The sequence below is a fragment of the Huintestinicola sp. genome, from assembly GCF_050874005.1.
In the GTDB taxonomy this organism is placed as follows: domain Bacteria; phylum Bacillota; class Clostridia; order Oscillospirales; family Ruminococcaceae; genus Huintestinicola.
In genome coordinates this window covers 1-55,755 of the sequence record NZ_JBNMJV010000014.1, presented here as the reverse complement: position 1 = coordinate 55,755, position 55,755 = coordinate 1, and the positions used below count along the sequence as shown (strand labels likewise).

The following is a 55,755-nucleotide window of genomic DNA, read 5'->3' as shown; positions in this document are numbered from 1 at the left end:
TAATGGCTCAGTAAAATATAAAAAAACGTGTCCGGTGCACACATATGCGTGCCGGACACGTTTTTCTTATGTCTTTTTAACGCTTTATAAAAACGCTATTTATCAAATTCGGGATTAAAGGCGTAGAAGTTTCTGGAATTGAGATTATCCTGGGTTATGCGGAGGGCTTCGCCAAACCTCTGAAAATGCACGATCTCCCTCTGTCTGAGGAACTTGATAGGATCCCTTACATCGGGGTCGTCGGCAAAGCGCAGGATATTGTCATAAGTTGTGCGTGCCTTCTGCTCTGCTGCCGCTTGTAAAAAGCAACATAATTCTCACAGACAAATCAGAAATTCCAGAATATCTCAAGCGTAAATTTCCTTGATCTTCCCGTATCCTTGTGAACCACTATTTTGTCAATAAAGATACGAACCATTTGATATGTCAGTCTGTCACATTCCAGATATTTTTTTATCACTTCCGAATTATCCTGTCTGTTCAGGATATCATTTTCGATAATGTTCTTTTTGCTTTCAAGTTCATTGAGCGTAGCTGCTTGGTTTGCCTCGTCAGCCGCAAATTCGTTCATAAGTTCGGTGAACATCTCAGAAGTGAGCTCACTTTTTATCTTGTCACGATAAAGCTTCTTGATACAGTCCCGTGTTTCTTTTATCTGCTGCCTGACCGTTTCAAGGCTTTTTTCCACACTTTTCAAATTGGTTTCCAAAGCGTCGGGGAAAACGGTATGCTCTTTGATAATTCCAATGTCCGAAAACTCACAGGTAAGCTTTCTTATCTGAGACAGCACCTCGTTATATATGCGGTCATAAAGCACATAAGTACCCTCACAGCTGCTTCGGTCGCATATCTTTCCGCCGCACCTCAGATAACGCTTATGATTGCAGACCGATGTCCTGAGTGCTGAGGCGCATTTGCCGCAGAATATCTTTCCCGAAAAAACACTGACCACATTCTTGTCGGTGACAGCGCTCTTAAATTTGCCTGCGGATATGTTCTGCGCCGCCTTGAATATTTCTTTGTCGATTATCGGCTCGTGAGTCCCCTCGGCTCTTATCCATTCACATTTCGGGACAGGCTTTTTTATTTTGGATTTATATGAAATACTGTGAGACTTGTTTTGTATCAGATTTCCGATATAGACCTCATTTTTCAGTATTGCTGCAATCGTCCAATCGTGCCATTTTGATTCTTCGATTTCGGAATTATTTCTGTATTTTTCCCCGTTAGCCCGCTTGTAGCCTGCAGGAGACAGCACTCCTCTTTCATTAAGATAACGTGCTATCGCCGTCCGCCCCGCACCGCTTAAATACATTTCAAATATATCCCTGACAACTGCCGCAGCCTCCGGGTCTATTATCAGATGTCCCTTTCTTTCGGGGTCTTTTTTATACCCATATGGAGCAAAAGCACCGATAAACAGTCCGTTTTTTCTGCGGTTTGTAAGCACCGCCTTTATGTTTTCGCTCATATCCTCAAGATACCACTCGTTTATCAGTCCGTTTATCTGCCTTGATTTCTTATTTCCACGCACCGACGTATCGGCATTGTCCACCACGCTTACAAATCTTATCCCCCATAATGGAAAAAGATTGTGAATATATTTTTCCACCATTTCAAGCTCTCTTGTAAACCTGCTTTGTGTCTTGCAGAGCACAATGTTGAATTTACCCTCCTCGGCGTCTTTAAGCAGACGATTAAAGGACGGACGGCTCCTGTCGCTTCCCGTATAGTCATCGTCGCTGTATATATCGTATATCTCCCATAAATGCTCGTTGGCATATTGGGTGAGCATTGCCTTCTGATTTTTTATGCTTTCGCTGTCGTCCCTTTCGCAGACTTTATTTCTGTCCTCTTCCGACAGTCTGCAGTAAATTGCCGCTTTGTCCACCTGCTGTTCCCTCCCGTATAAAATGAAAACGACTGTCACCGTAATATTACACCGACAGCCGCTGTTTAACATATTTTTATTTTACAGACGACAGCTTTTCCATTAAGGTTATGTATTTTGCCCATAACTCGCTGAACGTTTTCTGAAAATTATCAGTCTTGAAACGGTTTATGACCTCATTCAGAATATCGCCTCCCCTGTCAAAAATATGCGTTATACACAGGCATTATTCATCTGTCAGAATACAAAAACTGACCGCACAAAGCACGGTCAGTTTCAAATGAAAAATCAGGCATTCTTTTTATGTTTCGAGAATTTACTTTGTTTTTCTATTGGCTCCGTTTCAGGAAGATATGCGTCCGTTTCGGAAGGAAGACCTTTTTTCTTCAGAAGCGATTCTATAAGCTCCTGAGCAAGCGCATATATAACTGCAAATATAGGGACTCCCAATATCATTCCGGCAAATCCGAACAGTCCGCCGCCCAGGAATATGGCAAACATTACCCAGAATGCGGGAAGTCCCGTTGAGTCGCCGAGGATATGAGGACCAAGGATATTTCCGTCGAACTGCTGTAGTGCAAATATCATCACAATAAAAGGTATTGTTTGAGACGGCTCGGAAATAAGCAGCAGAAGCGCCGAGGGTATCGCTCCGATAAATGGTCCGAAAAACGGGATAATATTGGTAATTCCGATAATGGTACTGATAAGAACGGGGAACTCCATCTTGAAAATGTTCATCAGAATAAAGCATAACATTCCGATGATGAAAGAATCAAGTATCTTGCCCGTAATAAAGCCGTTCAGAGATTTGTTTATCTTTGTGCAAATTCTTCTGATCTCATAAGCAACCTTTTCGGGGAACAGCGCAACAATGATTTTTTTCCCCTGGGCAAGGAACTTTTCCTTATCAAGGAGAAGATAGACCGCAACGATAAATCCGATAACGAAATCTTTAAGTCCTACTGCAAATCCAACAGCACCGTCTTTAAGCTTGAGAGCCCAGTCACCCACCTTAGGTATAAGGCTGTTTACAGCAGTCAGTACCGTTTTTTCAATGCTGTCCAGCTGGCTGTTCAGATATGTGGCAATATCGGGATATTCGGCTAAAGTGGTGTTTATCCAGTCATAAATGTTATTGATATAATTCTGAGCATTGCTGAATATTGTCATAATGCTTTCAAGCACCTGAGGAACGATAATGGCTATCAAAGCTGCTATTACGGCAATACCGAAAATTATGGCTATTATCGTGCTTATAAATCTGCAAAGCTTCGGGTGGGGCTTTTTTTTCTCCAGCAGCTTTTTCATAAGCCGCTCTGAGGCAAGCATAACGGGATTTAACAGAAAAGCTATCACAAATCCCCATACAAATGAAGATAATGTATTTATCGCTGCGCCGAACGCTCCCATAATTGACGAAAAGCATACGACCACAAGCACCAATGCAAGGCATATCGCAAAGGTTATTACGGTGTAAGCTGAAATGGTGGTATATTTGCTGTTCCAGTCGATCTTCATAATCGGGTTCCTTTCAACTTCAGGACTATAAATGAATTTAATATTATTATACTACAAATAGATCCGGTTGTAAACAGTAATTCGGTATATTTTGCAAAAATAGCGCTAAAAAAATTTGCTGCGTCTATTGACAAAACTAATCATATTAGTTATAATGTTTATAAAATATTTCCGGAGATGATAGATTTGGCAAAAAAAGGTCTTGATAAAAATGCGGTCATTGAGCGTGCAGCGGCTCTTGCAAATGAAAAAGGGCTGGATAATGTTACCCTGAAGGAGCTTGCGGACAGTCTGGAAATACGCTCACCCTCTCTTTATAACCACATTTCGGGACTTGAGGAGCTTAAACGTGAGATAATGCTCTATGGCTGGAAACAGGCGCAGGAAAAGATTCTCCGAGCCGCAGAGGGGAAAAATGATTTTGAGGCCATAAGGGCGATGTGCAGGGCGTTTTACGGATATGCCTCAGAAAACAAAGGCATTTTCAGCGCAATGCTCTGGTACAACAAGTACGCCGATGAAGGCTCAATGGAAGCTACCTCGGGACTGTTTTCCCGTGTGTACAAGGTAATGGAGGAAATGGGCATTTCACGGGAAAGGGCAGAGCATCTGATACGAACTCTGAGAGGCTTCCTTGAAGGCTTTGCTCTGCTTGTGAACAACGGCGCTTTCGGACATCCTGCGGACATTGACGAAAGCTTTGAGGTATCTCTTGACGTGCTTATCGAGGGAATAAAGGCGGCAGCCAAAAAAGAAAGGAAATGTGTATGAGCAGATTTTATGAGCTTGAAACACAGATGTGGAATAGTGCAATGTCGGGAAACAGCAAGGATTTTCTGAAGCTTGTTTCTCCCGAGGCGGTAATGGTATGCGGCGGATACCGCTGCTCGGGAGCGGAATACGGGGAGCTGATAAAGGACTTCGGAATATCGGGATTTGAAATAACAGACTTTGAGGTCACCGCCGAAAACGACGGTCTTGCGTCGGTGCATTACATCGTAAAGACCTGCGCCGACAGTCCCGAAAGCGCCGATCTGGCAGGAGTATTTCACGTGGCTTCTGTCTGGAAAAAGCAGGGCGGAAAATGGCAGCTGGTTTTTAATATGGATTCAAGGATATTGGAGGTCTGACGTATGAATGAAAAAGCAGAAAAATTCTGGCAGGAATTTCTGAAAGACACGGGCAGAGACCGGTCGCTCAGATATTCCGAATGCTTTCATTTTGAGCTGACGGAATACTGGGCAAATGAACTTCTGCGACTTGTACTTGAGGGCAAGAAAAAGGCGACTTCAAGCAGTTTGTGGGGATATGAGCTTGAGGGAGACAAGGTTCCGCAAAAGGGAGAGATGAGCATTGTCACGGACTGGAACGGTGAACCTGCGTGCGTTATAGAGACTACCGATGTGAACATTATCCCATTTAAGGATATCACCTTCGACATATGCAGCCGTGAGGGCGAGGACGACAATTTACAGTCCTGGCAGGAAGGTCATAGGGATTTTTTCACCGAGGAGGGCAAGGAGCTTGGTTATGAATTTTCCGAGGATATGCCTGTGATATTTCAGGAGTTTAAAGTGGTTTACAGAAAGGACGGAGAAGAATGAATACAGACTTCATCAGGCTAACGGGCGAAATGATAAATATTGATTTATTTTCCGATTTTCACAGGCATCAGGTGGTAACAAAATGCCACAGAAAAATAGACGGCGAATGGGTAATCATAGACAATCCCTTTGTGGAGGACTGGGGCGAGAAGGAATTTGAAATTCTTGTAAAATGTCTTAAAAATACCGTTCAAACAGGCGGAGTGGTCATAGGCGCTTTTGACGGCTCAAAGCTTGCGGGGCTTGCCTCGGCGGAGAATACATTTTTCGGCAGCAGGGGGCAGTATCTTGAACTTTCCTGCATTCACGTGACAGAGGAACTTCGGGGCATCGGAATCGGCAAAAAGCTTTTTCGGCTCATATGCGAATGGGCAAAGGAAAAGGGTGCGGAAAAGCTTTACATATCAGCTCATTCCTCGGTGGAGAGCCAGTGCTTTTACAGGGCGATGGGCTGCACGGAAGCCGAGGAATACAGCCCCGCTCACGTTGAAAAGGAACCCTGCGACTGTCAGCTGGAATACAGATTATAAAGGGAGAATATGGCTATGGACTACATTAAACTCACAAAAGACAATCTTTCAAAGGAACACATCTGCTGTGCTATTTCAAACAACAAGGATATTCAGGTCGCTTCCAAAAAAGCGTGGCTTAATGACCGCTTTGACGAGGGACTTGTATTCTTAAAAGCGGACGCACGTGGAAAATGCTTTATTGAGTATATCCCTGCCGAAAATGCCTGGGTGCCTGTCAAAGCGCCCGGGTATATGTTCATTGACTGCTTCTGGGTATCGGGTCAGCTCTCGGGCAAGGGGTACGGCAGCGAGCTGCTGGATATGTGCATAAAAGACAGCCGTGAAAAAGGCAGAAAGGGGCTGTGCGTCATATCCTCGGAAAAGAAGCTGTCATTTCTGTCCGACCCTAAGTTCCTTGCAAAAAAAGGCTTTACCGTATGCGACACCGCCGAGCCTTATTTTACGCTTATGTATCTCCCCTTTGAGAAAAATGCAGAGCCGCCGAAATTCGGTGAAAGCGTAAAAGCCCCTAATGCTGCCGGGGAGGGATTTGCACTTTATTACAGCAATCAATGTCCCTTTAACGCCAAATACGTGCCCATCATAGAAGCTGCAGCCGCAGAAAACAGTATACCCTTTAAAAGCATTCTCATAGACAGCTGTGAAAAAGCACAGAACGCTCCGTCTGCGTGGACGGTCTCCGCACTATTTTATAACGGTAAATTCATTACTCACGAAATACTGTCGGAGAAAAAATTCCTGTCCATCGCAGATAAGGTGAAAGGATAATATTATGGAAGTCACATTACTCAGAGATCACCCCGAGAAAACAGCCGATGCCGCAGAGTGGTTCCACCAAAAATGGGGCATACCAAAGGAAGCATATATTGAAAGTATGGAGAAATGCATCAAGAATAAAAGCGCTGTTCCCGAATGGTATGTCATTGAGGAACAGGGTAAGATAATTGCGGGAATGGGCGTGATAGAAAACGATTTTCACGACAGAAAAGACCTCGCCCCTAATGTCTGCGCCGTTTATGTGGAAAGCACCCATCGGTGCAGGGGCATTGCGGGATATCTGCTTGAATTTGTCTGCAAGGATATGCACAGCAAGGGCATAGACGTGCTTTATCTTGTGACCTCCCACAACGGATTTTACGAAAGATACGGCTGGGAGCATTTCTGCAATGTCTGCGAGGACAACGGAGCGATCGCAAAGCTTTACAGGCATATTTATAAATAAATATCAGACCCGTCCACATAAATTTCGTGGGATGGGTCTGTTTTGTGTCTGCACTATGATATAGGCAAAAAAAATCATTCACGATTGACAAATCAAGGAGAATGTGGTAATATAATAAATGTATCAGTATAAATGCTGCGGTCATCCCTTTCGGGAAGCCGATAATCTATGGAAATAAAGGAGTAAAAAACTATGGAACCTATCAAGCTGAAGCCTGCGTTCAAGGACTATCTCTGGGGAGGCACACGTCTCAGAGACGATTTCGGAAAGGACTGCGATTTTGAAAAGATCGCCGAAAGCTGGGAGCTTTCCTGCCATAAGGACGGTAATTCCATTGTTGCAGATGGCGAGTTTGCAGGTCTTACCCTTGCGGAGTACATTGAAAAGAACGGCAAGCAGGTTCTCGGAACAAACTGCGATAAGTTTGAGAACTTCCCTATCCTTATCAAGCTTATCGACGCAAAGGACAACCTTTCCGTTCAGGTCCACCCCGACAACGACTACGCAATGCGTGTTGAGGGCGAGTACGGCAAGACTGAGATGTGGTACATAGTTGACTGCGACGAGGGTGCAACTCTGCTCTACGGCTTCAAGCACGAGATATCCAAGGAGGAATTCAGGGAGAGGATCGAAAACAACACTCTTCTTGAGGTGACAAACGCAGTTCCCGTTAAAAAGGGTGATGTGTTCTTCATTCAGGCAGGCACTCTCCACGCTATCGGCAAGGGCATCCTTATCGCCGAGATACAGCAGAATTCCAATACCACCTACAGAATTTACGACTACGGCAGAGTTGGCGCAGACGGCAAGCCCAGACAGCTTCATATCGACAAGGCTGTTGATGTTACAAACCTCTGCCCCGCAAAGCCTTATCCCGTTACAGCACCCGTCCGGAAAGACGGCTGGAGAGAAAAACGCCTTGCCTCCTGCGAGTATTTTACCGTTGACGCTCTTGAGATAGACACACACGCTTCCCTTGAGGCTGACAGCAAAAGCTTCGTGCATATTCTTGTGACCGAGGGCGGCTGCGTATTCTCAGCTGCAAACAGCTCTGCTGCAGAGCTTGTAAAAGGAGACAGCCTTTTCGTTCCCGCAGGTCTGGGCAAATTTGAGCTTACAGGCAAATGCTCTGCGGTAATGACACATATCGACTGATATTTTGATATTCAAACGGTGAATTTCTATGACAGGCAGACGTTTATTGGGTGACGCAGGCTTTTACAAAAAGGTTCTTCTTATCGCCGTTCCCATAATGATACAAAACGGCATCACAAACCTTGTGGCTCTCCTTGACAACATTATGGTGGGACAGCTCGGAACTGAACAGATGTCGGGAACGGCGATAGTAAATCAGCTTCTCTTTGTGTTTAATCTGACGATTTTCGGCTCGCTTTCCGGGTCGGGAATTTTCGGGGCGCAGTTTTTCGGACAGGGAAATACCAAAGGAATAAGAGACACCTTCCGATTCAAGGCAGCTACGGGAATAACCGTGCTTGCTGTGGGAGCAGCTATACTCTTATTTTTCGGCACAGACCTTATCTCCTCATACCTTACGGGAAACGGTGAAAACGGCAACAAAGCCCTTATCCTCTCCTCAGGGCAGGATTATCTGAGGATAATGCTGGTGGGGCTTATTCCATTTACCGTAACTCAGGTGTACGCCTCGACTCTCCGTGAAACAAATCACACATTTCCGCCGATGTTTGCAGGACTTGCGGCGGTGCTTATAAATCTGATGCTGGACTGGGCGCTTATCTTCGGCAATTTAGGACTGCCTCGTATGGGAGTTAAAGGTGCGGCTCTTGCAACTGTCATCGCACGTTTTGCCGAATGTGCGGGAGTTGTGATATGGACTCACAGAAATGCTGATAAGAATGAATTTATAAAAGGAGCATTCCGCACTCTTGCCGTACCGCCCGAACTTATCAAAAAAATTGTCATAAGCGGACTTCCCCTTGCAGTAAACGAGTGTCTGTGGTCATCGGGAATGGCAACTCTGAACCGCTGTTACTCTATGCGTGGTGTTGACGTAGTCGCTGCCACAAATATCTCTTCCACCATTTTCAACCTCTTTGCGGTGATTTTCATCGCTCTCGGGAACTCGGTGGGCATTATCGTGGGACAGATACTTGGCTCGGGAGATATGAAAAAAGCAAGAGAAACGGACACAAGGCTCATTATTTTCACCGTTCTGGCAGGAACGGTCACAGGCGGGCTGATGGCAGTTCTCTCGGGTGTTTTTCCGATGTTTTACAACACCACAGACGCAATAAGGGCGCTTGCGGGAAAAATAATAACCATATCGGGAATGTTTATGCCTATGGCAGCGTTTATGCACGCAGCATATTTTACTCTGCGTTCGGGCGGAAGAACGTTCATCACGTTTCTTTTCGACAGCGTTTACGTGTGGGCGATTACGATCCCTACAGCCCTGCTCCTTATTCATTTTACAGATCTTGACATTCTTGCGGTGTATTTTTTATGCCAGCTTGTTGACATAATAAAGGTGACTATCGGATTTATACTTATCAAAAAAGGCGTCTGGCTGCGAAATATCGTGGCTTCGGAATAATTTACGAAAGGTTGATAGAAATGAAGTATTATATCGGCATAGACCTTGGCGGAACGAATATCAAGGCGGGAGTTGTTAACGAGAAGTTTGAGATAATCGCAAAGGCTTCTACAAAAACTCTCTGCCCCCGTCCCGCAAAGGATATCTGCGACGATATGGCAAAGGTGTCCATTGAGGTATGTAAGCAGGCAGGAATTTCCGTTGATGATATCGAATGGATAGGCGTGGGCACTCCGGGTATCGCCGACAATGTAAACGGCACTATCCCCTATTCAAATAATCTTGACTTCCACGATGTGCCCGTGAGAAAGTACATTCAGGCACATATCAATAAGCCCGTTTATGTGGCAAATGACGCAAATGCCGCTGCATACGGCGAGTTTGTGGCAGGCGCTGCAAAGGGCGCAAAGAACGCTGTCTGCATTACTCTCGGCACAGGCGTGGGCGCAGGTATCATTGTTGACGGAAAGATTCTTACAGGCTCTAACCTTGCAGGTGCGGAGCTTGGTCATATGGTCATTGAAGTGGACGGCCCTCAGTGTACCTGCGGAAGAAAGGGCTGCTTTGAGGTATTCTCCTCCGCTACGGGTCTTATCCGTATGACAAAGGAGGCTGCCGAGGCTGACAAGTCCTCCGTTCTCAACAAGTATTTTGATACCGAAGGCAAATTCTCTGCCCGTCACGCATTTATGGCTATGAGAGAGGGCGACAAGGCAGGTACAGAGGTGGTAAACAAATACTGCAAGTACCTTGCGGCAGGAATTACAAACGCTATAAACATCTTCCAGCCCGACATTCTCTGCATAGGCGGCGGCGTTTGCAATGAGGGCGACCCCCTGCTTCTTCCCGTCAAGGAGCTTGTTAAGAAGGAAGTTTACACTCGTATGCTCTCGCAGAATACCGAGATAGTTATTGCAAAGCTCGGAAATGACGCAGGCATTATCGGTGCGGCATTCCTCGGTCTGGAGAGTTGATATGGGATTATTTGACAAGATAAAAAGCTTTGTCAACAGCGGAGAGCTTGACAGGCTTACCGAAACTGTGGGAAAAACGGTGAACACGTTTTTAAATGAACAGGCAGCTGCCGCTCAGAATCATTCTGCCCCCTCCGCAAATCAAAACAGCAATGCGCCTTCCGACCTTCTCGCAACTGCCAATATTCCTCCGAAGCCTGATTTTACCGTTAATGGCGACAACGGCAACAAGAAATATTCCTTTCAGCTGTCGGGTGATTTTATTGAATTCAGCAGTCACTGCGAATTCATTCCCTCCTATCAGTATGAGCCTTTAAGCAGCAATGATTACACTGAGTATGACGGCTCTCTGCCCATAATTGCAATAGGTCCCGGCAAAATTATACATAACGCTGCGGAAAGCTTTGAAAAGGGAGAAGCCGTAACAAACATCACCGTGACAACGTGTGACAGTCCATACTTCCTTTTCAGCGCAAGCTTTAAGGAATATGATAAAAAATATTATGCCTACGCATTTGCAAAGAACACCGCAAGAGAACACGAAATGCTCTGCGTTCAGTATGACCCGAAGCTTTCGGAGACTGCTCTTGAAAAAAAGCTTATTGCTGCCGTTGATAAGGCTGCGGCTACATATAAGGAAACAAATATTTAAATGAAAAAGAGGTAATATAAAATGTCTTGTAACGAAAAATGCACAGACTGTGGAAACTTTTTCTGTGAAGGCGCCGAAATGGCTCCTCAGCGCTCACTCTTCAACGCTCTCGGTATGACAGAGGAGGAAATGAAGAAGCCCTTAGTCGGTATCGTATCCTCATATAACGAGATAGTTCCCGGTCATATGAACATCGACAAGCTGGTCGAGGCTGTTAAGATGGGCGTTGCTATGGCAGGCGGAACTCCCGTAGTATTCCCTGCTATCGCTGTATGCGACGGTATCGCAATGGGTCATCAGGGTATGAAATACTCCCTTGTTACACGTGACCTTATCGCCGACTCCACCGAATGTATGGCTCTTGCTCATCATTTTGACGCTCTCGTTATGATACCAAACTGCGACAAGAACGTTCCCGGTCTTCTTATGGCTGCCGCAAGAGTTAACGTACCCACTGTATTCGTTTCCGGCGGTCCTATGCTTGCAGGTCACGTTCAGGGCAGCAAAACTTCACTTTCAAGTATGTTCGAGGCTGTAGGCGCTTACACCGCAGGCAAGATATCCGAAGAAGAGTTTGAAGAATATGAAAACAAGGCTTGTCCCACCTGCGGAAGCTGCTCGGGAATGTACACCGCTAACTCTATGAACTGCCTTACAGAAGCTATCGGAATGGGTCTGAAGGGCAACGGCACTATCCCTGCCGTTTACTCCGAGAGAATTCGTCTCGCCAAGCACGCAGGTATGCAGGTAATGGAGATGTACAGAAGAAATATCCGTCCCAGAGACATTATGACTGAAAAGGCATTTATGAATGCTCTCACCGTTGATATGGCTCTCGGCTGCTCCACAAACACAATGCTCCACATTCCTGCTATCGCTCACGAATGCGGCATTGACATCAACCTTGACATCGCAAACGAGATAAGCGCAAAAACCCCCAACCTCTGCCACCTTGCTCCCGCAGGTCACGCATATATGGAGCAGCTGAACGAAGCAGGCGGAATTTACGCTGTAATGAACGAGCTTGACAAGAAGGGTCTCCTTTACACCGACCTTATCACCGTAACAGGCAAGACTGTAGGCGAAAACATCAAGGGCTGCATAAACAAGGATCACGATATTATCCGTCCTATTGAAAATCCCTACAGCGAAACAGGCGGAATTGCAGTTCTCAGAGGAAATCTGGCACAGGACGGCTGCGTTGTAAAGCGCTCTGCTGTTGTTCCCGAAATGCTCACACATACCGGTCCTGCAAAGGTATTCGACTGCGAAGAAGACGCTCAGGCAGCTATCCTCGGCGGCAAGATCGAGGCAGGCGACGTTGTTGTTATCAGATATGAAGGTCCAAAGGGCGGCCCCGGTATGAGAGAAATGCTCAATCCTACCTCCGCAATTCAGGGAATGGGTCTGGGTACATCTGTTGCACTTATCACCGACGGACGTTTCAGCGGCGCTTCAAGAGGCGCTTCTATCGGTCACGTATCTCCCGAAGCGGCTGTTGGCGGCGTTATCGGCGTTGTTAAGGACGGCGACAGCATTACCATTGATATCCCCAACTACAAGATTCAGCTTAACATTGACGACGCAGAGCTTGAACGCAGAATGGCTGAATTTACACCTAAGAAGAAGGAACTGAGCGGCTACCTCAAAAGATACGCTTCCCTTGTTACCTCCGGCGCACAGGGCGCAGTCCTCAAGAACGAATAATTATCGGAGAATTTTATTATGAGCAAAACCGAAAGCGGCGCAAAAAAGGCGGGCAAAGCGCTTACCGCATTTGTAATACTTATCCTTATTGCAGTTCTTGCCGTCACGAAATTCATAGGCGGTCAGAATACGGCTGCGGAAAAATACTGCGCCGCCATAGCTTCGGCTAATTTCAAGGAATATGTGAAAACAGTCCCCTCCGACGACGTTTATGCAGGCGGCAGCGAAAGCGATTTCAAAGCCGCCTGCCAAAGCGGTCTGCGTGGACTTCCCGAATTTTCCGAGCTTGAACAGACCGATAACCTCAGCGCCAATGTCAGGATAACCGAGCATAAAATGAACGGCAGTCTTACGGAATGGATATGCACCGCCGATATAGACTTTTATTGCAGCGGAAGCAGCGTATCCTATGACGGCGTTTCCATTGCTATGAGCTTTTCGGGCGGCAAATGGATAATTATCAGCACCGAGCCGAACGTTTTCTGACGTTCGGCATTTTATACGCAAAAAGCTCTTGCATTTTGTGTTTTTTTGTGTTATAATAATAAAAGGTTAATTAAAATTTAACAGGCAAAGGATATGGTGCTATGAGTTTATTCGATAACGAAAAAAAACAGCGCAGGAACAAGCAGATCCAGCTCCAGAACATCATTCTTGAAATAGATGAGAAAAAGCTTCAGGTGTCCGAGGAATTTCTTGAAAAAATGACAAAAATTTACATAAGCAAGTATCTCAAAGTCATAAATGAGAATATTTCAAGCATTAACAAGGTCACAAACATCGGTCTGCTTTTCAAAAAATATGACGCTGTAATGAAAAATATTGACGAGCTTATCAAGATCGAGGATCTTCACCGCTTCCGTCACCCCACGCCCTCCGAATACAAGGAAATGATCGAGGAACGGCTTGATAAATTCATTATGTCCCTCATAAGCCGTGAGTGGAGAAAAATCGCTCCACAGAACAGCGCCGAGACAACAGACCCCAACCTTGAAAAAAAATGGAAAGCCTTTTTTGCCTCCTTTGAACCATACGAGGACAGGCTCACCGATAATGCCAAGAACACACTCGAGCAGCTCAAAAACGGAGTATTCCCTCCCGAACCTCCCGAGGAGGAGCAGGAAGATCTCCATCTTACTGACGAATTTATCCCCGAGACATTTGAATCCGCAGATGCTCCGGATGCCGAGAGCAGTAATGAAGAAAATGCGTCCCCAACCGAAAAATAAGCGAATTATACTATCCCGAAAGCGCTTTTGCTCCCGGGATAGTATATATTTTTTTAGTAAAATGTAAAATAACATTATTATCACTTGAATTTATCAGGGTTTTGTATTATAATACTTATTGGTTTGTAATCAATTACCTTTGAAAGGACGGATCAGTAATGAAATTATCTAAAATAATCGCATCCGTGGCTGCTGCCGCACTTTCCGCAGCAATTTTTGCAGGCTGCGGAAGCGTTCCCGAGAACACTGTTTTCTCCCTTGACGATTTAAACGGCAAGGTCATCGGTGTTCAGCTCGGCACAACAGGTGACGCTTACGCTACCGATGTTACCGACAAGGTCGAGCGCTTTAACAAGGGCGCTGACGCTGTTCAGGCATTAAAGCAGGGCAAAGTCGACGCTGTTCTTATCGACGCTGAGCCTGCTAAGGTCTATGTTCAGAACAACAGCGACCTTACGATCCTTGACGAGACTTTCGCCGTTGAGGAATATGCAATTGCCGTTAAAAAGGGCAATGACGAACTTACCGAGAAAATCAACGGTGCTCTTGCTCAGCTCAAGGCTGACGGCACTCTTGACTCTATCAAGGCTAACTGGATAGGCGAGGACGCAGGTAAAACTCCTTACACCTCTCCCGAGGGCGTTGACAGAAGCGGCGGCAAGCTCATTATGGCTACAAATGCCGAGTTTCCTCCCTATGAGTCAATGAGCGGAGAAAACGTTGTAGGATTTGACGTTGATATGATGACTGCCGTATGCGACATTCTCGGTATGGAGCTTGAGATCGAAAATATGGCATTTGACTCTATCATCGCAGCAGTTGACTCGGGCAAGGCTGACGTTGGCGCAGCAGGTATGACTGTTACCGAGGATAGACTTGAGAACGTAAACTTCACCGATCCCTACACAACAGCAACTCAGGTAATTATTGTCAGAAAGTAATATCATTTCAAACGGCTGTCCGCAGCTTTACGGACAGCCGTTTCTTAAAATGAGGGGTGATAATTTGGAAAACATTTTTACGGAATTTGCGGATAAATTCTATAAGACATTTATTCAGGACGACCGCTGGAAATACCTTACCAATGGTCTGAAAAACACTTTGACAATTACCGTTTTTGCCGTTCTTCTCGGAATGGTATTAGGATTTCTTATCGCCATTGTCCGCTCTACCCACGACAAAACAGGCAAACTTAAAGTGCTGAATTTCTTTGCTAAAATATATCTCACGGTTATTCGTGGAACGCCTGTTGTGGTTCAGCTTCTTATAATCTACTTTGTTATCTTTGCTTCGGTGCAGGTGGACAAGATATTTGCCGCTGTACTTGCTTTCGGGCTTAACTCTGCCGCATATGTTGCTGAGATAGTCCGCTCGGGCATTATGGCGGTGGATAACGGACAGTTTGAGGCAGGCTCGGCTCTGGGACTTAATTATTCCCAGACTATGAGCTACATCGTTCTTCCTCAGGCGTTCAAAAACGTTCTCCCCTCTCTTGCAAACGAATTCATCGTTCTGCTGAAGGAAACTTCTGTGGCAGGCTATATTGCCGTGCAGGACCTTACAAAGGGAGGAGATACTATCCGTGCAAATACATATGAGCCGTTCCTGCCTCTTATTGCGGTGGCGCTCATATATCTTGTTATCGTTATGATACTCACTCACTTTGTTACCCGTCTTGAAAGGAGGCTTGCGGCTAATGATAAGCGTTGAAAAGCTGACTAAGTCCTTCGGGGAACTCGAAATTCTCAAGGGAATTACCGAGACCATTGACAAAGGCGAAAAGGTGGTTGTGATAGGTCCCTCGGGTTCCGGCAAGAGCACATTTTTAAGATGTCTCAATCTCCTTGAGAAGCCTACTTCTGGCAAGATAATCTTTAACGGCGTTGACATTACCCACGCAAAGGAAAAAGAGCTAAACCTCATGAGACAAAAAATGGGAATGGTGTTTCAGCATTTTAATCTGTTCCCAAATCTGACCATTCGTGGAAACATCACTCTTGCCCCCGTTAAGCTCGGACTTATGACAAAGGACGAGGCTAATGTGAAAGCGGAGGAGCTGCTTCGTATGGTGGGACTTCTTGAAAAGGCAGAAAATTATCCCTCGCAGCTTTCGGGCGGTCAGAAGCAGCGCATCGCAATTGCACGCTCTCTTGCTATGAACCCCGATGTTATGCTGTTTGATGAGCCTACCTCGGCGCTTGACCCCGAAATGGTGGGCGAAGTCCTGAGCATTATGAAGGAGCTTGCCGAAGAAGGTATGACAATGGTGGTCGTTACTCATGAAATGGGATTTGCAAGGGAAGTTGCTTCAAGGGTAATGTTTATGGAAGGCGGAAATATTCTTGAACAGAGCGCTCCCGATGAGTTTTTCGGCAACCCTAAAAATCCCCGTTTAAAGGATTTCCTTTCAAAGGTGCTGTAATGGGTATACGTATTACACGTGGGCTTGAAGCTGCACCCGAGGCGGCGGAGATACGAAAGGCTGTCTTTATTGACGAGCAGGGCTTTGAAAACGAGTTTGACGATATAGACGGTTATGCTTTTCACGCCGTACTTTTTGCGGAGGACAACATTCCCGCTGCCTGCGGACGGCTGTATCTGTCTGAGGAAAATATATTTATTATCGGCAGGATAGCTGTGTTAAAGCCGTTTCGCAGAATGGGCTTAGGTGAAAAAATTGTAACGGCTCTTGAAAACAAGGCTCGTGAGCTTGGAGGTACCGAAACGGAGCTTTCGGCTCAGGTAAGGGCAAAGGGTTTTTATGAAAAGCTTGGCTACTCCCCTTTCGGTGAGGAATATTTAGATGAATACTGTCCTCATATTGCTATGAGGAAAAAATTGTAAACGGCAGTACGGCTCATAATGGGCTGTACTGCCGTTATTTTACGTTAACGGGTATTCAATTCCGTTGAAGCTTAAAGCGCAGACATCAGAAATATCCATATAATTTTTGAAATGATCATAAGGCAGCATATATGCAAGGCGAAGAGACATTTCGGAAATGCCGTTATCAAGCTTGCCCGACCAGCCGTTAAATGATACGGGTATTTGTGAACCGTCAGTCCTCACAAGATACATCTCGTTTTCAATACCTGTATCAACACCCGTAAAGAAATTATTGTTTTCATTGCAGGGAAATTCAATATCCATTTTTCCGCCTGTGGGCGATATCTCGATCAGATTTACGGTGCATTCAAACTCATAACGCTCTGAGCCGCCTTCGTAAATTTTGTCGCCTATCTCGTCGGGTAACTTGAGACGGAAAATCGCTTTTTCCTCGGGGGCTTTGCAGGTGAGAACATCAAGAGATTTGTCAGAAGCTGTGTATTTAAAGCTTATGCTCCATTTCAGGGGTATGGCTACCACAGAACTGATATCGGTCTGTACAGGCTCATTGGTATCTTTGTCATAAAAACCACATTCGCCTTTATTCTTTCCGTAATAGGAATTTGTTTCATCGCATATCTCATTGTATTTATCCCACCAGACAAGCGTATCTCCCTCAGCGTAAATGATCTTGCCGCTGATCGGAGCGGAGCCATCAATATCCATTGTATAAATTATATTTCCATTTTCTGTTATTGATTGACCAAAACCACCGCCCCATGACATCTGGTCTATAAATCCCGCTGCATTTTTTATCTTAACGTTATCCTCAAGCCAAGTAAAATCATTATGCTCAAAATCGGCGGGATTCTGAAAATGCTCTGTTACGGGGGTGCCGTCCTTTCGGGATATCTCGATAACTGCATAAAGATTATCTGAGCCGCCTGTTACACCTGCCACGCTTACGATGTAATCATCATCGGAAACGGAGTATTTGACGTTGCTCACCTTGCCTATAAGCTCCTCGGCAAGCTCGCTGTCGGCTACCTTTATCCTGTCACCGAAAATCACATCAAAATCAAGATTTCCCGTTACCGCTGCGGCAGTCACACCGAGACAGGCTGCAAAGCATAATGCCACGGGGATAATTATCCCCTTTCTGAGCCTTGGGCGGCTCTTGCTTTCGGCTGTTTTGGCCGCTTTTACTTTTTCAAGCAGCTCCTCGGACGGAGCGATATCTTCAAATGCGTTTTTTATAAGCTCGCTGTTATTCATCTTGCCATACCTCCTCAAGTTCTTTTCTGAGCGCAGTCCTTGCACGTTTGAGCCTTGTCCTTACGGCAGGCTCGGATCTTTGCGGTCTCATCGCAGGAATAGCCGTAGTAGTAATACAGCAGTACGGGCAGGCGGTAGCTTTCGGGCAGCTTCATTACCGCTTCTGTTACCGTTTGCTTTTCAAGTGCGTCATTGCTTTCCGACGTGATATTTTCGTCAAGCTCCGCTTTATAGCGGCTGTAGGCGCTTCGGTGAAGCATTTTGCAGAAATTTACCGTCACCCGTATGAGCCACGCTTTTAAATGCTCCTCGTCCCTGAATTCCCGTTTATGGCTTGACAGTTTGAGAAAAGTCTCCTGAAAAATATCCTCGCTGTCGGAGAATGTGCCGCTGTACAGATAAGCGGTTTTATAGACCAGGTCTCCGTATTTGTCAACGGTCTCCTCAAAATTCGGCTTCATTTGTTTTATCACATCCCCTATTGTCTTTTTGAGTACTCATAGATAAAATGCGGCAGGAAGTCAAAATGTGACAAGAAATTTTGTTCGATTTGTCAATTGGCATTTTGATACATTTGTGCTATAATGTAAGAGAAATAAATCTCCCGGGATATTGTCCTCGGGAGATTTATTGGTAGGTATCAGGCTTTTGAGATCGTGATTACCTTGACGGGGCATTTCTCGGCGCATTTTCCGCAGGCGGTGCATTTTTCGTGGTCTACACGGGCAATATTTTCCGACACGTGAATTGCGTCAAAATCGCACTGCTTCTCGCACAGCTTACAGCCGATACAGCCCTTGCCGCATACCGCTTTGACCGCCTTGCCCATATCCTTTGAACTGCAGAGGACATCGGCGGTGGGAGCGATCTTTCTTATTTCAATAACGTCATTGGGGCAGGTCTCGGCGCACATTCCGCAGCCGATACATTTTGATCTGTCTATTTTTGCGAGGTCGTCTTTTATGACGATGGCGTTTACGGGACAGACCTTAGCGCAGTCGCCTTGTCCGAGACAGCTGAATTTGCAGCCCCACATTCCGCCGTAAAAACGCTTGGCGTTTACGCAGGTAAGCTCGCCGTCAAAATCAAAGCTTCGCTGCTTGCTTTCGCAGTCTGCCGAGCAGTGGACAACAGCAATTTGCTTGTACGTTTCCCCTGCGGTGACTCCCATTATTTCGCCTATCTTCTCTGCGGACTTTGCTCCTCCGGGTTTGCAGAGGTTGGCTTTTTCGCCCTTTAGGACTATGGCTTTAGCATAGTCAAAGCAGCCGCTGTAGCCGCAGGCTCCGCAGTTTACCTGTGGGAGAGCCTCGTTCACCTCGTCCACCCGTGGGTCGGACTTTACCGCAAATATCTTTGAAGCGGCGGTAAGCAGCACGCCTGCAAGTATTCCCATTCCCGCAAAAATGAGGACGGGAAGAATGTATGCTTCAAACATTTATATCTATCCTTTCGATAAGGTTATTTTCTTTGTTATGCGGACGGGGTCAGCCGCCCGCAGGATATCAGCCGAATATTCCCTCGACCATTCCCGAAAAGCTCATAAAGCTTACGGAAACGATTGAAGCGGCTATAAGTGTGGCAGGAACGCCCTTGAAGGTCTCGGGGACATCTGCCTTGTCAACTCTTGAACGGACACCGCTGAATATGAGCAGGGCAAGGGTGAAGCCAAGACCTGCGCCAAGTGCGTCAACGATGGACTCTCCGAAGGTGTAGCCGTTGTCGATATTGAGAATGGTCACGCCGAGTACGGCGCAGTTTGTGGTGATAAGGGGAAGATAAACGCCCAGCGAGCCGTAAAGGGCAGGCATTTTCTTCTTGAGTATCATTTCAATAAGCTGAACGAAGAGGGCGATTATAAGGATAAATGCTACGGTCTTGAGATACTCAAGTCCGAAGGGGGCAAGTAGCAATGTATAGATCGGATAGGTGCAGAGTGTGGCGCATACCATTACGAAGGTAACGGCGGCGCCCATTCCTGCGGCGCTGTCAAGCTTTTTCGATACGCCTAAAAAGGGGCAGATGCCCATAAATTTCGAGAGGACAAAGTTATTTGTCAGCATTGCGCTGAACAGTATCACGAGCATTGATCTCATACAGCTTTTTCCTCCTTATTTTCGTTGGCGCAGCCTGTGCAGCTGTCGGCGCAGGGACAGCCTGCGCAGCCTATCTGCTGAGGCGGCTTGCGGTTTGCAATCTTATTCACAATTGCGATTATACAGCCGAGAACGAAAAATCCGCCTGCGGGCATTATGAATATGGTCATAGGGTCGGGAATGTGGAGGTCGATGCCCAGCCATTTGCCTGTGCCGAGGATCTCACGGAATGAGCCCATCAGGAAAAGGGCAAGGGTGAAGCCTATGCCCATTCCAAGTCCGTCGAGGATAGAAGGAATAAGTTTATTTTTCGATGCAAAGGCTTCCGCTCTTCCGAGGATTATGCAGTTAACGGTTATGAGAGAGAGGAAAAGTCCCAAGCTGTCATAAAGTGCAGGAACATAGCCTTTCATCAGAAATTCTATGAGGGTAACAAAGCTTGCGATTATTACGATGAAGCAGGGCAGTCTTACTGCTTTGGGGATAACGTTTTTGAGGAGCGACACCACCGCATTTGAGCAGACAAGGACAAAGGTGGTGGCTATGCCCATTCCCAGACCGTTTTCTGCCATTGTGGTTACTGCCAGGGTGGGGCACATTCCCAGCAGGGTCACAAGGGTGGGATTTTCCTTGATTATGCCTTTGGTAAATTCCTTGAGGTTACTGTTTTCAGCCATTTCCCTGTTCCTCCTTTAGCTGAGAGTAGGCATTGACGGCTGTCTCCACCGCTTTGTTCATTCCCTTTGAGGAATATGTGGCTCCTGTTATGCCGTCAACCTGAAAATCCGGGGAGGTTATGCCCTTGAAGCGGTCAAGGTATGCGCTGTCCTGCACTTTGGTTCCAAGTCCCGGAGTCTCGCCTATGGTTAGGACGGAAATTCCGCAGACTGCTCCGCTTTCGTCAAAGCCGATGAGAAGATGAAGTCCTCCTTTGGAATATCCGTCGGCGGTTATCTCAAAGGCGGTTTTGCCGCTGCCGTTGTCGATGATTGAGGTAACGCCTTCGTAGGATTTTACAGTCCCGTCATCGTTTATGAGCATTTCAAAGCCATCGGGTGTGCCGTAAATTTCTGAAAGTCCTGCGGAAAGCTTATCGGTTATTATTCCTGTGGTGTCCACATAGGTGAGATTATAGGCAAGCACAAGGAGTGCCGAGGATATTACGCATATTAGCGTGAGGACAAGGGGGGGCATAATTTTTTCTTTCATTGTCATACCTTTGCACCCTCCTTTTCAGGCTTTTTTGCACCTACGGGTCTAAGCTCGCAGAGCCTGTCGATATAGGGTACAAGCAGGTTCATAAGAAGTATTGAGAATGATACGCCCTCGGGGTAGCTGCCGAATTTTCTTATGGCAAAGGTGAGTATTCCGCAGCCTATGCCGAAAATAAGCTTGCCCTTTCCTGTGAGGGGAGTGGTGGCGTAATCGGTCGCCATAAAGAATGCGCCAAGCATAAGTCCGCCCGAGAGTATAGCATAAAGTGGGTCGTCTCCTGCAAGGAATGTGAGGAGGGCGACTGTTCCGATAAAGGCAAGAGGTGCGTGGGGGGTGATTATCCTTGTTATCATAAGGAATACGCCGCCTATGATAAGGGCAAGGGCGCAGGTCTCACCGATACAGCCTCCTGTGGTTCCGAGGAAAAGCGAGAGATAATCGGCGTCCTTTGTTACAAGAGGAGTTGCCGTTGTTACTGCGTCGGCGGTATTTTTATAATAAAAGGGTGCGCTCCACGCAGACATATGACCCGTAAAGGAAAGCATAAGGACTATTCTGCCCACGATGGCGGGGTTTGCGAAGTTCTGACCTATGCCGCCGAAAAGCTGCTTTGTTATGCCGATAGCCACGAATGAGCCTATTACGCCGAAAAGCGGATTTATTGCAGGAGGGAGGTTCATTCCGAGAAGAAGTCCCGTTACAACTGCGGACAGGTCGGATATGGTCTGAGGCTTTTTCATTATCCGTCTGAGGATATACTCGAAAAAAACGCAGGAAACAGTACAGACTGCAAGATTTAAAAGTGTCATCGGTCCGAAAATTATCACTCCTGCTATGCAGGCAGGCATAAGTGCGATTATGACCATCAGCATTACCTTGCGGGTGCTTATATTGTCGTGGATATGGGGTGAGGGAGACACATTAAGGCTCACGTATATTCAGATCCTTTCAATGGAAATTTGCTTATTTTCGCTTTGCTGCATTCATCAGAAGCCCCTTGGCAAGCTGATTTTTCTCCGCAAGCCGCCTGTTTGCGGGACAGACATAGGAGCAGCAGCCGCAGTTTATGCAAAGTCTGACCTTGAGCCTTTCAAGCTCGGCAGTATCTCCCCTGTCGTATGCGCTCTCGAGGCTTACGGGCATAAGCTTTACGGGACAGGCACGGACGCATCTTCCGCAGCGGATACAGGATGTGGTTTTTGTTTCGGGGATATCCTTAAATGCAAGGATAGCATTGTTTACCTTGATAACGGGACGGTCGGCGCTGTCCAGAGCCATTCCCATCATAGGTCCGCCGTAGAGGACTTTATCGTACTCGGCGGCGCCGCAGTATTCAAGCAGTTCCGAGGCGGGAGTTCCCACAAGAACACGATAGTTGCCGCTGTTTTTGGTAACTGCTGTGCCGTCTATGGTAAGACGCTTGCTTATGAGAGGCATTCCTGTGCGGATATATCTTATGAGGAAGGCAATGGTAGAGACGTTCATCACGATAACGCCCTGATGAGCGGGAAGCTCACCCTCGGCTACTATTCTGCCTGTGGCGGTGTAGATAAGCACCTTTTCTGCGCCCTGAGGATATGTTGAGGGGAGGGATACCACTTCGATATTCTTATTGTCTGCTGTTCTCTTTTTCATATCGGCAATGGCGGCAGGTTTATTTGCCTCTATGCCTATTTTGCAGTTTGGGATATTAAGCTCTTTCATTATATAGGAAATGCCGTCGATCACTTCCTCGGGGGCTTCCACAAATTCACGATAGTCGGAGGTGATATACGGTTCGCACTCGGCTCCGTTTACAAGAAGTGTGTCAATAGGAGTTTTTTCCGGGTCAAAACCCAGCTTTATATGAGTGGGAAAGCCTGCGCCGCCAAGTCCGCAGCAGCCGCTTTCTCTGACTGCAGCAAGAAAACTCTTTCTATCGGTCACGACCGGAGGCTTTATATCGGGGCAAGGGGTCTGAAGTCCGTCTGTTTCTATTATCACGGCTTTGCAGGCGGCTCCGTTTGACAGTCTCCAATCGGTTATTTCCGACACCTTTCCAGAGGCGGGTGAATGTACGGGGACTGACATCGGCTTATCAGAATCACCTATTTTCATTCCTACTGTGACCTCGTCCCCTTTTTTTACAAGAGGGATGCAGGGGGCGCCCATACACTGCGACATAGGCAGTATGAGCTTCTTTGGCAGAGGGAAATCGACAGTCGCCTTATTTTCGGTGGATTTATGATGCGGCAGCCTTACTCCTCCTGTTTTTACGGACATATCAGTTCAATCCTTTCTTCTGAGCTTTTATATTTAAAGCATTGACTTTTTTCGTTAAAATATGATATTTAAAGGGTGCATTATCCCCGCAGAAAATCCCCGAAGTAAAGCACCCTTGCTACATCTCTTTAAAGTGTCAATAAAAATTATAACACAAAGACAATTAAAAGTCAACACAGATTTTATTATTTTTTTGTTCCATACAGACTATTTTCTCCCTGCATTGTTTCGACAAAAGCTTTATCCCCGCAATGATATAATTTATTCATAAAACTTGGACGGAGAAGATTCTTTTATGTACATATATGCGGATATTCTTATTATTACAAATATTTACGTGGATTTTCTGCTGATAAAGTCGGCGGCTGCTATCACTCACAGTCCTCTTAAAACAGGCAGAGGGATATTTGCGGCGGTTGTGGGGAGTCTTTTTTCTCTGGCGATATTTCTGCCGAAAAGCCTTTCACTTTTACTTGCACCCATAAAGATAATTTCCTCGGCGGTCATTGTTATTATTGCTTTCGGATTTGAAAATATTGGGCATTTTTTCCGCCGAATGGTGGTGTTTTACCTTTGCGCCTTTATTTTCGGGGGACTTGGAACGGGACTTGCTTATCTTACGGGAGGACGGTTCATTACAGCAAGAAACGGCGTTATCTATGCGGATTTTTCTATGCCTGCTCTGGTCATTACTTCAATTGCGGCTTATGTGTGTATTGGGGTGTACAAGCGATTATCCGATTATGGCACGGACGGCTCATATACGGTGATAGTTTCCGATTGCGGAAGGACGGCAAGCTTTACGGCGGTGGCAGATACAGGTAATATCCTGAAAGACAGCTTTACGGGGAAATATGTTATCGTGTGTCCGAGAGATGTTCTTCTGACCCTTTATGACACCGTTCCCGACTGCGTGAGCGTGACCGAAGGAAAGACTTCACTTGGGAAAAGATGGCGGATAATACCCTACTCTACCGTGTCGGACTCGGGGATAATGGCTGTTATCTGTCCTCGGGACGTTTGTCTTAAAAATGATGAAACGGGGCAGATATTCCGTGCAGACGTTTATCTCGGTGCGGCTGAGAATGATAATTCCAAAGCAGTATTTAATCCGAAAATACTTATTTGATAAGAAAGGATATGGTTTATTATGTTAAATGCAGAGCGGCTTTTTCAGATGGCAAGGGAGCTTGCGGCAAAGCTTCTTGGGATTTCGGAAGGTGTTTTTTACATAAACGGTCCCGAAACGCTCCCTCCGCCTCTCACAAAATCAGAAGAGGAAGAAGCCTTCGCTCTGCTTCTCACCGACGCACAAAAGGGCAGAGAGCAGCTTATTGTTCATAATCTGCGGCTTGTGGTATACATTGCAAAAAAGTTTGAGTCTACGGGGATATGTGTTGACGACCTGGTCTCAATAGGCACTATCGGGCTTATAAAAGCGGTGAACACCTTCTCTCCCACAAAAAATATCAAGCTTGCCACTTATGCTTCAAGGTGCATTGAAAATGAGATACTTATGTTTCTGAGAAAAACCTCACAGCACAAAAACGACATTTCCATTGACGAGCCTTTGAACATTGACTGGGACGGAAACGAGCTGCTGCTTTCGGATATTCTCGGGACAGATGATGATACGGTGAACAGCGGCATTGAGGACGATGCAGAAAAAGCTGTTCTGAGGGAGACTGTATGCCGTCTGCCCGAGCGTGAGAGGATAATTATGGAAATGAGATTTGGGCTGAAAACAGGAAAGGAAATGACACAAAAAGAGGTTGCGGACGTTATCGGGATATCTCAGTCATATATTTCAAGGCTTGAAAAGAAGATAATCAAAAAGCTGAAAAAGGAGCTTGACAGGCAGATGATGTAAAATATGCCGCAGACGTTTTTGTCTGCGGCATATAGAAGTTACATTCAGGCAGATTTCTTCGGCTTCTTTTTTCCGAAATAGGTGGGACGAAACCATTTGATATAAACGTCTCGTATCATCTGAATGGTGTAATCGTAGAGGATAAAGACAAGGTTTATGAACACCATTACGCCCACAACGGCATATTTCCCGAGGAAGGAGAAATCACCGAAAAAATCGTAAACGCCCATAATAAGGGTGATAAGCTTGTACCATATTATCATTGCAGCGTTGAATATGCCGAATTTGCAGAGGGTGCGCAAAAGCGGCAGCTTTATTTTATCAAGCTTCGGCGAGATTATGGGATAGTAGCCGAAAAACATTATAAAAAGCGTGGTGGCTTCCTTGTCGGGGGTGAGGAAAAGCGAAAGCAGGGATACGGCGAAAAATGCTGCAAACGCCCAACTTGTGCTTACCTCGGTGGCGACTATTATCATAAGCGCCCCTGCGTAAATGGGTATCGCCATACTGAGTATGGGAAAAACTCCCGTCAGGAACATCAAGGTAAGGCAGAGAGCGGAGACCACGCCGCCTAAGGCTACCTTATAGCTTGTTTTGCTGTTTTTATTCATTGTGGCTTCGCTCCTTTCCTTTTTGCTTATTATAATGATATCACATTTGCTGAGAAATGTCAAATATTTTTGATTTTACGCAAAAGATTTGTGACAGCTGCACAAATTAGTCTTTGTTATATTCTTTTTTCAGATAGTCAAATGCCTGTCGGATATTTGATACGGCGATTATGCCGATATTGTATTTTTTCGGGTCTATCTGCCTGAGCGACATTTTGGGGATAATACATTTCTCAAAGCCGAGACGCTGTGCTTCGGCAATTCTTTGAGGAACATTTGAAACGCTTCGTATCTCTCCGCCGAGACCTATTTCACCGAAAGATACAAGCTTTTCATTTATGGGCATATCCATAAGGCTGCTGTAGAGGGCAAGGGCGGCAGGAAGATCGGCGGCAGGCTCGTCAAGGCGGAAACCGCCTACGATATTTACATAAATATCCAAAGTACCGTAGAAAAGCCCTGCTCTTTTCTCAAGAACGGCGATTATTATTGCAAGGCGGCTGAAATCAAAGCCCGTGGAGGTCCTTCGGGGGGCGGAATAGCTGCTTTTGGTAACAAGAGCCTGCACCTCCGCAAGAATGGGGCGGGTACCCTCCATAACGCAGCCTACGCAGCTTCCCGATACGCCTGTGGGTCTGCCCGAGAGGAACATAAGAGAGGGATTTTCCACCTGATTAAGTCCGCTGTCCAGCATTTCAAAAACGCCTATCTCGTTTGTTGAGCCGAAACGGTTCTTTACGGCTCTGAGCAGGCGATAGCTCTGGTGGCGGTCGCCCTCGAAAAAGAGAACGGTATCAACTATATGCTCCATTACCTTGGGTCCTGCTATGGCACCGTCCTTGTTCACGTGACCTACAAGGAAAATGGGTATCTCCATATCCTTGGCAAGATGCATAAAGAGATTTGTACACTCTCTCACCTGGGTTATGCTGCCCGATGCGGAAGTGATACTGCGGATATTCATTGTCTGTATGGAGTCGATTATTACAATCTCGGGTCGGGAGGACATTATGGTGCTGCAGATGGATTCGGCGTCGGTCATACTGAGAAGGTAGAGGTTGGGAGTGGTCACTCCGAGACGGTCGGCTCTGAGTTTTACCTGTCTTACGCTTTCCTCTCCCGATACGTAGAGTATAGTATGCTCGGCGCCCAGATAGCTGCATATCTGGAGCAGGAGCGTGGATTTTCCTATTCCCGGCTCGCCGCCTAAGAGCACAAGCGAGCCTTTCACAAGTCCTCCGCCGAGAACTCTGTCAAGCTCCCCTGCTCCCGTTGAATAGCGTATTTCCTCGTCGGTGTCTATCTGAGACAGGGTGCGTATCTTGTCCGAGCAGTCTGCTCCCCCTGCCGCCGAGGGTGCGGATTTAAGTGACGACTTTTTTGGCGCTTCTTCTATTATATCCTCCTCGAAGGTATTCCACTCGCCGCAGGAGGGGCATTTGCCGTTCCATTTAGGCGATTCAAAGCCGCAGGAGCTGCAGATGTATACTGATTTAAGCTTAGCAGGCATTTTGCTGTTCCTTTCATATAATTTTTGGAAATTTTAAAAACCGGTATGAAGCTGTGCCCCATACCGGTCGTAAAGCTTATGCTGTGAACTTAAAATCCAAGCTTCTTTGCAAAATCAGCGGAAATTGTCTTTTCAAGTGCTGCCGCTTCTTCTCTTGTTGCGCCTGTGGTGGTGTAGTAAGCCTTGATCTTAGGCTCTGTTCCGGAAGGACGGATAATTACGCTTGCACCATCGGTGAGCTTGAAGGTGAGAACATCGGACTTGGGCAGAGTGAGCATTGTCTTTGCACCTGTCTCGGTGTCTACAGATGTGCTTGCTGCATAGTCCTCAAAACGTGTTACCTTGAGACCGCCGATCTCGGTAGGAGTATTGCTGCGAAGACCTGCCATAATTTCCTTCATTCTCTCCATACCGCTTGCACCCTCGCATACGAAGGAGGACTGAGTATGAACGTAAACACCGTACTTCTTGTACATATTCTCTCTTGCCTGAATGAGAGAAATGCCCTTTGTGCGGTAGAATGCTGCCATTTCACAGATGAGCATTGAAGCAACAACTGCGTCCTTGTCTCTTACATAAGAGCCTGCGAGATAGCCGTAGCTCTCCTCAAAGCCAAAGATGTATCTGTCTTCCTGACCCTTGTCCTCCAAGAAGCCGATCTGCTCGCCGATGAACTTGAAGCCTGTGAGAACTTCAATGAGCTTAACGTTATACTCCTTGCAGATCTTTGCGGCGATATCGGTGGTAACAATGGTCTTTACAGCAACGGGATCCTCGGGCATTGTACCCATCTTTGTTCTCTCGGAGCAGATGTACTCGAGGAGCATTGCGCCTACTTCGTTTCCGGTGAAAAGCTCGTAGCCGTTATCGGAGGGTACTGCGATACCTACACGGTCTGCGTCGGGGTCGGTTGCAAGAAGAAGGTCAGGCTTGACTGTCTCACAAAGCTTGAGACCAAGAGAAAGCGCCTCCTTGATCTCGGGGTTGGGGAAGGGGCAGGTGGTAAAGTTGCCGTTGGGATATTCCTGCTCGGGAACAACGGTAACGTCCTCAATGCCTATCTTCTTGAGGATAGCTCTTACGGGCTTGTTACCTGTTCCGTTAAGAGGAGTGTATACCACCTTAAGGCCGCTTGTCTTTACGAGGTCGGTGTGGATACCCTGCTTGGACACCTCGTCAAGGTAATTGTCGATAACTGTCTGGGAAATGTAATTTATCATTCCGTCGGAAACAGCCTTCTCATAATCGGTAGTCTTTGCGCCGTCGAACATAGGAACGCTGTTGATGTTCTTCAGAACGATCTCAGCTGCGCCGAGAGTGAGCTGGCAGCCGTCGGAGCCGTATACCTTATAGCCGTTGTACTTGGCAGGGTTATGTGATGCGGTGATCATAATACCTGCGCTGCACTTATGCGCTCTTACAGCGTAGGAGAGCATAGGAGTGGGCATAAGCTCGGTGTAGATATATACCTTGATGCCGTTTGCAGCAAGAACGGAAGCCGCTTCCTTTGCGAAAACATCGGACTTGATACGGCTGTCGTAGGAAATTGCAACGGAAGGGTTCTTGAATGCCTCGTTAACGTAATCCGCAAGACCCTGTGTAGCACGTCTTACTGTATATACGTTCATTCTGTATGCACCTGCGCCGATAACGCCTCTGAGACCGCCTGTACCGAATTCCAGGTCACGGTAAAATCTGTCCTTGATAGCCTCATCGTCACCCTCGATAGATTTAAGCTCTGTCTGAAGGTCGGGATCGTCTACAGCCTTTTCGCACCAAAGCGCATAAAGCTCCTTTTCATTCATAACTTAGTCACCTCATTATAAAATTTGATTTTCGCATAAAACACAGCAATGAATAGTTCAAATATTATTATAACATATATTTCCCGATTTGCCAATAGGGAATTTTATGATTTTTCATATTTTTCACATTTTATTTCCGGAAAAATGTCTGCTGTCTGAATTTTTACACAGTACATATGTTATAATCATTTCAGAACATCAGGAAAGGAAATGATGAAAATGAAAAAATACTTACCCATTCTGAAGGAATACCCCTTAGCCGCTCTTATGTGCCTTGCCGCAGACATCTTCTTTACAGCTAAATATTCAAGTCTTGCGGCTGAATGCGACCCTGCTCCCATCGCCTACTTTATTGCCCTGTACGGCAGCATTATGGCGATACTTATCTTCACCGCAGGCTGGAACAATGCAAAAGTCAAGGCTGAAAAGAAGTCGGAGGAACGCCGCAGATACAAGCGCAGGCAAGCTATAAGCGCACTCTATTCACGGGAATTTTACGGAATAACCGAAAAATAACTCAGAACATATTGTTTCTTATTTCCTTGGCGGCGTATCTGCCCTCAAGGGTCTGACCGGGGACATCGGGGTGGAGACCGTCTCTTAGATACTTGCCCGTGCCGCCTATTACCTCGAATTTCTCGCATATGCCGCTGTTATGGAAGCAATCGATCACCTGGGCGGTCATTTCTCCCGTTATTTTTCTCAGCACCTCTATAGTCTTCTCTACCTTGCGGTTATGCTCGGGCGTGGCAGTCTGGAGCGGTGTGAGGACAAATACCCGGCAGAGAGGAAATTCCTCCATAATGCGCTGTATGCACCATCTTGCAGCGCCTGCTTCGGTGAAAAGGTCGATGCTTTCGTTATTCTCAAGTGATTTGCCCTCAAGTGCCTTTTCAGGGTCTCCAAGGCAGTCGAGAGCGTCGTTTGTGCCCATTGCAAAAGCAAATATATCGGGAACGGGATATTTGCCGCTTTTTACCTCTTCAATAAAGCGCTGGGTATGTACTACAGCACAGTTATTTGCTCTCTTCTGCAGCTCGTTTATATCATCTGTCTCCTCCCAGCCGTCGCTTATCCCCGCAAAATCGGGGTCGGTATAATCCTGAGTTGTCACGCTTCCGGAGGTGCAGGTCAAGGTCCTTTTATACCATACTGCGCTGCCTACGCCTACATTGTGATGTGAAGCCATTCCCAGCTCCTTATATACGTGATATGACCACTGCTCCCCTGCCGTTATGCTGTCGCCGTCCACGCCGAAATTCAGCTTTGAAAAATCCATTGTAATGACCGTCCTTTTCTGCGAAGCTCATATAGATAAGTTTCGCTTTTAATCAAATTCACTCAAATATAGCATACTACATTTGTAAGGATATGTCAAGCATAAAAAAGGCTGCCGTACAAAAATGCACAGCAGCCATAACTTTAGTTATCGTTATTTCTTATGTACGCAAAGCCTGCGTCAAAAAGAGCTATGGTATCGTTCCAGCGTACAGCGGCGCTTTCACTTCCGAGGCATACTATTATAAGCTCGTGTCCGAAGCGCTCGGCAGTAGCTACTACACAATGGCCCGAGTAATCGGTCATACCTGTTTTAAGACCTGTTGCATAAGGATAATAATAGTCGTTATCCGGCTGGATAAGCTTGTTGGAATTGTTCCAGTAAATGTACTCTCCCGAAAGGAATTCAAGCTCACGGTAGGATTTTTTTCCCGATTTGGCTATCTCGGGATAATTCTGTGAATAAAGGGTCATACGGAGCAGATCCATTGCGGTTGTGTAGTGATTATCGTCGTGGAAGCCGTCGGGACAGGTGAAATTGGTATTTTGACAGCCTATCTCCTTAATTTTCTCGTTCATTGTATTGATGAACACATTGACAGCCTCGTCTGCAGGGAGATCGTCCTTTTCGGCAATTATCCTGCCCGTTACAGCCGCTGCACAGTAAGAAGCGTCATTTCCCGAGGGGAGCATTATGGCGTCAAGCATCATTTCTCTGTCAAGCTCGCTGCCCACGTTAAGATATGCAAGGCTTGAACCCGGCTGAACAAGCGACTGCTCGTCCCCTGCCCTGAACACGGTTTCGGGAGTGGTGTACTCCATCATTACTGCGGCAGTCATAATTTTCGTGGTGCTGGCGGGAAAAGCCTTTTCCTCCGCATTTTTGGAATACAGCACCTGTCTGCCCTGAACGTCGTACATTACACAGTATGGTGTCTGGATTATCATATCAATGGGATAGCTGTCCTTCTGCTCGAAGATCTCGTTCTCGATCTTCAGTTCCTCCATACGCTTTTCCTCCTCAAACTCGCTCTGAGAAGGAAGCGCCTGTAAAACAGTATATCCCGAAGCGTCCACCGTAAGCTCGGTGACTGTATTTATTTGTGAAAGAGCCGAAACAAGCAGCCATATTCCGCCGCCGAGAAGCAGAACTATCAGAATTGCCATTACTCTTGCTCTGAAAATTCTTTTTTTCCTCGCAAGCTGAGCGCTGCTCATACCGCCTTGTTTTGTTTTATTCATCAAGTCATTTCCTTTCAAAAAATGCCGCAAAAGCTGTTTTTATATCTCTTATAATGATAACATACAAAGCAGTAAGAGCGCAATAGGCATTTTTCACTAATTTTCATTCCTGTTTCAAGCAATAGGTCAAATCATTAAAAAACCGTCATACGCCAAATTAGCCGTATGACGGTCTGAGGTATGTTTTAAAACTTAATTATCAGGAAAGAGACGAAATGTAGTCGTTTATGGACTGTTCGGCGGCAGAAGCGTTCTGACCTATGATGTAATATGCATAATTTCCGTTAGTTCCTACAATGGAAGCTGCTGCAAGCTCCTGATCGTTTGGATACCAGGCGTCCTGTTCAATAGCCTTTGTCTTTCTCGCCTCCAGGTCGGCTTCTGCGGCGGAAACGTCGTCGGCGTTGATAATGATTATCTCGCTCATTACTGCACTGATGGGACACTGCATTACTATCATTTCCTTGTAATTTTCGTTGGCAGGGTCAAGAAGGAAGAACTCCTTGAGTATCACCTCGTCTGTGACCTCAGCCATAGAAGGCCATTCGCTTTCGGAAAGAGCCTTTTCAACAGCGGGATAGAGAGGATTATCTGATACTGCCTCCTCGGGAACCACAGGCTCGGCGTCTTCGTCGTCCACCATTTCTTCAGAAGTTTCGTCCGCAGATACCTCAAGGCTCTCGCTTTCCTCGGGAAGAATATCTTCCTCTGTTTCGGCAGATTCGGTATCGGAAGTTTCTGCAATTGTGGTTTCGGCGGCGGTGGTTTCGCTTGTTTCCTCGTTTTTGCCTCCTCCGCAGGCAGCGAATGTCATTCCTACAGCAAGCAGAGCTGTAAGCATTGCAATTTTCTTGTTCATAATAAATTTCCTTTCTTTTACTCTATATTAAAACGTCTTGCCTGACGTCATAATGATTATATCAGATTACAGAAAATAATCAATACCGCCGGCTCAAAATTGATTATTTAGTCATAATTTGTAACCTTGCTGTTATCATTGTGGAAAATAAAGAAAAACGAGGCATTATTTACCCCGTTTTTCCTATCTGATACTTATATAAATTCTATAAATTCGATTGTCTTATCACTTCTTGGATATAGTGATCGAGTCAATAAATTCATCAAATCCTGCCTGAGCTGCTTCGGCATTTTCCTTCGTAGCCTCGCAGATGATGTAGAAAACATCTTCATCGGAATAGAAATAATACACACGGTCAACATATTCGCCGTTGATCTCCTTGTCCTCCGAAAGGACATACTGATCGTTTTCGTCCATAACATATTCGCCGTTTTCATCTGTTACGGGTGGGAAAATGTATGATGTAACGGTGTAATCATATCTGATCGCATCAAAGCCCGCAACGGTAGTCTTTATCGGTTCGGAAAATTCTGTATCCGCCTGATAAAGCATATTGCTTACCTTAATGGAAGCGCAGCCCGAATCGGCAAAGACTTCAAGATTCTGAAATTCTTCCTTATAATTCTGAGCCTTTACAACAATGCCGCCGAAAGGCGTTGAATACTGCTTTCCTTCGGCATTATCTATCACAGTTTCAAAGCCGTCGGGCAAAGTGCAGTTGAATTTGAAAATAGCAAGATCTTCCTCATTCTCAACCTCTTTGCCTGTATAAATGCTGACAGTTTCTTCGTCTCCAAGCAAATCTTCTGCATTCTCGGCGGAAGCTGTTGAGAAGTCGGGTTTTGCCGCAGTAGTTGTCTCGGTAACTTCTTCCTCGTTGCTTTTTCCGCAGCCGGTCAAAATAAGGCAGACAGCAGCAACAGCCGCAAGAGCTTTTTTCATTTTATCCATTTTAAGTACATCCTTTCAAATTTATCTGTTTATATTTTGTATCGTGGATTTATCCCGAATCTGGAAAGATAAGCGTTTTCATCGGAAAAGCGTTCCTGACCGTAAAATTTTACAGGAGAACGCAGTCCCTCGGAACGTGGAGTCTCTGACATAGGAATATCTATCATCAAAGAACAGCAGTCTGCAGACTCGGAGCAGGAAATATCGCACCCGAATATGCCGCTTACAAGAGCTTTAAGTTTTTCGGCAGGAGAATAATCCTCGGGCTTTATTACAGCTTCCGAAACGAGCTCGGAAGGGAGCCTCATAATGTATCCGCAGGTCAGACTGACCCTCATACGGTCTGCACCGTTTCGGAAAAGCCTTATGCCGATCGCCTCAACGTGCCGTTCACCCTCCATCGTCTTAACTGCAAAATCGGTAAGCAGAAGCTTGACTGCACGCATATCTATCCTTGCAAACATTCCCGAAGCAATATTTGCATTTATCTGGATATTATGCCTTGAAAGCACCTCGGAAAGCTCGTCGGAAAGCTTTGTCAGTTCTGCCGAAACGCTGACGGGGGCAAAATCCGAGCATTTGCGTCCCCTCAGCTGCATTATTTCCTCGGGAATAAGGAACTCCGATAAAAGGGTGAGCATTGAACTGTCAATAACGCTCAGAAGCGCTGCCGCTGGCTCTGTCTCATAAATGTCGAACAGATTATCCGCCGCCGCCGATACGGAGGAAACTGCGTGGCGCACCGCAGCACTCAGAACTTCAAAGCAGTCGTCTGAAAACGAAGCAGCAGGAGCAATGTTAACAAGGCTTTCGCAGCCGTTTACAGGGGAAACATATGCCTTATAAAGCCTGCCGCCGCAGTAAACGTACTTTTCATAAGCTTCTCCCGTATGAAGTGAAGCAAGCTCTGAGGAAAGCTCCGGGGCAAATGGTCCAAAAGCTCTGTTGCAGTAAACAAGACCATCTTTGCCGGCAACTGCCGCAGGCAGGAGCGAATTATCGTATATCCTGCGGAACTCGTCCGTTACAATACCCGTATCCATACTCTGCCCCCTTTTCTCCTATCACTTCATTATAGTATAAAGTATATCACATTTCAATCCGCAAACTAACTAATAATAAGAAACTTTTATTTGTCCTATTTGTAAATAAATAAGTTTTTGTGTATAAAAAGTGTACAATTGGAGTGAAATAAGGGATAAGCCTTTTCTGTCGGCGATAGAATTTTGAAATCCTGTTAAAATTTGCACAAAAAGTATTTTTTTTTGAAAAAACACTTGCCAAAAGAGCAAAAATAGTATATTATTATAGTGTACGGCAAATTACTAAAAAAGTAAATGCCAATCCGACCGTTAAAAAATTAACAGTCGGGAGATAAATAATTCTTAGGAGGAATTTTATCATGTCAGTAAAAGTTGCAATCAATGGTTTCGGCAGAATCGGCCGTCTCGCATTCCGTCAGATGTTCGGCGCTGAGGGCTACGAGGTAGTTGCTATCAACGACCTTACCAAGCCTTCTATGCTCGCTCACCTTCTCAAGTACGATACCGCTCAGGGCGGCTACTGCGGCAAGATCGGCGAGAACCTTCACACCGTGACCGCTGATGACGAGGCCGGTACTATCACAGTTGACGGCAAGACCCTCAAGATCTACGCTATGGCTAACGCAGCTGAGCTTCCTTGGGGTGAGATCGGCGTTGACGTTGTTCTCGAGTGCACAGGCTTCTATGTATCCAAGGCTAAGTCCCAGGCTCACATCGACGCCGGCGCTAAGAAGGTAGTTATCTCTGCTCCTGCAGGCAACGATCTTCCCACCATCGTTTACAACGTAAACCACAAGACCCTTACAAAGGACGACACCATCATTTCCGCAGCTTCCTGCACAACAAACTGCCTCGCTCCTATGGCTAAGGCTCTTAACGACTATGCACCCATCGCTTCCGGTATCATGAGCACGATCCACGCTTACACCGGCGATCAGATGATCCTCGACGGTCCTCACAGAAAGGGCGACCTCAGAAGAGCAAGAGCAGGTGCTGCTAACATCGTTCCCAACTCCACAGGTGCTGCTAAGGCAATCGGTCTTGTTATCCCCGAGCTCAATGGCAAGCTCATCGGTTCCGCTCAGAGAGTTCCTACTCCTACAGGTTCCACAACTATCCTTACCGCTGTTGTTAAGGGCAAGGACATCACCAAGGAAGGCATCAACGCTGCTATGAAGGCTGCTGCAACCGAGTCCTTCGGCTACAACGACGAGCAGATCGTTTCTTCCGATATCGTTGGTATGAAGTTTGGTTCTCTCTTTGATGCTACTCAGACAATGGTATCCAAGATCGATGACGACACATATCAGGTACAGGTTGTTTCCTGGTACGACAACGAGAATTCTTACACCTCTCAGATGGTAAGAACAATCAAGTATTTTGCTGAACTCAAGTGATAATTGACTGATAACTGATTTTAACTAAATTGTCCCCGTTTGTCGGATATTTTACTGTCCGACGAACGGGTTTTTTTTTTGCATATTTAAGTTGTGCATAACCTATAGTCACCCTCTGCTGCCATATCCTCGTGTAAATCGGTAATTGTGTCACCCTTCGACTGGAAATAAGCCGCAGTAAAAGGATCGCCTGCCGAGGACTGAGGATAAATTCCCAAAGTGTGTGCAACAAAATAGGAATCCATTCCGCCTGCCTTTATCTGCTCTGGAGTAAGCCCCTTTGTAAGCTGATAAACGATTGCGGATATCATTTCAACGTGGGCAAGCTCTTCCGTACCCACATCTGTAAGAATACCCTGCACCTGAGCATAAGGCGCAGTATACCTCTGACTGAGATACCTCTGAGAAGCGCCCAGCTCGCCGTCAGCGCCGCCAAGCTGCTCAACGATTATCTTAGCAAGAGCAGGGTTTGGATTTTTTATGTTAACGGGATATTGAAGACGTTTTTCGTAGACCCACATACTCAGTTAGCCTCCTTTTCCCAGGGCCAGGGACCCTTGATCCATTCAAAAACATTATCGCAGTCGGACTGCATAGGCGAAATGGGACCGAATAAATTAGCATAAGCCGCCGCCGCCCTGTCTCTCAGCTCCTTGTATTTTCTGAAAGCCTGAAGACCGTTGGGACAGGTGGGGTGGGTGTCGAGATAAAGCTGCAGCTCATACAGATAAAAGTCGTACATCTGCACCGCATACAGAAGCTGCCTTTTTTTATTTTCCATATCTCTGCACCCCTTCCTTGCCTAAAAACGGCAGATCAAGCCTTGGGAAGATGGTACCCTTTGCCAGAGCCACATTTTCCGCATATGTCTCCTCCCAGCTCTGATAGGGAACATATGCCATTGCCAGCGGAGTGTCCTCGAGAAAGCGACCTCTCGGAACGGTCAGTCCCTCGGCAGAGCATTTGGAGTATGAATTTTCGTTCATAGTCTGCTCCTTTCGTAAATAAATGATAGCGAGCATACCTGCTCATTTATCATTATATTCCGAAATTTACGGAATGTCACATTTTAAAAGCTGAGCAAAAGGACATAAGAAAACCGCCTTGATGAGCAGGGCGGTTGATCAATACCAAATAGCAAATGCTTCATTTGGGATTGGCTGACCAATATCCAGAAGCTCAGAGAGTTTTGCACGAACGTGAGCAACATACATCTTCTTACTAAACTTATATTCTGAATATTCTATGTTCGTAACCTCACGTGTAACTGCATCGACAGTCACTTTCCCTATTTTATTACTATTTTCGGGAATATAATCGCAAGAAATATTTTTACCATCAAATGTTATATTTAATAGTTGAACCACGAAAATACCTCCTATTCACAATACTTTGAATAAACTTGAGTTGAAATCCTTTCCCCTTTCATTATACCACTCCCCCCACCAATGTCAATAAAAAAATCAAATAAATCCCCTCACCCCCTTGACAAACCGGTTTAACTATGTTAAACAAAAATCAGAGGTTTACTAAAATTAAACCAATCCAAAGAAATGAGATGAAGAAAAATGCCCGAAATAAAGCTTGGCGAAATGGAAGCAAAATTTGCGGAAATAATCTGGAAAAACGATAATATCCCCTCGGGAGAGCTTGTAAAGCTGTGCGAAAAGGAGCTTAATTGGAAGAAATCCACCACCTATACAATGCTCCGCCGACTTTGCGAAAAAGGACTTTTCAAAAACGAAAACGGCAAAGTCACCTCACTTATCACAAAGGACGAGCTTGCCGCCCAAAAGGGCGAAGAGCTTATCAGAGAAAGCTACGGCGGCTCACTCCCCCGCTTCATTGCATCCTTTACCGAAAGAAAATCCCTCAGTAAAAAGGAGCTTGACGAAATTCAGCAGATGATAGACGATTACCGAAAGGAGAGCTGAAATGACCGAGCTGTTTCTGAAAATACTCGGTATGAGCGCCACCGCCGCACTCACAGCCGCAGCAGTCCTCCTGCTGCGCCTTGTGTTGAAGCCTGCCCCGAAAATATTCTCCTATATCCTCTGGACAGCAGTCTTTGTAAGGCTCCTCATACCCTTTTCCCTGCCCCTCCCCACCTCGGAGCTAAACCCCATAACCCCCGTTATGATCCGAACCGAACCCTATACCTACGAGAAAAACTATGATCAAGCCGTCCCACTTTCCGTAGATATTGAGTCACCGGCAGAAATATCCATATACACAAGCGAAACCATTGCCGAATTTAAAAAGCCGAAAACCGCTCTTGATATCCTTTCCCTCATATGGCTTTCGGGCGTAATGATAATGACATTCCGCTGGATATATTCATATCTCCGACTGAGAAAAACTCTGAAAAAATCCCACCCCGACGGGCAGAATATCTATACCTCGGATAAAATATCCACTCCATTCATTTTCGGTATCCTGCCGCCCCGTATCTATCTCCCCGAAAGCCTTTCGGGAAACCGCAGAGAGCTTGTTATCCTCCACGAAAAATACCATATCAAACGCCTTGATCACATTGCCAAGCTTGTAATGTACCTTGCCCTCTGCATACATTGGTTCAACCCCGCAGTGTGGCTCAGCTTCAGGCTGTGCGAACGTGATATGGAAATGTCCTGCGATGAAGCGGTAACAGGAAAAATGAACAAAAGCGAAAAAGCGAATTATTCCGAAGCTCTCCTTGAAGCCGCTCCCCAAAAATCCGCCTCCTTCACCGCAGGCTTTTCCGAAAGCGGAACAAAGCGCAGAATAAAAAATGTCCTTAAATTCCAAAAGCCGACCCTATGGGTAATGCTCCTCTGCGCTCTTGCCGCACTATTTGCCGTTATCGTCCTCTCCTCCGATAAAGCACCCGAAAGCCCCGATAATATCGTCACCGAACAGCAGTCTGATTTTAATCCCCTAAGCGATATCTCCGCCGATGACCTAACCGTCATCTCTCTTGTAACCAAAAGCGGACAGCAGTACCCCTTTTCCGATGAAAACACCGCCGCCGCACTTAAAATAATATCCGAGACCGAATTTACCCCCACCCGGCTTTACGAGTATGTCCCCTCCGAATTTGAACTCCGCCTTGCCCCGAAGGACCGCCCCAACGCCTTTGGACAATATGCCTTCGCCCCCGCAAAAAATACGGACGGCGAACCCATCTACTCCGTTTCAATAATGACCACAAACACCGAGTATAACTATTCAATTCCCGAGGAAAAATATAAAGCATTGAATGAGCACTCACATATCCCCCTCACCATTCCCGTAATATCTGCCTCCCCCGAATTTCTCCAAAGCGTCTATTTCGGCTCGGAGTTCCCCCACCTCCTTTATGCCAACGAATTTAACACCGTATTCACCGACGGAATTAACGGCTTGTATCTCTGCAATGACAATGCGGTACTGTGGGCAGCGGACATCAGCTCCACCTTTGCCGCATATAAGGATAAATTCCCCTTTGAGATCGGCGCACCCGACAGCAACGGCATATCAGCAGGCGCATTCACCGATGAAAACGGACAGCTCCGATTATGGTGCAGCATAGGCGGAGCAATTTCAAACCACTGCATAAATTACATCATCGACCTTGAAACAAACACCCTGAATTACATTGACGAAATACCCGAGGACACTCGAAAAGTCAGAAACTACAGCTACTATGATTTTTCCGAAAACGCACCCGAACCTCTTGACAATCATATCATCTACTACGACAGCGACCCTCAAAATTTCGTTTACTTATCAACACGCACAAACAGCTATGACCTTTCCCTCATAAAAATCGTCCGTCATACTGCCGAGGGCTGCTTCGAATTTGTCCCATTCCCCGAAAACAATCCCGCCGTTAACGCACAAGCTCAAAGCAAAATACATTTCGGAACATACCGCCTTGCCGATATTCCTCTTAACAGCGTCACCATCTCCCCTCTCGGAAGCGCTGTAGTAACATTCTCCCCCCTCTCAAGCATTCTTTGTATCGGAACAGCCGAACTGGACGCAGACTGCACCAAGCTTATCATAAACGCCTCCGACAGCGGCAGATACGTTTTCGATATTGAGGACGAAAGCCTTATCTACCGCCAAACCGAAAGTACCGAGGGCACAGCCGCCTACCCGAAGGAAATGAGCGGAGCATACGAAGGAGCAATTTACACCTATTCGGAAGACTAAGTTTATTATAGCACATTTATTCTGATTTGTCAATAGTTTTTAGAACATAAATTCTGTTTTGTATACCTGCACAAATTTCAAAAATGAATATATTATCGTTGACCTTGGCACGGAGTACGCAGGCAGAACAGTTACCATCTATAAGGGCAGAAAATCCACAAAGAAAGAGGTAGCAGAAGGCGTACTTGATAAGAACGGCAAGTCTATATTTGAGAATACAGGCTTTGGCAGCAACTTCACTCTTATAGTCGGCGATCAAGTGTATGATCGCTTGATAATATGCAGCACCGCAGAAATTCTGATTTTCCTGCGGTGCTGTTTTTTATTTGGTTACTGAAAGGCAGACTGTGTTCAGTTTGGTTGTTTATCGCTCTGTTCCGTTCATAAATGCCAAAATAGTTTTGCATTATTTTGAAAGATCTGTTTTTCTTACAGCGTCTCTTACTTTCAGAACAAAGGAAGGAGAAACAGAAAGCTCATCAATGCCCATTCGCAGGAAGTTTTTTGTTAATGAGGTATCTGCTGCAAGCTCGCCGCAGATACCTATCCAAGCGCCGTGTTTGTGAGCGTTTGCGGCAGACATATCTATGAGCCGCAGAACAGCTTCGTGATGAGTATCGCAGAAACGTTCAACATTGGGATTTTGTCTGTCGCAGGCAAGAGTGTACTGAGTCAGGTCGTTGGTTCCCACGCTGAAAAAATCCACCATAGGAGCAAGCCTGTCGCTTATAAGTGCAGCGGCGGGGGTCTCTATCATAATTCCCAGCTCGGTGCTGTCTGAATAACCGATATTTTCCTCGTCAAGCTCTTTTTTCACCTTATCGCATAGCGCAAGTATCTCGTTAAGCTCCGAGGTGCTTGTTATCATAGGAAACATTATACCCAGCCTGCCGTAAACAGAGGCTCTGTACAATGCCCTGAGCTGCACACGGAATATCTCCGGACGTGACAGGCAGAGACGTATGGCACGAAGTCCCATAGCAGGATTTTCTTCTTTTTCAAGATGAAAATAATCCACCTGCTTGTCTGCACCGATATCAAGAGTCCTGATAATGACTTTTTTGGGTGCCATACTTTCAAGGACCCGCTTGTAGACAGCAAACTGTTCCTCTTCGGTAGGATAATCGGATTTTTCGAGATACAGGAACTCGCTTCGGAACAAGCCTATTCCGCCTGCGTCATTTACCAGCACTGCACCGATATTGTCGGCGCTTCCGATGTTGGCAAATATGTCGATGGTCCTGCCGTCCAAAGTAATATTTTCTTTCCCTTTAAGCTCCTGAAGGAGTTTTTTCTTTTCCTCTTCTGACTCCTGCTTTTCTTTGTATTCCGATAAGGTCTTTTCATCCGGGTCTATGATAAATGTACCCGTAAAGCCGTCTGCAATGGCAATTGTACCGTCCGTTATCTGCGTAAGAAATGTTTCTCCCAGACCGATGATCGCAGGGATATTCATATTCCTTGCCAGGATTGCCGTGTGGGAATTTGAAGAACCGAAAGCTGTAACAAAGGCAAGCACCTTATCCTTATCAAGCGATACGGTCTCGCTGGGAGCCAGATCGTCCGCACATATCATTACCTTTTCGTAACTCAGACGTTCCTCCTTTTCGCAGCCGCTCAGACAGGCTATAAGCCTGTTGGAAATGTCGTGAACGTCAGCGGCTCTTGCCCGCATATAGCTGTCCTCCATAGAGGAAAACATCTCCGCAAAATTGTCAGATGTGACTGCTACGGCATATTCCGCATTCACATTCTGCCCTTTTATCATTTCTGTTATGGCGTCGTTATAATCGTCGTCTTCGAGCATCATCATATGGATCTCAAAGATCTGAGCATTTGCTTCACCCACTTCTTTAAGCGCCTTTTCATAGATGTCCCGAAGCTGTGAGGAAGCCCTTTCCTTTGCAGCTGCAAGACGGGCAAGCTCTTCATCGACGTTTTCGATCTTTATCCGCTTTACCTGAACATCCTGCCGCTTGAAAACGGAAATCCTGCCGATGGCTATTGCGCCGTAAACGCCTTTTCCCTGATATTTTGTCATAAGTCTCATCTCCTTCCTTATAATACGCTGAGACAGCTTGTTACAGATTTTTCTCCAGAAAGCTTCTCATTTCTTCAATTGCGGCAGCTTCATCGCCGCCGTCTGCCGTTACGGTAATGGTATCTCCGCATTTTACTCCCAGCCCCATAAGAGCCATAAGCTTTGCTGCGCCAACGGTTTTTTCCCCTTTGGTTATGGTTATCTCGCTGTCAAGTGCTTTTGCTGTTTTTGCCAGCATACCTGCGGGTCTTGCGTGGATACCAAGCTCGTCCTTGATGGTGTAGGTGAATGATCTCATAGTTTTCATTTCCTTTCTTTATTTTATCTTAATGATCTTATCCCCGGCCCAAACTTGTTCCGATGGGATAGCTTCTACCGAGTTATAATCATCGGTATTACATATTATCATAGGGGTCGTGAGCTGATAACCTTCATTACGGATACCGTCAAGGTCAAAGGATATAAGCAGGTCGCCCTTGTGTATCTCCTGTCCTTCTGTCACGTGAGCTTCAAAAAAACTGCCTCCAAGCTTTACTGTGTCAATGCCGATGTGGAGCAGTATTTCACAGCCCTCGTCCGAAACAAGGTTTATGGCGTGTTTTGTATCAAACACCATTTCCACCTTGCCGTCACAGGGAGAATATAGCCTGCCTTCCGAAGGTTCAACAGCAGCGCCTTCGCCCAGCGCCTTAGAGGAAAATGCTTCGTCATTTACATCTTGAAGAGCCACAAATCTTCCGTTCATATGGGAATAGAGTGTTATAGACTTTGTTTCAGGTTTATCATTTTTCTCGGGAGCAGGCTCGGAAATTATCTCATCTTTCAGGATATTGTCAACATTTTCTGCCTTAGGGCTGTCCAGGAAATCCTCAAGATCAGATTTCACAACGGATACCTGAGGACCGTAAATTATCTGTATACCATTGCCCTTGTGAATTACTCCCGAGGCACCGCTTTCTTTAAGAAGATCGTCCCGCACCTTTGCAGGGTCATTCACAGTTATTCTGAGACGTGTTGCACAGCAGTCCACATCGGAAAGATTTTCTTTCCCGCCCAGCCCTTTCAGTATAAGCGCACTTATTCTGTCGGAGCTGCCGCTTGTCTTTTCGGCGTTTTTTTGTCTGTCATTCATATCCTTTCGGGTGTAGAGCTTTGTTTCTTCATTATCAGATTCTCTGCCGGGAGTTTTCAGGTCAAGTTTTGTTATCATAAGGTAGAACACATAGTAATAAACAACGGCATAAACCAGTCCCACAAGGATTATCCATATCCAGTTTGTCTTTTGATTTCCCTGCAATATACCGAACAGGGTCAGGTCAATAGCGCCGCCCGAAAAGGTCATTCCCACTCCTACATTGAAAATGTGCATAAGCATATAAGAAAGGCCTGCCAGAACACAATGAACTGCATACATCACGGGAGCAACAAAAAGGAAGGTAAATTCCAAAGGTTCCGTAATTCCCGTCAGCATAGATGTCAGAGCGGCAGATAGCAGCAGACCGCCCACCGCCTTTTTCTTTTCGGGTCTTGCAGCTCTGTACATTGCAAATGCGGCGGCAGGGAGACCGAATATCATAAACGGGAATTTTCCCGACATAAACCTTGTGGCAGAAACGGAGAAATGCTCTGTTGATTTTGAAGCCAGTTCTGCAAAGAAGATATTCTGAGCGCCCTGCACTACTTGACCATCAATTATCACAGAACCGCCAAGCTCTGTCTGCCAGAAGGGCATATAGAACACGTGGTGCAGGCCGAAGGGAATAAGCGCACGTTCGATAATACCGTATATCCACGTTCCCGCATAGCCCGACGCCAGAACAAGCTGACCCAGATATGCAATTCCGCTCTGTACCACAGGCCATATATAGAACATTGCAATTCCCACAATGAGGTAAACAACGCTTGTGATTATGGGCACAAATCTTGTGCCGCCGAAAAAGGATAACACCTGCGGAAGTTCTATCTTATAAAAGCGGTTGTGCAGGGCGGCAACTCCAAGTCCGACGATAATACCGCCGAATACGCCCATCTGGAGCGTTGTGATGCCGAGGGAAGTTGTTGTGGAGTTTGCCGCCATTGCCTCTGAGCCGCCACTTGCGGATATCAGAGTGCTGATTGCTGTATTCATTATCAGGTATCCGATAGCACCCGAAAGAGCGGCGACCTCCTTTTCTTTTTTTGCCATACCGATAGCAACGCCCATTGCAAACAGCAAAGCCAGATTGTCGAATACAATGCTGCCTGTTTTGCTCATAATGTCCAGAATGGTGTAGAGTATGCCGCCTTCTCTGATGACTTCTGTCAAGCCGTATGTTTCCAGCGTGGTTGGGTTTGTGAAGGAGCTTCCTATGCCCAACAGCAGACCTGCAACGGGAAGCAGAGCTATGGGAAGCATAAAGGAACGTCCAACTCTCTGCAAAACTCCGAATATTTTATCTTTCATAGATGATATCTCCTATCTTACGGTTCTGATTTTTCAGACAAAGGATATTGTTTGCATAAACAGGAAAAATTATTACTCTGACAGCAAAATCAATGATCAATATATTTTTCTTTTGGGATCATATGATATTATTTCCTCCGAAATCAAAGTGATAACCGTAAACCTGGGAGAGGAATAGTTATGCAAGTCATTCATTATATCAGATGGTCAAAAGAGCACAATGGTCAAAGTGACCGTGAGTGTATTCAATGCAAACTGAAAATTTGTATTTTGAACTAATGGTCAAAAAACAACGGACAGAAACGAGGTATTTAACAATTCTCAAACAAAACCCAAACATTTGACAAATAAACCTGTGATAAGCTATAATATAAAGCGAGGGTGGGAATATGAAAAAAACGGAAGAAATAAAAACACAGCTTCTGAAGCTAAGCGAAATAGCCTTTGAACGTGCAGGAAAGAAAAAAAGGAGGACACTCCATATAACCGGTGCCGCCTGCCTTGGAACGACCTTTGTGGGTCTTGGCAAGCTTATAATGGGAATAATATCCCTGTCCTTTTTTACCTGCGTAAGCGCACTTTACACCTTTGGTATGGTGGCGGCGAAGATGACCGCTCTTGCAGGAATACTCAAAGAAGAAAACTCCAAACAGCAGTACCGATACTACAAGATGTCGGGGATAATTCTCACCTTGGCAAGCACAGCGTACATTCTATATTCCATATGGATACAGTTTCACCCGCCCACAGCCGTGTATCATATGTATATTGCTCTCGGAATTGCAACCGTGACCTTTACGGAGATCGTGTTAAATATCCGTGGTGTAATAATCGAATCAAAAAGCAGCTTGCCGCTGTTTCACGCATTAAAAATGATAAATCTTGCTTCTTCACTTATATCACTTGTGCTTGTCCAGAATGCAATACTCTCCTTCACACATTCCGAGGGAGAGGTATCGGACGAACGGCTTGCCCAGATGTCAAGCGGACTTATCGGAATTTTTATGGGCACACTTGCGGCGAGTCTCGGGATAATAATGATGATCAGAATAAATAAAATGCAGAAAAAATCGGAGGGAAAATTATGATAAATCTTCTTGTTGTAGAGGACGATATAAAGCTTAATCAGACCGTATGTACATATCTGAATGACTGCGGTTTTAACGCCAAAGGCTGCCTTAATGCAAACGAGGCGTATGATGAAATGTACAACAATATTTATGAGCTTATAATTTCCGATATTATGATGCCCGAGGTGGACGGCTTTGAGTTTGCGGAAAATGTCCGCAAGGTAAACAAGCATATACCAATTCTGTTTATGTCCGCAAAGGACGACCTGCCTTCAAAGCAGCGTGGCTTTCAGCTTGGCATAGACGATTATATGGTAAAACCTATCGTCCTTGACGAGCTGCTTCTCAGGGTATGAGCACTTCTCCGACGAGCAAATATCGAAATGGAGCGCAGGCTTGCTGTGGGCAATCTTGAGCTTGACGCAGACGCTGTGACGGCTGTGATAGACGGTGAAGAAATACCTGTCACCACAAGGGAATTTAATATTATTTACAAGCTGCTTTCCTATCCGAAAAAGACATTTTCACGGGCACAGCTTATGGACGAGTTCTGGGGAATTGAATCGGGAACGAGCCTGCGTGCGGTAGATGTTTACATCACAAAGCTGCGTGAGAAATTCTCAGAGTGTGACGGCTTTGAGATAAAGACCGTTCGTGGAATAGGTTACAAGGCGGTGCTGAAATGAAGAACGACGGCAAAGTAAAAGCATCCCGTTTCCCGGTGTCGCTGCTGGTGACATTGTTTTTATCCTTGCTGCTGATGTCAGGTATGCACTACGGTTTGCTTGTTCTGGGAGATGAGATGAAATGGAACAAATTGGTGCAGACCATAGTTCCGATGGTGTATTGGCTCATTGTTGCGGTTGCGCTGACTTTATACACAGGCTGGAGAGTAAAGCGCACCTATGAGATACCTATGCAGGAGCTTGCAAAGGCGACCTCAAAGGTGGCTCACGGTGATTTTTCCGTTTATATCCCGCCCATAAACACAGCCGACAAGACCGATTATCTTGATGTTATGATAATGGATTTCAACAAAATGGTGGAGGAGCTTGGAAGTATCGAAACGCTGAAAACCGACTTCTTTTCAAACGTTTCACACGAGATCAAAACTCCCCTTGCGGTCATACAAAGCAATGCGGAACTTCTGCAAAAAGATGATATTCCCGAAGAACAGAAAAAGGAATGTACCGAAACTATCCTCGGCGCAACAAAGCGGCTTACGGGTCTTATCACCAACATTTTGAAACTCTCAAAGCTTGAAAAGCAGGCAATAAATCCCGAGCCGAAGCGCTATGACATATGCGCTCAGCTATGTGAATGTGCATTGCAGTTTGAAAACGTCTGGGAGGAAAAGGACATTGAATTTGAAGCCGACCTTGAGGACAGGGCTTATATTGAAGCGGACGAAGAGCTTATGGCTATCGTCTGGACAAATCTGCTTTCAAATGCGGTGAAATTCACTCCGCAGGGCGGAAAGATAACGCTTACAGAAAATTCGGACAATGAACGTGTTATTATTTCCGTAAGCGACAGCGGCTGCGGAATGGACGAGCAGACAATGAAGCACATCTTTGATAAATTCTATCAGGGCGATACCTCTCACTCCACCGAGGGGAACGGTCTGGGACTTGCTCTGGTACATAAGATAATGCAGATCTCGGATGGAACTGTATCGGTAAAAAGCAGTCCTGACAAAGGTTCGGTGTTTACTGTTACCTTATCTGCTGCCAAATTATAATATCATAATATCCGTCGTGAGGAGTTCATTCCTTGCGGCGGATTTTTTTTGGAAATGTGTCGTATTCCTGTTCGTTAAATGGAAATATGGCGGATAATTCCACAATATGTTTCCTAAGAAATTTGAAACAGGACAGGAGATAGTATAGTGCAGTAAGATAATTTACAGAAAGTGCAGGGACATAGTTTACAATTCTTTGCACATCAACATTTGAAATATTTAATAATACTCAAACAGAATTCAAGCATTACAAAAATAAAAGTGCGGTAACCCAGTTTTTCATATAAATGACAGTTGCCCTTTTCCTGTAAAATGGTATCAAGTTCCCAGCACGAATCGCCGTGAATTTCTTCGGCTAATTGTATTGCCTTCTGCGCATAGCCTTTATTTCTGTATTCGGGCATCACAAAAACAGGTGCAATTCTTTTGGGTTTTCCCGATTCTTTTTCATCAACAACTCTTATTGCGCCAACCTTCGTGTTATCTTCTTCTATGAAATAAAAATAGGTAAAGGGCTGATTTATTTTCATCAGGATTTTATCTATGGGTTCTGTTGCAGGACTGGTTTCTGTGTCCTGATATTTTTCATATAGCTCCTGAAAAGCTTCGACCTGCATTTTCCACAATGTCTCCGCTTCCCGAGCAGTTATTCTTTTTAATTGAGTTTTCATTATAAGCCTCATCAGAATGTCATTCCGTCATAAGATATTGAAGTTATCTTCCAAAGTCCGTCTGTAAAAATTATGTTAAGCTGCATTTCACATTCACCGCCGAAGTTGTCAAACTTTGTGACTGCGGTAAAGCTGCTGTCGCTTACATCTGTGATTGAGATAACAGGCTCGCCGTCCTCTGTTATCCACGGAAATCCGCAGCCCTTTGCGGTAACATATCCATAAAGCACTCCGTCAACATCAATATAATATGGCTGCTCGCCGCCTAAAATGTGTGAATATCTGCTTTGGATAAGTTCATCGGAAAGATTTTCCGTCATATACTCTTCAAGGTCTGCGGTATTTTCAAACTGCGCAGCTACCCTTGCATACTGTCTTCCGTCCTGTTCTACGGTATCATTCTCGTCCTTCGGGATATTTCCGCCGCCGATACAGTCGATGTAATCAAGCGCTCCCATAAGTCTGCTTGCTTCGGCAGTAAGCTCCTCCATCATATCAAGGGTGACTTCCGTATCAGCCGAAGTATCATTCACAACAGCTTCGGTTTCCTCGGTTTGGTTTTCAGTTTCGGCAGCTTCTGTTGGTAAAGACACAGTTTCTTCCGTAATTACATCTGTTCTTTCTTCATTGGTTATGACCAATGTTTCGGTAAGCTGAGTGTCTCCGTTATCCGAACAAGCCGATAAGAGCATACATATTGATGATAGTAATATGATCATATTTTTTCTTTTCATTTTCTGTTTTTCCTTTCTGCATTTTTATACTGCGTAGAAGCCGCATTGTCAATTCGTGCCGATCTGTCAGTTGATACACAGAGCCGGGATAATTTGCGGCGGTGAAATAAATTGGAAGCAGGCTGAGCCTGCCGTTACCAAGCCGTCTGACAAGCGCCCAAATAAACTACAGAACGTCTCGCTGCGGGTCGTCACCCGCCGCCGATCTACTGATTTATGAATTCAATTATCGGTTTCAGGTATTTCTTATCGGTCCAGTCACATTTATCATCACCTGCTGCCATCAAAGCTTTTTCCCAGATCTCATACTCATCGGGAGATTTTTTTGATACAGCTTTTTTCAGCATACTGCATAATGTTCTGTCTTTAAATGACATTGCAGTCATATCCCACGCCCCACGGCAATAAAAACAAGGAATGCCCGACAATGAGCCTTTCATATTGTGGTCTATAATTTCCCTGAAAGTTTTTTCATCATAAGGCGATGCACCGCAGCAAAACACCGCTGTTTTCTTTCCTGTTAAGCAGTCAATATTTTTCTTTAAAAAAGATAATCCTGCGATGCCTGAGGCATAAATGCCGCCGCCAAAAATAATTACATCACAGGCTTTTACCTGCCGATCATCTGCTTTGCTCACATCAACGCAAGGAAAACCTGTTTCCTCCGATAACCATTCTGCGTATTTTTTTGTAGCTCCATATTTGGATTTATATATAATTATCCCTTTCATAAAAACCTCCGCAAATTACCATAGGTCTATGCAAATCAAGTATCGCTTAGCTAATGACTGCACCTGTTTTATCCCAATCAAGCAGAATTTTTCTGAGCTTGAAAAGATTTATCACCGAACGGACAGCTTCGTCTGCCATTACCGCAAGAAATACTCCTGTCATTCCAAAGCCCAGCCCATACACGAACAGGCACGCACAGCCTACAACAAAAAATGTGCCGAATATCTGTGTAAAGAACATCCACCGTGTGTTTCCGCTGCCCCTGATACCGCTGCCGATAATGATATTTCCCGATTTTCCGAAAAGATTAAGGCACACAAGCAGAAGATAAATTCCGCAGCCTGTTATTATCTCCTCGTCCTTTGTAAAAAGTGAGAGGATATTTTCGGGGAATATCAGACAAATTATAAGTATAAGAATTGCCACCCCTGCGCAAAGCAGATATGCGATCTTACACACGCCCGAAAACTGCCTGATATCGCCGCTGCCCTTAGCTTCACCCGAAAGGGTCATTGTTCCGTTTCCAATGGCTCCGATGACAACTACCGCCAGCACCTCAACGCTGAAAACAATGGAATATATACCCGCAGCTTTTACATCTATGGAATTAAGTATCCTTATGATAATGAGATTTCCCAAATTCCACGCAAAATCTTCAAGTCCTGCGTTTATTCCAAGTCCCACCGATGAAATAAAAGGCTTGGCAGGAGCAGTAAGTATACTTTTCGGCGACGGCTTTGTTTTAAGCGGCTTATTTGTTATCACAATAAATGCAAACAGACAGCCGCCATATTCCGCAACAGTGGTTGCAATAGCCGCTCCCTCAATGCCAAGCCGGGGCAAGCCGAATCTTCCGAAAATAAGCAGCCAGTCAAGCAGAATATTAAGTCCTGCCCTGATTATTCCGTAGAATACAAGAGGCTTTGTATAATTGGAGGTCTGCATTATTACCGAAAATGAGCTTTCTATGCCTACGATAAGAAATGTGGGTGCGAAAAATTTCATATATCCGAGACACATAGGCATAATGTCCTCGGAAACTCCCATTGCACGAAGCACATATTCTCCGCCAAACAGCCAGAAAAAGAAAAGGAGTATCGGCAGAATGTTGTTCCACTTTATCATTGAAGCAGCATAGCTTTCCACCTTTTCATCATCGCCCGCTCCAACGCTCTGGCTTATGAGTATAGACGCACCCATTACTATGGTAAAGCAGAAGGACATTGTTGTCCACATAGGCGCAGTAACATTTCCAAGCGCACTCATATAAAGCGTATTCATCTGACCAAGAAAGATCCTGTCGATTATCATCTGTACCTGTGATATGATATTGCTGAGCATAATAGGTACTGAAATTATCATAAGCTTCTGTAAATATTTCATTTTCATATCCGATATTTCCTCTATAATTTATCCTAATTTCTAAAATCCCTGCGAGTCCGTCTGTAGATCAAACGTCGGCTGCACAGGAATATTATACACCATAAGTTTTACTTATGCTTTCTCCGATACTTTCCGAACAGCTCTCCTTGTGCCAATACATGACCATCTATTGCACTCAGTAAGTCATTCTTATCGCTGTCGGAGCTAAGCTGTAGCTTGGTACTCAAAGCATAAACAGTAAATCTATATCTGTGCAGCAGGTTGAATGGCGGTTTTGGTCCCCGATAGCAATGTTTTCCGTAAGCAATACCCTGTTCAATGTGAATGGGCCTGTCTAAAATCTCACCCGTAGGCATTCTTCCGGGAATTACTCCGATGGGAGGTATATTCCACGCCACCCAATGATTATATCCCGGTCGGATCGGGTGATCCAGATCGTCCATTACAACAGCAAGGGATATTGTTCCGGCGGGTATACCTTCTATGTATAATTCCGGCGACCTGTCATAGCCGTAACCGGCACAGCTGTCCGGTATCCAATCATCATTTTCAAACTGCGGAGATATAATTATAAGTCTTTCCATTGCCTTTTTTCCTTTCTTCATATAAATTATTTGCACTATCCGACATTACCTCATTCTAAGTATTATATCATACCCCGTCCTTTTGCGATAGGCGCATTTTACAGCAGAATGTGTCTGTTTTTTAGGCTGGGTGACTTACGAAAAAGAGCGTGACAAGCTTTTGCAATGTCACACTCTGCATATTCGATTATTTTTCCGCTGTTTCGAGAAAATCACGCCTGTACTGAGAAGGAGTGACACCTTCCGACTTTTTGAACACCTTGGTGAATACACGGTAATCCCCATATCCCGACTGCTCCGCCACCTCTGCAACAGAAAGAGAAGTTGACAGCAGAAGCTTTTTTGCTTTCTCAATTCGGATACTCGTAAGATAGGCAAGAAAATTCACACCTATCTCGTTCTTGAACAGCTGACTGATATACTGAGGATTCAAATGAAACACGTCCGATAAAAGGGAAAGACTCATATCCTCTGCCAGGTGTTCCTGCAGATATTGAGTGATACCGATGATAGTTCGTTCCTCCTGCTTTTCTGTTTTCTCCGCAGCCGATACACGTTTTTCAAACAGAGATATTTTCAGATCATCAATACAGCTCCCGAATTCATCGTAATTCACGGGTTTAAGTATGTAGTCCGTGATCTGCAGTCTGAGAGCTTCACGGCAGTAGGAAAAATCATCATATCCCGACACGATGACAAAAGCCATATCGGGGTGCTTGATACGGCTGAGCTGAATGACCTTCAGGCCGTTCATAATTGGGATATTGATGTCCATAATCACTATATCGGGGCACAGTTCATCTATCTTAGACACAGCCTCCATACCATCTGCCGCCTCGCCCACCACCTGACAGTCGTGGGCTTCCCAGTCGAACAGCCGCTTAAAACCTTCCCGAATCATTATCTCGTCATCTACCAGAAGCACACGCAGTTTCTTCATCGTTAATTCTCCTCGTTATATAAAGGCAGCAGCAAATGTGCCCTAACACCGCCTTTAGGCTCTTCCGTGTATGAAAGTCCGTATTCCCTGCCGCAGAGCAGCTTGATACGCTTCTGCACATTCAGAATACCGATACTGTTTCCCTCAAGTTTTGCAGGCTGCCCTGCAAAGTTCAGAAGCATCTGATCTATCTCCGCTTTCTTTCCCGGGGCAAAGCCGCTTCCCGTATCACAAATGCGTATTTCCATTTTGCCGTCATCTGTTTTCTCTGCCGAGATCTGCACCGCTCCACGATAGCCCTTGTTTTTCAGACCGTGCAGAAGGCTGTTTTCCACAATGGGCTGGAGGATAAAATTGGGTACCTGTACCCCGCCCAGCTCAGGATCAATGTCATAGCCGCACTGCAGTTCGGGATAGCGATAACACATCAGCTCCATATATGCCTCCAGCAGCTCCAGTTCATCGTCCAGCGACACCATCTGCCTGTCCGTCTTCACACTTAGCCGAAAAAAATCCGAGAGCCGCATCAGCAGGTCGGCAACCTTTTTGTCACCATTGAGCTGTGCCTGTATTCGAATAGTATCCAGCGTGTTATATAAAAAATGCGGATTTACCTGGCTTTTCAGATACAGCATAGACATCTTCTGTTCCGTCAGCTCTGCACGAAGAATATCGGGATTTTCCAGCGTCAGATAAAAAGACAGGGTCATCAGAGTAAGTCCCATTCCGCTGATGAGCCAGGTAGGATTAAACGCCTGCAGCAGACATACGCATACTTCGATAACAAGCGCCGTTCCTATAGCGAATTTTCTTTTTGGGTCTATCTGCTTCCGGTTGCGCAGCAGCAGCCATACGCAAAGGAAAAGATAAAATGCTGTGCTGATATAGCATATACCTGCGTGGATACCGTCCGAGTAATTGCCCTTCGGAGTCACAGTATAATGAACGGGAAGCAGCATTGCACCCAGTTCGGCAGCTATCAGGAAAACATTTGCAGGCATATCAAAGCGAAGTTGTTTTCCGCTTTCCTCTTCTGCAAGAATTGAGATATACTTATAGAACAGATAAACTGACAGCACCATAGTACCGATAAACAGCCTGTGCAGAATATCGTTTAAGAGCCGTGGTACGATGTCTAATCGGTTCACGGTGTAAATGGTAGTACCGTCAAAAACCAGATGTATAAGCGTTACGATAAGCAGTAAGGAAAAGTTTTTATGAAGCAGCGAATTCTTTTTTCCTGCAGAAAAATATATACAGGCAATAAAGCCCAGCACAAGAAACAGTGCGATCTCCATTCTAAGCATTTTTTCACCGCCTTGATAATATTATATATGCTTTTCTATCTTAATGATAGGATGAGAATTCAGCAGGTTTTGTCAATTTTATAGATTTGAAGCAGGCTGAGCCTTCGATGTTAGTTCTATAATTTATTTGGGTAACAGGCAGGCGGCTTGGTAACGATACTAATGTCTGACCTGCAAACTGGAATTTGTTAAATTGATATCCACCAACACACCTCAAATTTATCAATAACAGTAGCACAGCATTTACTCCACGGAAGCTCGTGAATAGGTTCAATGATCACTCCTCCGTCACTTAGAACACGAAAAGCATTATAAACTGCTGCCTCTGTTCCCATTTCAAACACGTTAAATGTCATCGTTGTCCATTTGTATTTGTGAACTATATTTATATCACAAGGATTTGAAGCTTCGGCTAACGCCAAAAAGCCTTCGCCATTCACAGACAATTCGCAGTGGTCATAAGCCGTGTTGTGCTCATTTATAAATTCACGTGTGATCTCTGCCCCAAAAGCTTTGCAGTACATTTTCGCTGCTTCAAAACTATTTTTTACATAAACTTGAGTATAATTTTTCATTTATTTCTCCCAAAATCCCAATTTGATTATCCACAATATACAGAACATTACCGACAATTTATCTCCAAAAGTCAAGCTAACGTTCGTTTCCTGCAATCATTATACCACACCTGTTATCTCTTGTCAATAAAAATCTCCGAATAATCCTGCATTTTTATTTTGCTCTTGACAAAGCAATAATAATAAAATATAATATATTTAGGAAACGCACGTTAGCTCACGTAAGGAGAAATATATTATGGATAAAAAAACAACCAAAGACAGGATACTCGATTCGGCGCTGACTCTGTTTGCCGAAAAAGGCTATGACGGTGTGGGAGTTGACCTTATTGCCGAAAATGCGGGAATAAAGGGTCCGTCCCTTTATAAGCATTTCAAAGGCAAGGAGGATATACTCGCCTCTCTTATCGAAAAAGTGGAGGGGTACTATCAGGACCATTTCGGCTCAGTTTTAAGTCCCGGAAAAATACCGAGGTCAATGGACGAACTTATTACTATGTCGCTGAAAAGGATAGATTTTACCCTCCACGACCCTATGATAAAAAAAGTCAGAAGAATGCTTACTATGGAGCAGTTCCGCAATCATCGCATTGCACTTCTTACCACAAAGTACACCATCGACAACGTACAGGGAATATATCATAAGATATTTCAGACGATGATGGATAACGGCATTATGAGAAAGGCCGACCCTGAAATGCTTTCGATGTCCTTTACAGCACCCGTATCGCTATTTATCCAGATGTGCGACAGAGAGCCGGAACGGGAACAGGAGGCTATGGAGCGTATTGAAGAATATTTCCGGTATTTTGCTGATGAGTATGCGGTTTAATGGAAATATGAGTGTCGCTTTATAAGCATATCTGCACTTCAAGATTTATACTTCGTTACTATAACATCGTGATATTTTTATCAAATAAAAAAGCTGTCACAGCATCTGTACCGATTTTGTGACAGCTTGATTTTTTATTTTGCAAGCTCATTTGCCCTGCTGACTATGTCCCGTGAAAACCCCAGCTGTGACATAAGCAGGATAGCATTTTTTGATGTTGCGGCTCCCTTTTTTATCTTGTACCTGATTCCGCAAAACTGAACCCGCAACCTCTTCCCAAAAACCTGAAAATATGGTATAATAGAAGCATAAAGAAAGCTGAAAAACAGCACCCGAAAGGTGAAGAGGAAAATGCGGAAAATAGAGATCATAACAAGTAAT

61 protein-coding genes and 3 pseudogenes (1 of these 64 only partly in view) are annotated in these 55,755 nt (G+C 45.4%); 29 read left to right on the top strand and 35 right to left on the bottom strand.

All coding sequences use genetic code 11. The annotated features are described in order from the left end of the window. A protein-coding gene (htpG, locus tag ACR0QN_RS06685; RefSeq protein ID WP_432650422.1) for a molecular chaperone HtpG crosses the window boundary here: on the top strand, window positions 1-14 show its 3' end. It extends 1,891 nt beyond the left edge of the window; only the last 14 of its 1,905 coding nucleotides appear in the window; its start codon lies off the left edge, out of view; its stop codon occupies window positions 12-14. An 81-nt stretch (window positions 15-95) separates the two neighbouring features. Here htpG and ACR0QN_RS06680 read toward each other — a convergent pair. The 3 genes and pseudogenes from ACR0QN_RS06680 to ACR0QN_RS06670 form a co-directional block, all read right to left on the bottom strand. Beyond that, window positions 96-293: pseudogene (locus tag ACR0QN_RS06680) on the bottom strand (manganese catalase family protein); the annotation flags it as partial. 35 nt (window positions 294-328) lie between these two features. Beyond that, on the bottom strand, window positions 329-1,891 hold the full coding sequence (locus ACR0QN_RS06675; RefSeq protein WP_432650421.1) for a recombinase family protein: 1,563 nt from the start codon (window positions 1,889-1,891) through the stop codon (window positions 329-331). A gap of 288 nt (window positions 1,892-2,179) precedes the next feature. Next, window positions 2,180-3,412, bottom strand: a complete 1,233-nt coding sequence (locus tag ACR0QN_RS06670; RefSeq protein WP_432650420.1) for an AI-2E family transporter — start codon at window positions 3,410-3,412, stop codon at window positions 2,180-2,182. Between the two features lie 186 nt (window positions 3,413-3,598). On the opposite strand from ACR0QN_RS06670, the gene ACR0QN_RS06665 reads away from it, so the two are divergent. From ACR0QN_RS06665 to ACR0QN_RS06585, 17 genes are all read left to right on the top strand, one after another. Further along, entirely contained in the window at window positions 3,599-4,183 is a 585-nt protein-coding gene (locus ACR0QN_RS06665; RefSeq protein ID WP_432650419.1) for a TetR/AcrR family transcriptional regulator, read from the top strand. Then, complete coding sequence (locus ACR0QN_RS06660) at window positions 4,180-4,542, top strand: nuclear transport factor 2 family protein (RefSeq protein WP_432650418.1); 363 nt, start codon at window positions 4,180-4,182, stop codon at window positions 4,540-4,542. The genes ACR0QN_RS06665 and ACR0QN_RS06660 overlap by 4 nt, the downstream gene beginning before the upstream one ends. 3 nt (window positions 4,543-4,545) lie before the next feature. Continuing rightward, window positions 4,546-5,016, top strand: a complete 471-nt coding sequence (locus ACR0QN_RS06655) for an ASCH domain-containing protein (protein ID WP_432650417.1) — start codon at window positions 4,546-4,548, stop codon at window positions 5,014-5,016. Next, window positions 5,013-5,546 (top strand): GNAT family N-acetyltransferase, encoded by a 534-nt coding sequence (locus ACR0QN_RS06650; RefSeq protein WP_432650416.1) that lies wholly within the window; start codon window positions 5,013-5,015, stop codon window positions 5,544-5,546. The genes ACR0QN_RS06655 and ACR0QN_RS06650 overlap by 4 nt, the downstream gene beginning before the upstream one ends. 15 nt (window positions 5,547-5,561) lie before the next feature. After that, window positions 5,562-6,317, top strand: coding sequence for a GNAT family N-acetyltransferase (locus ACR0QN_RS06645; protein WP_432650415.1), 756 nt, complete (start codon window positions 5,562-5,564; stop codon window positions 6,315-6,317). Window positions 6,318-6,321: 4 nt separating this feature from the next. Next, window positions 6,322-6,771, top strand: a complete 450-nt coding sequence (locus ACR0QN_RS06640) for a GNAT family N-acetyltransferase (RefSeq protein WP_432650414.1) — start codon at window positions 6,322-6,324, stop codon at window positions 6,769-6,771. Between the two features lie 192 nt (window positions 6,772-6,963). Beyond that, the gene (locus ACR0QN_RS06635) at window positions 6,964-7,926 is read left to right on the top strand and encodes a type I phosphomannose isomerase catalytic subunit (protein WP_432650413.1); all 963 of its coding nucleotides are present in this window, start codon (window positions 6,964-6,966) and stop codon (window positions 7,924-7,926) included. A gap of 28 nt (window positions 7,927-7,954) precedes the next feature. Beyond that, window positions 7,955-9,343, top strand: coding sequence for an MATE family efflux transporter (locus tag ACR0QN_RS06630; RefSeq protein ID WP_432650412.1), 1,389 nt, complete (start codon window positions 7,955-7,957; stop codon window positions 9,341-9,343). A gap of 20 nt (window positions 9,344-9,363) precedes the next feature. Then, entirely contained in the window at window positions 9,364-10,317 is a 954-nt protein-coding gene (locus tag ACR0QN_RS06625; RefSeq protein WP_432650411.1) for an ROK family protein, read from the top strand. Next, entirely contained in the window at window positions 10,271-10,969 is a 699-nt protein-coding gene (locus ACR0QN_RS06620) for a hypothetical protein (protein WP_432650410.1), read from the top strand. Before ACR0QN_RS06625 ends, ACR0QN_RS06620 begins: the two co-directional genes overlap by 47 nt. Window positions 10,970-10,990: 21 nt before the next feature. After that, complete coding sequence (gene ilvD / locus ACR0QN_RS06615; RefSeq protein ID WP_432650409.1) at window positions 10,991-12,676, top strand: dihydroxy-acid dehydratase; 1,686 nt, start codon at window positions 10,991-10,993, stop codon at window positions 12,674-12,676. An 18-nt stretch (window positions 12,677-12,694) separates the two neighbouring features. Beyond that, on the top strand, window positions 12,695-13,162 hold the full coding sequence (locus ACR0QN_RS06610) for a hypothetical protein (RefSeq protein ID WP_432650408.1): 468 nt from the start codon (window positions 12,695-12,697) through the stop codon (window positions 13,160-13,162). Window positions 13,163-13,263: 101 nt separating this feature from the next. Beyond that, entirely contained in the window at window positions 13,264-13,905 is a 642-nt protein-coding gene (locus tag ACR0QN_RS06605) for a hypothetical protein (protein WP_432650407.1), read from the top strand. Between the two features lie 158 nt (window positions 13,906-14,063). Further along, a complete protein-coding gene (locus ACR0QN_RS06600; RefSeq protein WP_432650406.1) occupies window positions 14,064-14,846 on the top strand; it encodes a transporter substrate-binding domain-containing protein in 783 nt (260 codons plus the stop codon). A gap of 49 nt (window positions 14,847-14,895) precedes the next feature. Then, window positions 14,896-15,615: an amino acid ABC transporter permease gene (locus tag ACR0QN_RS06595; RefSeq protein ID WP_432650429.1), complete on the top strand. Its 720-nt coding sequence runs from the start codon at window positions 14,896-14,898 to the stop codon at window positions 15,613-15,615. Then, window positions 15,602-16,327, top strand: coding sequence for an amino acid ABC transporter ATP-binding protein (locus tag ACR0QN_RS06590; protein WP_432650405.1), 726 nt, complete (start codon window positions 15,602-15,604; stop codon window positions 16,325-16,327). Before ACR0QN_RS06595 ends, ACR0QN_RS06590 begins: the two co-directional genes overlap by 14 nt. After that, window positions 16,327-16,749 (top strand): GNAT family N-acetyltransferase, encoded by a 423-nt coding sequence (locus ACR0QN_RS06585; RefSeq protein ID WP_432650404.1) that lies wholly within the window; start codon window positions 16,327-16,329, stop codon window positions 16,747-16,749. Before ACR0QN_RS06590 ends, ACR0QN_RS06585 begins: the two co-directional genes overlap by 1 nt. 39 nt (window positions 16,750-16,788) lie before the next feature. Here ACR0QN_RS06585 and ACR0QN_RS06580 read toward each other — a convergent pair whose 3' ends face one another. The 8 genes from ACR0QN_RS06580 to rsxC all read right to left on the bottom strand — a co-directional run bounded on the left by ACR0QN_RS06580 (window position 16,789) and on the right by rsxC (window position 23,579). Next, window positions 16,789-18,006, bottom strand: coding sequence for a hypothetical protein (locus tag ACR0QN_RS06580; protein WP_432650403.1), 1,218 nt, complete (start codon window positions 18,004-18,006; stop codon window positions 16,789-16,791). Between the two features lie 14 nt (window positions 18,007-18,020). Then, window positions 18,021-18,467, bottom strand: a complete 447-nt coding sequence (locus ACR0QN_RS06575; protein WP_432650402.1) for an RNA polymerase sigma factor — start codon at window positions 18,465-18,467, stop codon at window positions 18,021-18,023. Window positions 18,468-18,646: 179 nt separating this feature from the next. Beyond that, complete coding sequence (locus ACR0QN_RS06570) at window positions 18,647-19,444, bottom strand: RnfABCDGE type electron transport complex subunit B (protein WP_432650401.1); 798 nt, start codon at window positions 19,442-19,444, stop codon at window positions 18,647-18,649. A gap of 67 nt (window positions 19,445-19,511) precedes the next feature. After that, a complete protein-coding gene (locus ACR0QN_RS06565) occupies window positions 19,512-20,102 on the bottom strand; it encodes an electron transport complex protein RnfA (protein ID WP_432650400.1) in 591 nt (196 codons plus the stop codon). Further along, the gene (gene rsxE, locus ACR0QN_RS06560) at window positions 20,099-20,779 is read right to left on the bottom strand and encodes an electron transport complex subunit RsxE (protein WP_432650399.1); all 681 of its coding nucleotides are present in this window, start codon (window positions 20,777-20,779) and stop codon (window positions 20,099-20,101) included. Before rsxE ends, ACR0QN_RS06565 begins: the two co-directional genes overlap by 4 nt. Next, window positions 20,772-21,317 carry an FMN-binding protein gene (locus ACR0QN_RS06555; RefSeq protein ID WP_432650398.1) on the bottom strand — a complete coding sequence of 182 codons (546 nt, stop codon included), beginning with the start codon at window positions 21,315-21,317 and terminating at the stop codon, window positions 20,772-20,774. Before ACR0QN_RS06555 ends, rsxE begins: the two co-directional genes overlap by 8 nt. Continuing rightward, complete coding sequence (locus ACR0QN_RS06550) at window positions 21,314-22,249, bottom strand: RnfABCDGE type electron transport complex subunit D (RefSeq protein ID WP_432650397.1); 936 nt, start codon at window positions 22,247-22,249, stop codon at window positions 21,314-21,316. Before ACR0QN_RS06550 ends, ACR0QN_RS06555 begins: the two co-directional genes overlap by 4 nt. A gap of 31 nt (window positions 22,250-22,280) precedes the next feature. After that, window positions 22,281-23,579, bottom strand: a complete 1,299-nt coding sequence (gene rsxC / locus ACR0QN_RS06545) for an electron transport complex subunit RsxC (protein WP_432650396.1) — start codon at window positions 23,577-23,579, stop codon at window positions 22,281-22,283. 295 nt (window positions 23,580-23,874) lie between these two features. Here rsxC and ACR0QN_RS06540 point away from each other — a divergent pair, with 295 nt between their 5' ends. Together ACR0QN_RS06540 and sigE are read left to right on the top strand one after the other, a co-directional pair. After that, window positions 23,875-24,708 (top strand): sigma-E processing peptidase SpoIIGA, encoded by an 834-nt coding sequence (locus tag ACR0QN_RS06540; RefSeq protein ID WP_432650395.1) that lies wholly within the window; start codon window positions 23,875-23,877, stop codon window positions 24,706-24,708. A 48-nt stretch (window positions 24,709-24,756) separates the two neighbouring features. Further along, window positions 24,757-25,449 (top strand): RNA polymerase sporulation sigma factor SigE, encoded by a 693-nt coding sequence (gene sigE, locus ACR0QN_RS06535; RefSeq protein WP_432650428.1) that lies wholly within the window; start codon window positions 24,757-24,759, stop codon window positions 25,447-25,449. A 44-nt stretch (window positions 25,450-25,493) separates the two neighbouring features. On the opposite strand, the gene ACR0QN_RS06530 is transcribed toward sigE, so the two are convergent. The 3 genes from ACR0QN_RS06530 to ACR0QN_RS06520 all read right to left on the bottom strand — a co-directional run bounded on the left by ACR0QN_RS06530 (window position 25,494) and on the right by ACR0QN_RS06520 (window position 29,375). Next, complete coding sequence (locus tag ACR0QN_RS06530; protein WP_432650394.1) at window positions 25,494-26,060, bottom strand: hypothetical protein; 567 nt, start codon at window positions 26,058-26,060, stop codon at window positions 25,494-25,496. Between the two features lie 106 nt (window positions 26,061-26,166). Next, window positions 26,167-27,570, bottom strand: coding sequence for a DNA repair protein RadA (radA, locus tag ACR0QN_RS06525; RefSeq protein WP_432650393.1), 1,404 nt, complete (start codon window positions 27,568-27,570; stop codon window positions 26,167-26,169). An 89-nt stretch (window positions 27,571-27,659) separates the two neighbouring features. Next, window positions 27,660-29,375: a phospho-sugar mutase gene (locus tag ACR0QN_RS06520; protein ID WP_432650392.1), complete on the bottom strand. Its 1,716-nt coding sequence runs from the start codon at window positions 29,373-29,375 to the stop codon at window positions 27,660-27,662. 219 nt (window positions 29,376-29,594) lie between these two features. Here ACR0QN_RS06520 and ACR0QN_RS06515 point away from each other — a divergent pair, with 219 nt between their 5' ends. Beyond that, window positions 29,595-29,891, top strand: a complete 297-nt coding sequence (locus ACR0QN_RS06515; RefSeq protein WP_432650391.1) for a hypothetical protein — start codon at window positions 29,595-29,597, stop codon at window positions 29,889-29,891. A gap of 1 nt (window position 29,892) precedes the next feature. Here the strand turns inward: ACR0QN_RS06515 and ACR0QN_RS06510 are convergent, their stop codons facing one another. The 5 genes from ACR0QN_RS06510 to ACR0QN_RS06490 form a co-directional block, all read right to left on the bottom strand. After that, on the bottom strand, window positions 29,893-30,654 hold the full coding sequence (locus ACR0QN_RS06510) for an SGNH/GDSL hydrolase family protein (protein WP_432650390.1): 762 nt from the start codon (window positions 30,652-30,654) through the stop codon (window positions 29,893-29,895). 143 nt (window positions 30,655-30,797) lie between these two features. After that, window positions 30,798-31,895, bottom strand: a complete 1,098-nt coding sequence (locus tag ACR0QN_RS06505; RefSeq protein WP_432650389.1) for a D-alanyl-D-alanine carboxypeptidase family protein — start codon at window positions 31,893-31,895, stop codon at window positions 30,798-30,800. Window positions 31,896-32,094: 199 nt separating this feature from the next. Beyond that, the gene (locus ACR0QN_RS06500) at window positions 32,095-32,754 is read right to left on the bottom strand and encodes a DUF4358 domain-containing protein (protein WP_432650388.1); all 660 of its coding nucleotides are present in this window, start codon (window positions 32,752-32,754) and stop codon (window positions 32,095-32,097) included. Window positions 32,755-32,979: 225 nt separating this feature from the next. Continuing rightward, window positions 32,980-33,705, bottom strand: coding sequence for a hypothetical protein (locus ACR0QN_RS06495; RefSeq protein WP_432650387.1), 726 nt, complete (start codon window positions 33,703-33,705; stop codon window positions 32,980-32,982). Between the two features lie 29 nt (window positions 33,706-33,734). Further along, window positions 33,735-34,748, bottom strand: coding sequence for a hypothetical protein (locus tag ACR0QN_RS06490; RefSeq protein WP_432650386.1), 1,014 nt, complete (start codon window positions 34,746-34,748; stop codon window positions 33,735-33,737). A 359-nt stretch (window positions 34,749-35,107) separates the two neighbouring features. On the opposite strand from ACR0QN_RS06490, the gene gap reads away from it, so the two are divergent. Next, entirely contained in the window at window positions 35,108-36,145 is a 1,038-nt protein-coding gene (gene gap / locus ACR0QN_RS06485) for a type I glyceraldehyde-3-phosphate dehydrogenase (protein ID WP_432650385.1), read from the top strand. Between the two features lie 98 nt (window positions 36,146-36,243). Here gap and ACR0QN_RS06480 read toward each other — a convergent pair. The 4 genes and pseudogenes from ACR0QN_RS06480 to ACR0QN_RS06465 form a co-directional block, all read right to left on the bottom strand. Further along, window positions 36,244-36,666, bottom strand: a pseudogene (locus ACR0QN_RS06480) (manganese catalase family protein); the annotation flags it as partial. A gap of 2 nt (window positions 36,667-36,668) precedes the next feature. Continuing rightward, complete coding sequence (locus tag ACR0QN_RS06475) at window positions 36,669-36,926, bottom strand: spore coat protein CotJB (RefSeq protein WP_432650384.1); 258 nt, start codon at window positions 36,924-36,926, stop codon at window positions 36,669-36,671. Beyond that, a complete protein-coding gene (locus ACR0QN_RS06470) occupies window positions 36,916-37,131 on the bottom strand; it encodes a spore coat associated protein CotJA (protein ID WP_432650383.1) in 216 nt (71 codons plus the stop codon). The genes ACR0QN_RS06475 and ACR0QN_RS06470 overlap by 11 nt, the downstream gene beginning before the upstream one ends. 138 nt (window positions 37,132-37,269) lie before the next feature. Next, window positions 37,270-37,512 (bottom strand): hypothetical protein, encoded by a 243-nt coding sequence (locus tag ACR0QN_RS06465; RefSeq protein WP_432650382.1) that lies wholly within the window; start codon window positions 37,510-37,512, stop codon window positions 37,270-37,272. Window positions 37,513-37,713: 201 nt separating this feature from the next. Between ACR0QN_RS06465 and ACR0QN_RS06460 the strand changes: the two genes are divergently transcribed. Genes ACR0QN_RS06460 through ACR0QN_RS06450 form a run of 3 tightly spaced genes read left to right on the top strand, consistent with a single transcriptional unit; the run spans window position 37,714 to window position 40,658 of the window. Further along, on the top strand, window positions 37,714-38,079 hold the full coding sequence (locus ACR0QN_RS06460; protein WP_432650381.1) for a BlaI/MecI/CopY family transcriptional regulator: 366 nt from the start codon (window positions 37,714-37,716) through the stop codon (window positions 38,077-38,079). A gap of 1 nt (window position 38,080) precedes the next feature. Then, entirely contained in the window at window positions 38,081-40,321 is a 2,241-nt protein-coding gene (locus tag ACR0QN_RS06455) for a M56 family metallopeptidase (RefSeq protein WP_432650380.1), read from the top strand. A gap of 58 nt (window positions 40,322-40,379) precedes the next feature. Continuing rightward, a complete protein-coding gene (locus ACR0QN_RS06450; RefSeq protein WP_432650379.1) occupies window positions 40,380-40,658 on the top strand; it encodes a hypothetical protein in 279 nt (92 codons plus the stop codon). A 69-nt stretch (window positions 40,659-40,727) separates the two neighbouring features. Here ACR0QN_RS06450 and ptsP read toward each other — a convergent pair whose 3' ends face one another. From ptsP to ACR0QN_RS06435, 3 genes are read right to left on the bottom strand one after another with little or no spacing between them, the layout of a single operon-like run. After that, window positions 40,728-42,362 carry a phosphoenolpyruvate--protein phosphotransferase gene (ptsP, locus tag ACR0QN_RS06445; RefSeq protein ID WP_432650378.1) on the bottom strand — a complete coding sequence of 545 codons (1,635 nt, stop codon included), beginning with the start codon at window positions 42,360-42,362 and terminating at the stop codon, window positions 40,728-40,730. A gap of 40 nt (window positions 42,363-42,402) precedes the next feature. After that, a complete protein-coding gene (locus ACR0QN_RS06440; RefSeq protein WP_432650377.1) occupies window positions 42,403-42,660 on the bottom strand; it encodes an HPr family phosphocarrier protein in 258 nt (85 codons plus the stop codon). Between the two features lie 18 nt (window positions 42,661-42,678). After that, window positions 42,679-44,805, bottom strand: a complete 2,127-nt coding sequence (locus tag ACR0QN_RS06435; protein ID WP_432650376.1) for a glucose PTS transporter subunit IIA — start codon at window positions 44,803-44,805, stop codon at window positions 42,679-42,681. Between the two features lie 389 nt (window positions 44,806-45,194). Between ACR0QN_RS06435 and ACR0QN_RS06430 the strand changes: the two genes are divergently transcribed. The 3 genes and pseudogenes from ACR0QN_RS06430 (at window position 45,195) to ACR0QN_RS06420 (ending at window position 47,616) form a co-directional block, all read left to right on the top strand. Then, window positions 45,195-45,893, top strand: coding sequence for a hypothetical protein (locus ACR0QN_RS06430; RefSeq protein ID WP_432650375.1), 699 nt, complete (start codon window positions 45,195-45,197; stop codon window positions 45,891-45,893). Continuing rightward, window positions 45,890-46,561: pseudogene (locus ACR0QN_RS06425) on the top strand (response regulator transcription factor). Before ACR0QN_RS06430 ends, ACR0QN_RS06425 begins: the two are co-directional and overlap by 4 nt. A gap of 74 nt (window positions 46,562-46,635) precedes the next feature. Then, window positions 46,636-47,616 carry a HAMP domain-containing sensor histidine kinase gene (locus tag ACR0QN_RS06420; protein WP_432650374.1) on the top strand — a complete coding sequence of 327 codons (981 nt, stop codon included), beginning with the start codon at window positions 46,636-46,638 and terminating at the stop codon, window positions 47,614-47,616. Window positions 47,617-47,819: 203 nt separating this feature from the next. Here the strand turns inward: ACR0QN_RS06420 and ACR0QN_RS06415 are convergent, their stop codons facing one another. The 8 genes from ACR0QN_RS06415 to ACR0QN_RS06380 all read right to left on the bottom strand — a co-directional run bounded on the left by ACR0QN_RS06415 (window position 47,820) and on the right by ACR0QN_RS06380 (window position 54,542). Then, on the bottom strand, window positions 47,820-48,299 hold the full coding sequence (locus ACR0QN_RS06415; protein WP_432650373.1) for a GNAT family N-acetyltransferase: 480 nt from the start codon (window positions 48,297-48,299) through the stop codon (window positions 47,820-47,822). After that, complete coding sequence (locus ACR0QN_RS06410) at window positions 48,299-49,021, bottom strand: hypothetical protein (protein ID WP_432650372.1); 723 nt, start codon at window positions 49,019-49,021, stop codon at window positions 48,299-48,301. Before ACR0QN_RS06410 ends, ACR0QN_RS06415 begins: the two co-directional genes overlap by 1 nt. Window positions 49,022-49,227: 206 nt before the next feature. Next, window positions 49,228-49,752 carry a flavodoxin domain-containing protein gene (locus tag ACR0QN_RS06405; RefSeq protein ID WP_432650371.1) on the bottom strand — a complete coding sequence of 175 codons (525 nt, stop codon included), beginning with the start codon at window positions 49,750-49,752 and terminating at the stop codon, window positions 49,228-49,230. Between the two features lie 46 nt (window positions 49,753-49,798). Beyond that, a complete protein-coding gene (locus ACR0QN_RS06400; RefSeq protein ID WP_432650370.1) occupies window positions 49,799-51,142 on the bottom strand; it encodes an MATE family efflux transporter in 1,344 nt (447 codons plus the stop codon). A gap of 101 nt (window positions 51,143-51,243) precedes the next feature. Beyond that, complete coding sequence (locus ACR0QN_RS06395) at window positions 51,244-51,720, bottom strand: YbhB/YbcL family Raf kinase inhibitor-like protein (protein ID WP_432650369.1); 477 nt, start codon at window positions 51,718-51,720, stop codon at window positions 51,244-51,246. A 187-nt stretch (window positions 51,721-51,907) separates the two neighbouring features. Continuing rightward, the gene (locus ACR0QN_RS06390) at window positions 51,908-52,660 is read right to left on the bottom strand and encodes a response regulator transcription factor (RefSeq protein ID WP_432650368.1); all 753 of its coding nucleotides are present in this window, start codon (window positions 52,658-52,660) and stop codon (window positions 51,908-51,910) included. A gap of 2 nt (window positions 52,661-52,662) precedes the next feature. Then, window positions 52,663-53,967, bottom strand: a complete 1,305-nt coding sequence (locus ACR0QN_RS06385) for a sensor histidine kinase (RefSeq protein ID WP_432650367.1) — start codon at window positions 53,965-53,967, stop codon at window positions 52,663-52,665. Between the two features lie 188 nt (window positions 53,968-54,155). Further along, a complete protein-coding gene (locus ACR0QN_RS06380) occupies window positions 54,156-54,542 on the bottom strand; it encodes a VOC family protein (protein ID WP_432650366.1) in 387 nt (128 codons plus the stop codon). A 238-nt stretch (window positions 54,543-54,780) separates the two neighbouring features. On the opposite strand from ACR0QN_RS06380, the gene ACR0QN_RS06375 reads away from it, so the two are divergent. Then, window positions 54,781-55,374 (top strand): TetR/AcrR family transcriptional regulator, encoded by a 594-nt coding sequence (locus tag ACR0QN_RS06375; protein ID WP_432650365.1) that lies wholly within the window; start codon window positions 54,781-54,783, stop codon window positions 55,372-55,374. 147 nt (window positions 55,375-55,521) lie between these two features. Here ACR0QN_RS06375 and ACR0QN_RS06370 read toward each other — a convergent pair. Then, the coding region (locus ACR0QN_RS06370; RefSeq protein WP_432650364.1) for a hypothetical protein at window positions 55,522-55,755 on the bottom strand (234 nt) is incomplete at its 5' end.

Bases quoted from the DNA above. Each gene is read 5' to 3' on its own strand.
- ACR0QN_RS06670 (WP_432650420.1), bottom strand. From the start codon at position 3,412: ATGAAGATCGACTGGAACAGCAAATATACCACCATTTCAGCTTACACC.
- ACR0QN_RS06660 (WP_432650418.1), top strand. From the start codon at position 4,180: ATGAGCAGATTTTATGAGCTTGAAACACAGATGTGGAATAGTGCAATG.
- ACR0QN_RS06655 (WP_432650417.1), top strand. From the start codon at position 4,546: ATGAATGAAAAAGCAGAAAAATTCTGGCAGGAATTTCTGAAAGACACG.
- ACR0QN_RS06650 (WP_432650416.1), top strand. From the start codon at position 5,013: ATGAATACAGACTTCATCAGGCTAACGGGCGAAATGATAAATATTGAT.
- ACR0QN_RS06645 (WP_432650415.1), top strand. From the start codon at position 5,562: ATGGACTACATTAAACTCACAAAAGACAATCTTTCAAAGGAACACATC.
- ACR0QN_RS06640 (WP_432650414.1), top strand. From the start codon at position 6,322: ATGGAAGTCACATTACTCAGAGATCACCCCGAGAAAACAGCCGATGCC.
- ACR0QN_RS06635 (WP_432650413.1), top strand. From the start codon at position 6,964: ATGGAACCTATCAAGCTGAAGCCTGCGTTCAAGGACTATCTCTGGGGA.
- ACR0QN_RS06630 (WP_432650412.1), top strand. From the start codon at position 7,955: ATGACAGGCAGACGTTTATTGGGTGACGCAGGCTTTTACAAAAAGGTT.
- ACR0QN_RS06625 (WP_432650411.1), top strand. From the start codon at position 9,364: ATGAAGTATTATATCGGCATAGACCTTGGCGGAACGAATATCAAGGCG.
- ACR0QN_RS06620 (WP_432650410.1), top strand. From the start codon at position 10,271: ATGACGCAGGCATTATCGGTGCGGCATTCCTCGGTCTGGAGAGTTGAT.
- ilvD (WP_432650409.1), top strand. From the start codon at position 10,991: ATGTCTTGTAACGAAAAATGCACAGACTGTGGAAACTTTTTCTGTGAA.
- ACR0QN_RS06610 (WP_432650408.1), top strand. From the start codon at position 12,695: ATGAGCAAAACCGAAAGCGGCGCAAAAAAGGCGGGCAAAGCGCTTACC.
- ACR0QN_RS06605 (WP_432650407.1), top strand. From the start codon at position 13,264: ATGAGTTTATTCGATAACGAAAAAAAACAGCGCAGGAACAAGCAGATC.
- ACR0QN_RS06600 (WP_432650406.1), top strand. From the start codon at position 14,064: ATGAAATTATCTAAAATAATCGCATCCGTGGCTGCTGCCGCACTTTCC.
- ACR0QN_RS06595 (WP_432650429.1), top strand. From the start codon at position 14,896: ATGAGGGGTGATAATTTGGAAAACATTTTTACGGAATTTGCGGATAAA.
- ACR0QN_RS06590 (WP_432650405.1), top strand. From the start codon at position 15,602: ATGATAAGCGTTGAAAAGCTGACTAAGTCCTTCGGGGAACTCGAAATT.
- ACR0QN_RS06585 (WP_432650404.1), top strand. From the start codon at position 16,327: ATGGGTATACGTATTACACGTGGGCTTGAAGCTGCACCCGAGGCGGCG.
- ACR0QN_RS06580 (WP_432650403.1), bottom strand. From the start codon at position 18,006: ATGAATAACAGCGAGCTTATAAAAAACGCATTTGAAGATATCGCTCCG.
- ACR0QN_RS06575 (WP_432650402.1), bottom strand. From the start codon at position 18,467: ATGAAGCCGAATTTTGAGGAGACCGTTGACAAATACGGAGACCTGGTC.
- ACR0QN_RS06570 (WP_432650401.1), bottom strand. From the start codon at position 19,444: ATGTTTGAAGCATACATTCTTCCCGTCCTCATTTTTGCGGGAATGGGA.
- ACR0QN_RS06565 (WP_432650400.1), bottom strand. From the start codon at position 20,102: ATGAGATCAATGCTCGTGATACTGTTCAGCGCAATGCTGACAAATAAC.
- rsxE (WP_432650399.1), bottom strand. From the start codon at position 20,779: ATGGCTGAAAACAGTAACCTCAAGGAATTTACCAAAGGCATAATCAAG.
- ACR0QN_RS06555 (WP_432650398.1), bottom strand. From the start codon at position 21,317: ATGACAATGAAAGAAAAAATTATGCCCCCCCTTGTCCTCACGCTAATA.
- rsxC (WP_432650396.1), bottom strand. From the start codon at position 23,579: ATGTCCGTAAAAACAGGAGGAGTAAGGCTGCCGCATCATAAATCCACC.
- ACR0QN_RS06540 (WP_432650395.1), top strand. From the start codon at position 23,875: ATGTACATATATGCGGATATTCTTATTATTACAAATATTTACGTGGAT.
- sigE (WP_432650428.1), top strand. From the start codon at position 24,757: ATGGCAAGGGAGCTTGCGGCAAAGCTTCTTGGGATTTCGGAAGGTGTT.
- ACR0QN_RS06530 (WP_432650394.1), bottom strand. From the start codon at position 26,060: ATGAATAAAAACAGCAAAACAAGCTATAAGGTAGCCTTAGGCGGCGTG.
- radA (WP_432650393.1), bottom strand. From the start codon at position 27,570: ATGCCTGCTAAGCTTAAATCAGTATACATCTGCAGCTCCTGCGGCTTT.
- ACR0QN_RS06520 (WP_432650392.1), bottom strand. From the start codon at position 29,375: ATGAATGAAAAGGAGCTTTATGCGCTTTGGTGCGAAAAGGCTGTAGAC.
- ACR0QN_RS06515 (WP_432650391.1), top strand. From the start codon at position 29,595: ATGAAAAAATACTTACCCATTCTGAAGGAATACCCCTTAGCCGCTCTT.
- ACR0QN_RS06510 (WP_432650390.1), bottom strand. From the start codon at position 30,654: ATGGATTTTTCAAAGCTGAATTTCGGCGTGGACGGCGACAGCATAACG.
- ACR0QN_RS06505 (WP_432650389.1), bottom strand. From the start codon at position 31,895: ATGAATAAAACAAAACAAGGCGGTATGAGCAGCGCTCAGCTTGCGAGG.
- ACR0QN_RS06500 (WP_432650388.1), bottom strand. From the start codon at position 32,754: ATGAACAAGAAAATTGCAATGCTTACAGCTCTGCTTGCTGTAGGAATG.
- ACR0QN_RS06495 (WP_432650387.1), bottom strand. From the start codon at position 33,705: ATGGATAAAATGAAAAAAGCTCTTGCGGCTGTTGCTGCTGTCTGCCTT.
- ACR0QN_RS06490 (WP_432650386.1), bottom strand. From the start codon at position 34,748: ATGGATACGGGTATTGTAACGGACGAGTTCCGCAGGATATACGATAAT.
- gap (WP_432650385.1), top strand. From the start codon at position 35,108: ATGTCAGTAAAAGTTGCAATCAATGGTTTCGGCAGAATCGGCCGTCTC.
- ACR0QN_RS06475 (WP_432650384.1), bottom strand. From the start codon at position 36,926: ATGGAAAATAAAAAAAGGCAGCTTCTGTATGCGGTGCAGATGTACGAC.
- ACR0QN_RS06470 (WP_432650383.1), bottom strand. From the start codon at position 37,131: ATGAACGAAAATTCATACTCCAAATGCTCTGCCGAGGGACTGACCGTT.
- ACR0QN_RS06460 (WP_432650381.1), top strand. From the start codon at position 37,714: ATGCCCGAAATAAAGCTTGGCGAAATGGAAGCAAAATTTGCGGAAATA.
- ACR0QN_RS06455 (WP_432650380.1), top strand. From the start codon at position 38,081: ATGACCGAGCTGTTTCTGAAAATACTCGGTATGAGCGCCACCGCCGCA.
- ptsP (WP_432650378.1), bottom strand. From the start codon at position 42,362: ATGACAAAATATCAGGGAAAAGGCGTTTACGGCGCAATAGCCATCGGC.
- ACR0QN_RS06440 (WP_432650377.1), bottom strand. From the start codon at position 42,660: ATGAGATCATTCACCTACACCATCAAGGACGAGCTTGGTATCCACGCA.
- ACR0QN_RS06435 (WP_432650376.1), bottom strand. From the start codon at position 44,805: ATGAAAGATAAAATATTCGGAGTTTTGCAGAGAGTTGGACGTTCCTTT.
- ACR0QN_RS06430 (WP_432650375.1), top strand. From the start codon at position 45,195: ATGAAAAAAACGGAAGAAATAAAAACACAGCTTCTGAAGCTAAGCGAA.
- ACR0QN_RS06420 (WP_432650374.1), top strand. From the start codon at position 46,636: ATGTCAGGTATGCACTACGGTTTGCTTGTTCTGGGAGATGAGATGAAA.
- ACR0QN_RS06415 (WP_432650373.1), bottom strand. From the start codon at position 48,299: ATGAGGCTTATAATGAAAACTCAATTAAAAAGAATAACTGCTCGGGAA.
- ACR0QN_RS06410 (WP_432650372.1), bottom strand. From the start codon at position 49,021: ATGAAAAGAAAAAATATGATCATATTACTATCATCAATATGTATGCTC.
- ACR0QN_RS06405 (WP_432650371.1), bottom strand. From the start codon at position 49,752: ATGAAAGGGATAATTATATATAAATCCAAATATGGAGCTACAAAAAAA.
- ACR0QN_RS06400 (WP_432650370.1), bottom strand. From the start codon at position 51,142: ATGAAAATGAAATATTTACAGAAGCTTATGATAATTTCAGTACCTATT.
- ACR0QN_RS06395 (WP_432650369.1), bottom strand. From the start codon at position 51,720: ATGGAAAGACTTATAATTATATCTCCGCAGTTTGAAAATGATGATTGG.
- ACR0QN_RS06390 (WP_432650368.1), bottom strand. From the start codon at position 52,660: ATGAAGAAACTGCGTGTGCTTCTGGTAGATGACGAGATAATGATTCGG.
- ACR0QN_RS06385 (WP_432650367.1), bottom strand. From the start codon at position 53,967: ATGCTTAGAATGGAGATCGCACTGTTTCTTGTGCTGGGCTTTATTGCC.
- ACR0QN_RS06380 (WP_432650366.1), bottom strand. From the start codon at position 54,542: ATGAAAAATTATACTCAAGTTTATGTAAAAAATAGTTTTGAAGCAGCG.
- ACR0QN_RS06375 (WP_432650365.1), top strand. From the start codon at position 54,781: ATGGATAAAAAAACAACCAAAGACAGGATACTCGATTCGGCGCTGACT.